The sequence below is a fragment of the Pseudomonas sp. SP16.1 genome, assembly GCF_052682975.1.
On record NZ_JBQYFZ010000001.1, the window covers coordinates 2,916,141 to 2,972,270 of the forward strand.

At 63.2% G+C, this 56,130-nt stretch carries 58 protein-coding genes and 1 pseudogene (1 of these 59 cut by a window edge); 16 read left to right on the plus strand and 43 right to left on the minus strand.

Annotation, left to right across the window (positions count from 1 at the left end; genetic code table 11):
• Positions 1 to 55 precede the first annotated feature (55 nt).
• Positions 56 to 367, minus strand: a complete 312-nt coding sequence (locus ACUTAF_RS13915; RefSeq protein ID WP_445580515.1) for an AbrB/MazE/SpoVT family DNA-binding domain-containing protein — start codon at positions 365 to 367, stop codon at positions 56 to 58.
• Between the two features lie 228 nt (positions 368 to 595).
• On the opposite strand from ACUTAF_RS13915, the gene tnpA reads away from it, so the two are divergent.
• The 6 genes from tnpA (at position 596) to ACUTAF_RS13945 (ending at position 6,278) form a co-directional block, all read left to right on the plus strand.
• Complete coding sequence (tnpA, locus tag ACUTAF_RS13920) at positions 596 to 913, plus strand: IS66-like element accessory protein TnpA (protein ID WP_003284819.1); 318 nt, start codon at positions 596 to 598, stop codon at positions 911 to 913.
• Complete coding sequence (tnpB, locus tag ACUTAF_RS13925) at positions 910 to 1,245, plus strand: IS66 family insertion sequence element accessory protein TnpB (RefSeq protein WP_010562499.1); 336 nt, start codon at positions 910 to 912, stop codon at positions 1,243 to 1,245. Before tnpA ends, tnpB begins: the two co-directional genes overlap by 4 nt.
• 61 nt (positions 1,246 to 1,306) lie before the next feature.
• Positions 1,307 to 2,854: an IS66 family transposase gene (gene tnpC / locus ACUTAF_RS13930; RefSeq protein ID WP_445578482.1), complete on the plus strand. Its 1,548-nt coding sequence runs from the start codon at positions 1,307 to 1,309 to the stop codon at positions 2,852 to 2,854.
• Between the two features lie 152 nt (positions 2,855 to 3,006).
• Positions 3,007 to 4,455, plus strand: a complete 1,449-nt coding sequence (locus tag ACUTAF_RS13935) for a hypothetical protein (RefSeq protein ID WP_445580516.1) — start codon at positions 3,007 to 3,009, stop codon at positions 4,453 to 4,455.
• Positions 4,456 to 4,650: 195 nt separating this feature from the next.
• Positions 4,651 to 5,418, plus strand: a complete 768-nt coding sequence (locus ACUTAF_RS13940; protein ID WP_445580517.1) for an NYN domain-containing protein — start codon at positions 4,651 to 4,653, stop codon at positions 5,416 to 5,418.
• Between the two features lie 47 nt (positions 5,419 to 5,465).
• Positions 5,466 to 6,278, plus strand: coding sequence for a TIGR02391 family protein (locus ACUTAF_RS13945; protein WP_445580518.1), 813 nt, complete (start codon positions 5,466 to 5,468; stop codon positions 6,276 to 6,278).
• 305 nt (positions 6,279 to 6,583) lie between these two features.
• On the opposite strand, the gene ACUTAF_RS13950 is transcribed toward ACUTAF_RS13945, so the two are convergent.
• The 14 genes and pseudogenes from ACUTAF_RS13950 to ACUTAF_RS14015 all read right to left on the minus strand — a co-directional run bounded on the left by ACUTAF_RS13950 (position 6,584) and on the right by ACUTAF_RS14015 (position 17,739).
• Entirely contained in the window at positions 6,584 to 7,711 is a 1,128-nt protein-coding gene (locus ACUTAF_RS13950) for a nucleotidyltransferase family protein (protein ID WP_312375262.1), read from the minus strand.
• Entirely contained in the window at positions 7,695 to 8,339 is a 645-nt protein-coding gene (locus tag ACUTAF_RS13955) for a Cap15 family cyclic dinucleotide receptor domain-containing protein (RefSeq protein WP_312375259.1), read from the minus strand. Before ACUTAF_RS13955 ends, ACUTAF_RS13950 begins: the two co-directional genes overlap by 17 nt.
• A 300-nt stretch (positions 8,340 to 8,639) precedes the next feature.
• Positions 8,640 to 8,894, minus strand: coding sequence for a hypothetical protein (locus ACUTAF_RS13960; RefSeq protein WP_312375256.1), 255 nt, complete (start codon positions 8,892 to 8,894; stop codon positions 8,640 to 8,642).
• Positions 8,895 to 9,404: 510 nt separating this feature from the next.
• Positions 9,405 to 9,680, minus strand: a complete 276-nt coding sequence (locus ACUTAF_RS13965) for a hypothetical protein (RefSeq protein ID WP_301447328.1) — start codon at positions 9,678 to 9,680, stop codon at positions 9,405 to 9,407.
• 502 nt (positions 9,681 to 10,182) lie between these two features.
• Positions 10,183 to 10,509, minus strand: a pseudogene (gene tmk / locus ACUTAF_RS13970) (dTMP kinase); the annotation flags it as partial.
• A 9-nt stretch (positions 10,510 to 10,518) separates the two neighbouring features.
• The gene (gene mltG, locus ACUTAF_RS13975) at positions 10,519 to 11,574 is read right to left on the minus strand and encodes an endolytic transglycosylase MltG (RefSeq protein WP_445580519.1); all 1,056 of its coding nucleotides are present in this window, start codon (positions 11,572 to 11,574) and stop codon (positions 10,519 to 10,521) included.
• A gap of 3 nt (positions 11,575 to 11,577) precedes the next feature.
• Complete coding sequence (gene pabC, locus ACUTAF_RS13980) at positions 11,578 to 12,393, minus strand: aminodeoxychorismate lyase (protein ID WP_445580520.1); 816 nt, start codon at positions 12,391 to 12,393, stop codon at positions 11,578 to 11,580.
• The gene (fabF, locus tag ACUTAF_RS13985) at positions 12,393 to 13,637 is read right to left on the minus strand and encodes a beta-ketoacyl-ACP synthase II (RefSeq protein WP_445580521.1); all 1,245 of its coding nucleotides are present in this window, start codon (positions 13,635 to 13,637) and stop codon (positions 12,393 to 12,395) included. The genes pabC and fabF overlap by 1 nt, the downstream gene beginning before the upstream one ends.
• Positions 13,638 to 13,747: 110 nt before the next feature.
• Complete coding sequence (acpP, locus tag ACUTAF_RS13990) at positions 13,748 to 13,984, minus strand: acyl carrier protein (protein ID WP_003245177.1); 237 nt, start codon at positions 13,982 to 13,984, stop codon at positions 13,748 to 13,750.
• Between the two features lie 199 nt (positions 13,985 to 14,183).
• Positions 14,184 to 14,927 (minus strand): 3-oxoacyl-ACP reductase FabG, encoded by a 744-nt coding sequence (gene fabG, locus ACUTAF_RS13995; RefSeq protein WP_021445437.1) that lies wholly within the window; start codon positions 14,925 to 14,927, stop codon positions 14,184 to 14,186.
• 15 nt (positions 14,928 to 14,942) lie between these two features.
• Positions 14,943 to 15,881 carry an ACP S-malonyltransferase gene (gene fabD, locus ACUTAF_RS14000; protein WP_445580522.1) on the minus strand — a complete coding sequence of 313 codons (939 nt, stop codon included), beginning with the start codon at positions 15,879 to 15,881 and terminating at the stop codon, positions 14,943 to 14,945.
• Positions 15,882 to 16,001: 120 nt separating this feature from the next.
• Positions 16,002 to 17,012 (minus strand): phosphate acyltransferase PlsX, encoded by a 1,011-nt coding sequence (plsX, locus tag ACUTAF_RS14005; protein WP_445580523.1) that lies wholly within the window; start codon positions 17,010 to 17,012, stop codon positions 16,002 to 16,004.
• A 3-nt stretch (positions 17,013 to 17,015) separates the two neighbouring features.
• Positions 17,016 to 17,198 carry a 50S ribosomal protein L32 gene (gene rpmF, locus ACUTAF_RS14010; RefSeq protein WP_037048542.1) on the minus strand — a complete coding sequence of 61 codons (183 nt, stop codon included), beginning with the start codon at positions 17,196 to 17,198 and terminating at the stop codon, positions 17,016 to 17,018.
• Positions 17,199 to 17,211: 13 nt separating this feature from the next.
• A complete protein-coding gene (locus ACUTAF_RS14015; protein WP_445580524.1) occupies positions 17,212 to 17,739 on the minus strand; it encodes a YceD family protein in 528 nt (175 codons plus the stop codon).
• Positions 17,740 to 17,849: 110 nt separating this feature from the next.
• Here ACUTAF_RS14015 and ACUTAF_RS14020 point away from each other — a divergent pair, with 110 nt between their 5' ends.
• Positions 17,850 to 18,431 (plus strand): Maf family protein, encoded by a 582-nt coding sequence (locus tag ACUTAF_RS14020; RefSeq protein WP_445580525.1) that lies wholly within the window; start codon positions 17,850 to 17,852, stop codon positions 18,429 to 18,431.
• A 51-nt stretch (positions 18,432 to 18,482) separates the two neighbouring features.
• On the opposite strand, the gene sppA is transcribed toward ACUTAF_RS14020, so the two are convergent.
• The 3 genes from sppA to rluC are packed head-to-tail and all read right to left on the minus strand — an operon-like array spanning position 18,483 to position 21,094.
• On the minus strand, positions 18,483 to 19,463 hold the full coding sequence (sppA, locus tag ACUTAF_RS14025) for a signal peptide peptidase SppA (protein ID WP_445580526.1): 981 nt from the start codon (positions 19,461 to 19,463) through the stop codon (positions 18,483 to 18,485).
• Complete coding sequence (locus tag ACUTAF_RS14030; RefSeq protein WP_445580527.1) at positions 19,453 to 20,148, minus strand: HAD-IA family hydrolase; 696 nt, start codon at positions 20,146 to 20,148, stop codon at positions 19,453 to 19,455. Before ACUTAF_RS14030 ends, sppA begins: the two co-directional genes overlap by 11 nt.
• Complete coding sequence (gene rluC / locus ACUTAF_RS14035) at positions 20,141 to 21,094, minus strand: 23S rRNA pseudouridine(955/2504/2580) synthase RluC (RefSeq protein ID WP_445580528.1); 954 nt, start codon at positions 21,092 to 21,094, stop codon at positions 20,141 to 20,143. Before rluC ends, ACUTAF_RS14030 begins: the two co-directional genes overlap by 8 nt.
• A gap of 579 nt (positions 21,095 to 21,673) precedes the next feature.
• Here rluC and rne point away from each other — a divergent pair.
• The gene (gene rne, locus ACUTAF_RS14040; RefSeq protein ID WP_445580529.1) at positions 21,674 to 24,715 is read left to right on the plus strand and encodes a ribonuclease E; all 3,042 of its coding nucleotides are present in this window, start codon (positions 21,674 to 21,676) and stop codon (positions 24,713 to 24,715) included.
• A gap of 165 nt (positions 24,716 to 24,880) precedes the next feature.
• Here rne and murB read toward each other — a convergent pair whose 3' ends face one another.
• The 8 genes from murB to ACUTAF_RS14080 are packed head-to-tail and all read right to left on the minus strand — an operon-like array spanning position 24,881 to position 31,676.
• The gene (gene murB, locus ACUTAF_RS14045) at positions 24,881 to 25,900 is read right to left on the minus strand and encodes a UDP-N-acetylmuramate dehydrogenase (RefSeq protein ID WP_445580530.1); all 1,020 of its coding nucleotides are present in this window, start codon (positions 25,898 to 25,900) and stop codon (positions 24,881 to 24,883) included.
• The gene (locus tag ACUTAF_RS14050) at positions 25,897 to 26,361 is read right to left on the minus strand and encodes a low molecular weight protein-tyrosine-phosphatase (RefSeq protein ID WP_445580531.1); all 465 of its coding nucleotides are present in this window, start codon (positions 26,359 to 26,361) and stop codon (positions 25,897 to 25,899) included. The genes murB and ACUTAF_RS14050 overlap by 4 nt, the downstream gene beginning before the upstream one ends.
• On the minus strand, positions 26,361 to 27,125 hold the full coding sequence (gene kdsB, locus ACUTAF_RS14055; protein WP_445580532.1) for a 3-deoxy-manno-octulosonate cytidylyltransferase: 765 nt from the start codon (positions 27,123 to 27,125) through the stop codon (positions 26,361 to 26,363). Before kdsB ends, ACUTAF_RS14050 begins: the two co-directional genes overlap by 1 nt.
• Positions 27,126 to 27,311, minus strand: a complete 186-nt coding sequence (locus tag ACUTAF_RS14060; RefSeq protein WP_397485236.1) for a Trm112 family protein — start codon at positions 27,309 to 27,311, stop codon at positions 27,126 to 27,128.
• Positions 27,312 to 27,330: 19 nt separating this feature from the next.
• Complete coding sequence (gene lpxK, locus ACUTAF_RS14065) at positions 27,331 to 28,335, minus strand: tetraacyldisaccharide 4'-kinase (RefSeq protein WP_445580533.1); 1,005 nt, start codon at positions 28,333 to 28,335, stop codon at positions 27,331 to 27,333.
• Complete coding sequence (locus ACUTAF_RS14070) at positions 28,336 to 28,764, minus strand: ExbD/TolR family protein (protein WP_445580534.1); 429 nt, start codon at positions 28,762 to 28,764, stop codon at positions 28,336 to 28,338.
• Positions 28,761 to 29,393: a MotA/TolQ/ExbB proton channel family protein gene (locus ACUTAF_RS14075; protein WP_445580535.1), complete on the minus strand. Its 633-nt coding sequence runs from the start codon at positions 29,391 to 29,393 to the stop codon at positions 28,761 to 28,763. Before ACUTAF_RS14075 ends, ACUTAF_RS14070 begins: the two co-directional genes overlap by 4 nt.
• A 57-nt stretch (positions 29,394 to 29,450) precedes the next feature.
• Entirely contained in the window at positions 29,451 to 31,676 is a 2,226-nt protein-coding gene (locus ACUTAF_RS14080; protein WP_445582448.1) for a DNA internalization-related competence protein ComEC/Rec2, read from the minus strand.
• Positions 31,677 to 31,783: 107 nt separating this feature from the next.
• Between ACUTAF_RS14080 and ACUTAF_RS14085 the strand changes: the two genes are divergently transcribed.
• Positions 31,784 to 32,314, plus strand: a complete 531-nt coding sequence (locus ACUTAF_RS14085; RefSeq protein WP_445580536.1) for a DUF2062 domain-containing protein — start codon at positions 31,784 to 31,786, stop codon at positions 32,312 to 32,314.
• 234 nt (positions 32,315 to 32,548) lie between these two features.
• On the opposite strand, the gene ACUTAF_RS14090 is transcribed toward ACUTAF_RS14085, so the two are convergent.
• The 3 genes from ACUTAF_RS14090 to ACUTAF_RS14100 are packed head-to-tail and all read right to left on the minus strand — an operon-like array spanning position 32,549 to position 35,758.
• Positions 32,549 to 33,793: a lipoprotein-releasing ABC transporter permease subunit gene (locus tag ACUTAF_RS14090; protein ID WP_445580537.1), complete on the minus strand. Its 1,245-nt coding sequence runs from the start codon at positions 33,791 to 33,793 to the stop codon at positions 32,549 to 32,551.
• Positions 33,793 to 34,491, minus strand: a complete 699-nt coding sequence (gene lolD / locus ACUTAF_RS14095) for a lipoprotein-releasing ABC transporter ATP-binding protein LolD (protein ID WP_445580538.1) — start codon at positions 34,489 to 34,491, stop codon at positions 33,793 to 33,795. Before lolD ends, ACUTAF_RS14090 begins: the two co-directional genes overlap by 1 nt.
• Positions 34,492 to 34,510: 19 nt before the next feature.
• Positions 34,511 to 35,758, minus strand: a complete 1,248-nt coding sequence (locus tag ACUTAF_RS14100; protein ID WP_445580539.1) for a lipoprotein-releasing ABC transporter permease subunit — start codon at positions 35,756 to 35,758, stop codon at positions 34,511 to 34,513.
• A gap of 93 nt (positions 35,759 to 35,851) precedes the next feature.
• Between ACUTAF_RS14100 and ACUTAF_RS14105 the strand changes: the two genes are divergently transcribed.
• From ACUTAF_RS14105 to ACUTAF_RS14115, 3 genes are read left to right on the plus strand one after another with little or no spacing between them, the layout of a single operon-like run.
• A complete protein-coding gene (locus tag ACUTAF_RS14105; protein WP_445580540.1) occupies positions 35,852 to 36,418 on the plus strand; it encodes a PilZ domain-containing protein in 567 nt (188 codons plus the stop codon).
• Between the two features lie 20 nt (positions 36,419 to 36,438).
• On the plus strand, positions 36,439 to 36,735 hold the full coding sequence (locus tag ACUTAF_RS14110; protein ID WP_445580541.1) for a phosphodiesterase: 297 nt from the start codon (positions 36,439 to 36,441) through the stop codon (positions 36,733 to 36,735).
• Positions 36,732 to 37,451: a glycerophosphodiester phosphodiesterase gene (locus tag ACUTAF_RS14115; protein ID WP_445580542.1), complete on the plus strand. Its 720-nt coding sequence runs from the start codon at positions 36,732 to 36,734 to the stop codon at positions 37,449 to 37,451. Before ACUTAF_RS14110 ends, ACUTAF_RS14115 begins: the two co-directional genes overlap by 4 nt.
• 171 nt (positions 37,452 to 37,622) lie before the next feature.
• Here ACUTAF_RS14115 and sthA read toward each other — a convergent pair whose 3' ends face one another.
• The 9 genes from sthA to ACUTAF_RS14160 form a co-directional block, all read right to left on the minus strand.
• Entirely contained in the window at positions 37,623 to 39,017 is a 1,395-nt protein-coding gene (gene sthA / locus ACUTAF_RS14120; RefSeq protein ID WP_122107246.1) for a Si-specific NAD(P)(+) transhydrogenase, read from the minus strand.
• 93 nt (positions 39,018 to 39,110) lie between these two features.
• Positions 39,111 to 39,341 carry a (Na+)-NQR maturation NqrM gene (gene nqrM / locus ACUTAF_RS14125; protein ID WP_122107247.1) on the minus strand — a complete coding sequence of 77 codons (231 nt, stop codon included), beginning with the start codon at positions 39,339 to 39,341 and terminating at the stop codon, positions 39,111 to 39,113.
• Positions 39,338 to 40,261: an FAD:protein FMN transferase gene (locus ACUTAF_RS14130; protein ID WP_445580543.1), complete on the minus strand. Its 924-nt coding sequence runs from the start codon at positions 40,259 to 40,261 to the stop codon at positions 39,338 to 39,340. The genes nqrM and ACUTAF_RS14130 overlap by 4 nt, the downstream gene beginning before the upstream one ends.
• Before the next feature lie 104 nt (positions 40,262 to 40,365).
• Positions 40,366 to 41,592: an NADH:ubiquinone reductase (Na(+)-transporting) subunit F gene (gene nqrF / locus ACUTAF_RS14135; RefSeq protein ID WP_122107249.1), complete on the minus strand. Its 1,227-nt coding sequence runs from the start codon at positions 41,590 to 41,592 to the stop codon at positions 40,366 to 40,368.
• A 15-nt stretch (positions 41,593 to 41,607) separates the two neighbouring features.
• Entirely contained in the window at positions 41,608 to 42,216 is a 609-nt protein-coding gene (gene nqrE, locus ACUTAF_RS14140) for an NADH:ubiquinone reductase (Na(+)-transporting) subunit E (RefSeq protein WP_079201646.1), read from the minus strand.
• Positions 42,216 to 42,890, minus strand: coding sequence for an NADH:ubiquinone reductase (Na(+)-transporting) subunit D (locus ACUTAF_RS14145; RefSeq protein WP_445582449.1), 675 nt, complete (start codon positions 42,888 to 42,890; stop codon positions 42,216 to 42,218). The genes nqrE and ACUTAF_RS14145 overlap by 1 nt, the downstream gene beginning before the upstream one ends.
• A complete protein-coding gene (locus ACUTAF_RS14150; protein WP_445580544.1) occupies positions 42,887 to 43,675 on the minus strand; it encodes a Na(+)-translocating NADH-quinone reductase subunit C in 789 nt (262 codons plus the stop codon). The genes ACUTAF_RS14145 and ACUTAF_RS14150 overlap by 4 nt, the downstream gene beginning before the upstream one ends.
• On the minus strand, positions 43,668 to 44,879 hold the full coding sequence (locus ACUTAF_RS14155; RefSeq protein ID WP_445580545.1) for an NADH:ubiquinone reductase (Na(+)-transporting) subunit B: 1,212 nt from the start codon (positions 44,877 to 44,879) through the stop codon (positions 43,668 to 43,670). The genes ACUTAF_RS14150 and ACUTAF_RS14155 overlap by 8 nt, the downstream gene beginning before the upstream one ends.
• A 3-nt stretch (positions 44,880 to 44,882) precedes the next feature.
• Entirely contained in the window at positions 44,883 to 46,220 is a 1,338-nt protein-coding gene (locus ACUTAF_RS14160) for a Na(+)-translocating NADH-quinone reductase subunit A (protein ID WP_445580546.1), read from the minus strand.
• A gap of 279 nt (positions 46,221 to 46,499) precedes the next feature.
• Here ACUTAF_RS14160 and ACUTAF_RS14165 point away from each other — a divergent pair, with 279 nt between their 5' ends.
• Positions 46,500 to 47,048, plus strand: coding sequence for a chalcone isomerase family protein (locus ACUTAF_RS14165; protein ID WP_445582450.1), 549 nt, complete (start codon positions 46,500 to 46,502; stop codon positions 47,046 to 47,048).
• Positions 47,049 to 47,089: 41 nt separating this feature from the next.
• Here ACUTAF_RS14165 and ACUTAF_RS14170 read toward each other — a convergent pair whose 3' ends face one another.
• The gene (locus ACUTAF_RS14170; protein ID WP_445580547.1) at positions 47,090 to 48,556 is read right to left on the minus strand and encodes a glyceraldehyde-3-phosphate dehydrogenase; all 1,467 of its coding nucleotides are present in this window, start codon (positions 48,554 to 48,556) and stop codon (positions 47,090 to 47,092) included.
• Positions 48,557 to 48,702: 146 nt separating this feature from the next.
• On the opposite strand from ACUTAF_RS14170, the gene mfd reads away from it, so the two are divergent.
• Together mfd and ACUTAF_RS14180 are read left to right on the plus strand one after the other, a co-directional pair.
• Positions 48,703 to 52,140, plus strand: a complete 3,438-nt coding sequence (gene mfd, locus ACUTAF_RS14175) for a transcription-repair coupling factor (RefSeq protein ID WP_445582451.1) — start codon at positions 48,703 to 48,705, stop codon at positions 52,138 to 52,140.
• Positions 52,141 to 52,151: 11 nt separating this feature from the next.
• Positions 52,152 to 52,673, plus strand: coding sequence for a CsiV family protein (locus ACUTAF_RS14180; RefSeq protein WP_445580548.1), 522 nt, complete (start codon positions 52,152 to 52,154; stop codon positions 52,671 to 52,673).
• Between the two features lie 128 nt (positions 52,674 to 52,801).
• On the opposite strand, the gene ACUTAF_RS14185 is transcribed toward ACUTAF_RS14180, so the two are convergent.
• From ACUTAF_RS14185 to ACUTAF_RS14200, 4 genes are read right to left on the minus strand one after another with little or no spacing between them, the layout of a single operon-like run.
• Positions 52,802 to 53,539: an S-methyl-5'-thioinosine phosphorylase gene (locus tag ACUTAF_RS14185; protein ID WP_445580549.1), complete on the minus strand. Its 738-nt coding sequence runs from the start codon at positions 53,537 to 53,539 to the stop codon at positions 52,802 to 52,804.
• Positions 53,540 to 53,549: 10 nt separating this feature from the next.
• Positions 53,550 to 54,548, minus strand: coding sequence for a beta-N-acetylhexosaminidase (gene nagZ, locus ACUTAF_RS14190; RefSeq protein WP_445582452.1), 999 nt, complete (start codon positions 54,546 to 54,548; stop codon positions 53,550 to 53,552).
• A gap of 21 nt (positions 54,549 to 54,569) precedes the next feature.
• Positions 54,570 to 55,094, minus strand: coding sequence for a L,D-transpeptidase family protein (locus ACUTAF_RS14195; RefSeq protein ID WP_445580550.1), 525 nt, complete (start codon positions 55,092 to 55,094; stop codon positions 54,570 to 54,572).
• A 46-nt stretch (positions 55,095 to 55,140) separates the two neighbouring features.
• Positions 55,141 to 55,848 (minus strand): TetR/AcrR family transcriptional regulator, encoded by a 708-nt coding sequence (locus ACUTAF_RS14200; RefSeq protein WP_445580551.1) that lies wholly within the window; start codon positions 55,846 to 55,848, stop codon positions 55,141 to 55,143.
• 227 nt (positions 55,849 to 56,075) lie between these two features.
• Between ACUTAF_RS14200 and lexA the strand changes: the two genes are divergently transcribed.
• A protein-coding gene (lexA, locus tag ACUTAF_RS14205; protein ID WP_445580552.1) for a transcriptional repressor LexA crosses the window boundary here: on the plus strand, positions 56,076 to 56,130 show its beginning. Its footprint extends 554 nt past the window's final position; only the first 55 of its 609 coding nucleotides appear in the window; its start codon is at positions 56,076 to 56,078; the stop codon falls past the right edge of the window.

The window sequence follows — 56,130 nt, forward strand, 5'->3', positions numbered from 1 at the left end:
ATAGCCTTCGAGATGCTGAATTTCTGAAAGACAGGCGCCAACGCCACATCAGCCTCTAGGATGCGGCATCGGCGGATCGAGGCTTGAGTTTTAAAGAGATTCCTTCCTTGTCGCCCTCAATGACCAGATCATCTCCCACAGCCCAGCCAAGCTTCTCCAGTAGCGCCGGAGGAAGCTCAACGATGACGTCTCCGCTACCATCTCCTGGGTCTTGGCAGACAACTCGCCAGCTCTCTGATGTAGCCATGGCTTTGATCTCACGGTTAAAGAACTCAGTATGGCCCAGTATCGCCTTGGGCAGGACGGTTTCATAGGGAGGGGGCAACGTTGCCATACAGTTACCAACTGCAAAGCGCTGAAGCCACATTTTGGCACTCTGAACCACACGACAGTGCCATCGACACTTTGATACCTAGAAAACTGCTGGCCTCACTTTAAAGTGGCGAAAAGTCGAAACAGCGAGAGCCATAATGTTATCTACAGCTTTTCAGTTCCGTAAGCGTCCAGCCAAGTCACCTTCCGAACTCCAGCATTAAGGGCGATGGTGTCCGCGTATTTTTAAGCGGACGCGTTCGTCCTTAACGTTAGGATTTCCATGCGCCAACGAAGCTCTTACCCCAAACCGTTCAAGGTCCAGGTCGTTCAGGAATGCCTACAACCGGGTGCGACCGTCTCCAGCGTTGCCATCCGCCATGGCATCAACGCCAACGTCATTCGAAAATGGCTACCGCTTTACCGAGATCAGCTACCCGCGGTGTTGCCGGCGTTCGTTCCATTGAGGGCTACGCCCAAACGGCCGACTGCAGCATCGGTGATTATTGAGCTATCGCTTGGCGAGCAGTCAGTCACAGTGAAATGGCCAGTGTCCGATCCTGACGGCTGCGCCCGCTTTGTCCGGGGGCTTGCCCCGTGATCCGCATCGATAGCATCTGGCTTGCCACTGAGCCGATGGACATGCGCGCCGGCACCGAGACCGCATTGGCCCGTGTAGTGGAGGTATTCGGTGCGGCGAAGCCGCACTGTGCTTATCTGTTCGCCAACCGCCGCGCCAACCGCATGAAAGTGTTGGTGCATGACGGTGTAGGGATCTGGCTGGCCGCGCGGCGATTGAACCAGGGCAAGTTTCACTGGCCAGGCATCCACCGCGGCTCGGAAGTTGAACTCGACACCGAGCAGCTTCAGGCTTTGGTGCTCGGTTTACCTTGGCAGCGGGTTGGTGCAGCCGGTGCGATCACAGTGCTGTAGCGACGGCCATTAGCCCATCGCTTTATCTGCGCTGATCGCCTGCTCTGGCACAATCAGCGGCATGACTTCCTTGCCCAATCTCGACCAACTGACACCTGAGCAACTGCGCGCACTCGCTGCGCAGTTGCTGTCGCAAGTCGACACGTTGGGTAAGACGGTTGAAACGATGGGCAAGAAGATCGACCGCGATCAAACCGTCATCGAGCAGCTCACCCATGAAATCGCCTGGTTCAAGCGACACAAGTTCGCCAAGCGTAGCGAGCAACTAAGCCCTGACCAGGGCAGCCTACTGGATGATTTGCTCGACACGGACATTGCCGCTATCGAGGCGGAACTGAAAACCCTCAATCCTCCGGCGGCTCCGGCTGAACCCCGCCAACAGCCCAAGCGCGCACCGCTGCCAGCCCAGTTTCCGCGTACTGTGATCCGTCACGAGCCGCAGAACACTCAATGCGCCTGCGGCTGCCAGCTGCAACGCATCGGCGAAGACATCAGCGAAAAGCTGGATTACACGCCGGGCGTGTTCACCGTCGAACAGCACGTGCGTGGCAAATGGGCCTGCCGTCAGTGCGAAACACTGATCCAGGCGCCGGTACCAGCCCAGGTGATCGACAAGGGCATCCCCACTGCCGGCCTGCTGGCTCACGTGATGGTGGCCAAATTTGCCGACCACCTGCCGCTGTATAGGCAAGAAAAGATTTTTGGGCGCGCTGGCCTGGCCATCGCCCGCTCGACGCTGGCGCAGTGGGTCGGACAAACCGGCGTACAGCTCCAACCATTGGTCGACGCCCTGCGCGAGGCGGTACTGGCGCAAGGCGTGATCCACGCCGACGAAACCCCCGTGCAAATGCTGGCCCCTGGCGAGAAGAAAACCCACCGGGCTTACGTCTGGGCATACTGCACCACACCCTTCGCCGACCTGAAGGCCGTGGTGTATGACTTCAGCCCCAGCCGGGCTGGTGAGCATGCGCGCAATTTTCTGGGTCAGTGGAGTGGCAAGCTGGTCTGCGACGACTTCGCCGGCTACAAGGCCAGCTTCGAGCAGGGCATCACCGAAATTGGCTGCATGGCCCACGCCCGCCGCAAATTTTTCGATCTGCACGCAGCGAACAAAAGCCAGTTAGCCGAACAGGCGCTGCACTCCATTGCCGGGCTGTATGAAATCGAGCGGCAAGCACGGCACATGAGCGATGAAGAACGCTGGCGAATACGCCAGGACAAGTCTTCACCGATCCTCGATGCGCTGCATGAATGGATGCTGGCCCAGCGTGATCGAGTGCCCAACGGATCAGCCACGGCGAAAGCCTTGGATTACAGCCTCAAACGCTGGCTGGCTCTGACTCGCTATGTCGAAGATGGCTCTGTGCCCATCGACAACAATCAGGTCGAGAACCAGATTCGACCATGGGCCCTTGGACGCTCGAACTGGCTGTTTGCCGGGTCGCTGCGCAGCGGCAAACGGGCGGCGGCGATCATGAGCCTGATCCAGTCGGCGCGCATGAATGGGCATGATCCGTACGCCTACCTGAAGGATGTGCTGATGCGGCTGCCGACACAGCGGGCCAGCGAGATTGGCCAACTACTGCCGCATCAATGGGCACCCGCCTGAATTACGCAAGGTGAGTTCGGCAGACGCTTACTCAGTTCCCAACACTCGGTCATTTCAACAAGGTGCTATGTGACTGCCTAGGCCTTTGGAGCAGCGACGGGAAGAGTGTCGAGTTTCATGTACCTGCCAGTGAAAAGGCCAGGCGGGAAGCATTGAGATCTGCTTTCGAGGCAATTAAGAGAGAGAACGGCACTTATGGGGCTCTCGACGAGCTTGTGTCCGTCACGACTCAGATCGCACCAGAATCAAAGCAGGAAGTAAAAAAGAGCAAGACCATTCAGTCCTATGTGTCCTATCTGGCCAAAGAGGATTACTCCTCATACGAAGAACTCAGGGAGTTAACAGGCTATATCGAGATTCTCGTCCATGAGAAATACGGAGCCTCGAAAGTTTCCGATCTTGCAGCGAAACTCTACACTTCAGCGTTGCTACACTACAGAGAGTTCATAAGGGAGTACTCGGCAACATCTGAAGACTGCATTGATGCCTACCAAGCTTTTCTTGCAGGCACAATGATCGACTTGGTCAGAGCTATCTCCGATGTAGAGCCAAGGGGAGTCCTCGGTAAGAGTACAGAAACAAGCAGATGGCCTCTGCGTGAGTTTGTCGAGAAATTCTGTAAGGAAACCGGGGTGACACCGTACAAACTTCACCAGTTTCACGCTCTTCGTAAGCAATCCGTTAACTGCAACCTGACTGACAGCGAGCTATGGGGATTAGATTTCTCGTCAAAGCCGGTCAGTACGCAGTCAAAGCAGGTATTTGAGCGAATGAGCAAGGAAGGCAAAATAAAATGGGAAGTTATTTATCCATTTATCAAGCCGCTTGCGTGTCTTTTGCCTGCGGAGGCTGAGGGGCATGGGTTTGCCAACAAAGCTTTTTGCGCCTTTGTGTCCCACAACCTGTATATGCATGCCACCGAGATAGGCGATTTTGACCCCAGCACTCAACCCCAATACCCAAAGATTAAAACCCTAGACAGCGCCACTCCAATCAGCGACTGCATTGATCAGATACTGCATGACGACGTAGTCGATGAGAAATTATTGGATGATGCGTTTGGAGCGTACCATGAATTCTTGACAAACCTTAGATCAACAGGGGCATTTTTGTCCTGCGACACCGCCATACCTGACGGGCTTGCAGTTCTATACAAAAAGGATTATCTGAAGTTTTTTGAAAAAGAATGGCTATCAAACTTAACAAACAGTCCAGCGTGGATTGAAGACTGGTCATTGGCTAGTAGATTCATGCTAACCGGCGCCAGTGAAAGCGCACTAAAACATTTCAAGCAGGCACTTGAAAAGGCTAAGTATTCCGCAGGCCCTCTGTTCATTCCTTTTTATGTGCAAGTATGCGCATTCTGCAAATCGCAGTTTAAAGTGCTATCTCGCAATGGTGAAGAAGAGGTATTTGACCGGTTTTATGATTCATTGGGAGGCGAAGCCGCAAAATATGCTGGTCTACTAGGGTACACTCCTGGCTCCACCCGTGATCCCGAAACGCTTTTGCCTAAGTTCAATCTCCCTGGAAAGAATCGTCTGATCATTCAGGAAATCGACATATTGACTAGGTGGTTGCTTAATGGCAAGAAACTATAGCGTTTACGTTAAGGGATAGATGGTGGTAATGAAATTATGTTAACCGCTCAAGTTGAACATGCACATAATAACAGGCTGGAGAGTCGCTCTGGGGCAAGCACCTCTCAGAATCACCAATATAATTACAGCGCTTGCATAGCCCCTGCGCATGGTGGCAACGTTCAAGCAAACGCAGTCTTACAAGGACGACACCTGATGCACCAGAAACGAATTGCTTTGTTGATCGATTGCGACAACGTCAGTCACAGTGCCATTGAAGGCGTGCTGGAAGAGCTCGCCAAATACGGCATGGTCAACGTACGACATGCTCATGGTGACTGGAAGAGCGACAGTCTCTCTGGCTGGGTTGAGCGGCTCCATCCATTCGCTATCCGCCCGATGCAGCAATTTGCCTACACCAAGGGCAAGAACGCCACTGACGCGGCCATGATCATCGATGCGATGGATCTGCTGTACAGCAAAAACATCGACGCTTTTGCCCTGATGACTAGCGACAGCGACTTCACTCCACTGGCTCTACGCCTGCAAGAAAGTGGCTTTCCGGTGTATGGCTTTGGCGAGAAAAAGACCCCTTCGGCTTTCGTACATGCATGCACTTCGTTCATCTACGTGGAGAATCTGGCTCGTAACCCCGATGACGATAAAGCCTCCGCTGATGAGCAGCCGAAGAAGAAAACACGTAACGAACTGCGCTGCGATACCTCACTGGTTCGCTTGCTCCGCAACGCTGCTGATCAGACAGCTGGCGATGACGGCTGGTCGTTGCTGAGCAGGGTGTCTGACTACATCCACAACAACAGCTCTTTCTCGGTCGTGAACTATGGCTACCAGAAGCTGGGAGATCTGATTCGCACCTCGGAGCTGTTCGACGTGGAGATGCGCGGGACGGCCATGGTTATCCGAACCATTCGCAAACAGACGTCAGCACAAAGCCAAGAGCCTGCCCTTGCGACCTCTGCTTGACCTCATCTCGCAAGCAAAGCGCATGAATAGCCTAACGGAGACCGGCCTTGAGTAATCGGATACTACCCTTCAGCCCTCAAGACCTTGAGGCTGTCTCCCGCGTACTGGCCGATACTGCACGAGGCCTTAGCGGATCCCAGATCGGCTGGCTACTACAAGAGATCCGGGTTGAGGATGTAGACCCCGGCAATACCAAATGGAAACGCCTCTACAACGCGCTCGCCGCCACCCAAAACAAGCACCAGGTCGGCAATCACCTCATTCAGTTCATCAACGCAGCGATGAACCCAGTGAGCTATGCCAGAGACCGTGAGTCCTTCATCTGGAGACGCAACGAACTCAATGTGGTTCTGGCGTTTTCAGGCTTTTATGTACGCGACGACGGCAAGGTTGGCCATGCTAATCGGGCAGCGACCCTAGACGCCGCTCTCGCCCGCGCAGGCAAACTCAAATCGGCCTTGGAAAACCGATCTGTACACGAGGAAGTCTATAATTACTGCCGCTCTGAGCTACTGGATGAGAACTATTTTCACGCCGTATTTGAGGCGACCAAGGGGGTCGCACAAAGGATCCGCGATCTTTCTGGATTGGGCGGTGATGGCGCTGACCTGGTCAATAAGGCCTTCACTGGTCAGTCCCCCGTATTGGCACTAGGGCCGCTGAACACCGAATCCGAGAAAAGCGAGCAAAGAGGCTTTGCCAACCTGCTGATTGGTTTGTTCGGGGCAGTTCGTAACCCTCTAGCCCATGCGACAAAAACCAATTGGCCCATGTCTGAACAGGACGCGCTAGACATCTTCTCACTGGTGTCGCTGGTTCACCGCAAGCTTGATGGTGTCCAGCCAGCTGGGGGCCAGTAGCCACTTTCCTAGTACTTAAACGCCAAGATCAAGCTGAGCTCTCAGCCTGAGCAACCTCCGCCGGGACATGACCAGTCGGGAGGTCGGCCAGGACGAGATGTGACCGTTGCATCTTGGCTTGCACAGCACACGAAAGTGCAGCCGATTCATCGTGCGGTGAGGGCCAAGCAGTGGATGTTTCCCAGACTGGTTGTTGGTCAACAAAAAACATTCAAGCTGAGCCCCCTCAACGCTGGCTAAGCGAGGTGCTTGCCAAATTGCTCGTTTGTCAGCAGTAAATCCAGATTCTGACGTGTGGAGTGTCGTTAGAATATTGCTGACTTCATTACAGCCTCTCTGCTCGCATCCAGCATCGGTTTCTCGGATAACTTCAAGAGATAGTTTTGCTCTTTCGCCACCTCGCGCAGAAGGTTATCCATGGCAAGTGAAAGGTGGAGCAACCCGGTAAACTTTCCCTCTTCATTAAATATAAAGCGTGATCCGTCCGGTACGAGCAACTGTCTAGCCACTTCCTTGTTATTCCATAGATAATCTAAATGCCTTTGTGTCTCCGCCAGAATTGCCAATTCATAGAGAGCCCCAACGGTGAGGCTAGTCATATTGGCATGATACATAACGGAGGCTATATCGAAACTTGAAATGGGAACGCTTTGACCTTCTGCCTCAAGCTCCGCCTTCAAGTTCTTGCACAGCCTAATTGATTTTCGCAGGCCGCCCCCTGTGCCCTCGCAGCGCTCACGTACTCGTTTGATGTGAAGGAAAGGCCAGTTATCGGCAGTGGTATTCTTATGTGCATCAAGAATAGTTACTGCGCGGTCATGCTTCTGGCGTGATGCCTGATACTCGATGGTGTCGTGCCAGTGGGAAGGCACGACATCAACGGGGCGCGCCAAAGATCCACCATATAGCTTGATGGCTTTGGAGCCCGACGTATCCACAGTTGCGACTGGAAATGCCTCACGAAGAACTCGACTTATCTCCGCCCTTCTAGCAGTCAACACACCAACCGAGGTTCGAGTGGATGGTGAGCGGTACTGCCCAGAGGCACTCATTCCCCCACGTGGGTCGTAGGTGTGGAAGTCGGCCTCCAATGCCAGCAGATCAACATCGCTGACACCACGAATATGGACATTCAGCGGCACAGACCCCTGCAACTCAAACTCCATGCTCCCCGACATTCGCTTTGCCAGCTGATTGCTCACCCGCTCTGCCGTTTCGAGGCTGATTCGTGTGTAGGTAGGATCGACTTCCTGCATAGCCCCCAGTGCAAATGTCGTGTAGGGCTTGTCTTTCGCCCGTCCTTCCCATCGCTCTTGGTTGAGGCTGCGATTCACAATGAAATCCTTCGCATCCAATGCGATCACGGAGGATCTATCGAGTCCTGAGCGCCTGGAGCGGAGGCGACTGATACGGTCATTAATTGAGTTGCTCATTTTTTCTCCTCAGCTCCATACGCCCATAGGTAGGCCGCCCGTAACCATTGAAATAGTCACCTGCCGCACCATCTAATGACTTTGTGAACAGTAGATTTGCACTACCTACATGCCCCCTTAGCACTGCTTCACCAGGGTTTGGGTCATTACGGTAGTTATAAAGAAGACGGTAGCCATCAGCTTCGTCGTAAACCAAAGCCGCAGTGATGCTATTTGAGCCAGACTGGCGTGTTTTCAGCCGCACCCTGATCTTGTCCCAGGTTTGGCAGATGTAAACATTGGCTTCCCAGTTGTGTACTGGATTCCCTGACGCATCCAACGTGGTTCCATTGCACAACCACTCTCCTGACAGATCAGGAACCTTTAGATATTTCACGGCCCACGGCCATTTCCACACTGTTTTATTGAACAAGGTGTATAAAATAGCAAAAACCACACCCGCCCCCAGCAATGAGAGGGCAGTGGGTGGAAGATTTACAGGCAGGTTAAATCGCTTCGCCAAATCCTCAGCTGAGAGCAACAAGAACACTGCAACGCCTGAAATAGCACTCGCTAATATCGTCAGGTATCGCCCAATCAATGCACGATTGACCCCACCTAACAAACTGTATTCATGATCTTGAATCATAATAATTAACCACCCAATCGACTTTGCAAGGACGTCACTCACGTTCAAATGGGGACAGCCTTTCGGCTTCCCCAGTGAGCCCAATCGAAAGCCTATTGGGTGTGGCAGAGCGAAGAGCACGTCCGACAGCCATTCGACTGTGGATAGGTACTGCGCGCCTGACGTACAGCGGTCATGCAGGTTGTGTGGTAGCCAAGATCGAGGCGGTTGTGGAGTGCCGGCAAAAAGAAGCAGGAGCTGGTATGCACCTCATGATCACCATTGGCCTGGGCATTGCGGTTCACGTAATACTGGGGCATGTCACTCACCCCGCTCTTTGTTCGATTGGGCGAGTACCGAGGCCGCGAGGGTCTTGGTTGTGGCGTTGTACTTGTCGCTATCCAGCACGCGGCTGGCCTTAGCCTCCATGTCCGCACCGGTTTGCTTACTGCTCGATGCTTGCGCCATAGCCGATCCCGCCAGCTCCTTCTGAATTGCCGAGGAACTGTCGCTGCGGAGGACTTTGGAAGCCAGACTGGCTACTTGGGACGAGGTTTGCTTGGTATTTTTCGGCACGGTTAGGTGCTCCTGTATCTACGTAGGATCAAGTAGGCAGGAGCGACCCTTCAGCGGAAAACCGGCCTGGTTGATTGACAGCCAGAGTTCGATTTCTCTCTAATGCGCGTCCCACCAATGTCCGCATTGGATCAGGGAAGGCGGATATGCGTGCTCGGCGACCAAACTTTGCACGCATACCCGCTGCCTTAACTGACTCCGTAGCTCACCCACCAAAAACACAAGATGTAGGGTTTCTGGTGAGCTGAGATACAAGATAATGGGGTGTTTTGTACAAAGCAAGGCACCCGACTGTGGATAACTTGTGCGCAAACTGTGAACTGGCTTTATCTCCACCCTGTATGGATGGACAGGCCTTTAAAATCGCGGGTTGTAGCCAGTTCACGCCGCAATATCTTGTAACAATCTCTCCTTCTGTGCTGTTTGAGCCCCCTATAAACAGCGCTTCTCAACTACAAAAGTCATGATCGTGGGCCATGTTTCCGCGCAGTGCTGCCGCGCGGGCGAAGGCTAAAAGAATCGACGTTTGTCTCGCTGGTAGCACTTGAACGCAAGCACCCAAAACGAAATCAGAGCAAACCAGGCCGCTTTGTCGTAGCGCTTCAGCAGCTTGGGGATAACGGCTTGCTCCAGCGCCGCCATTGACCCTGAGAAGCGCAGTCTGGAGACGTAATAGTCGCCCATCAAGTTGATACCAATGAAGAAGACCATGCCTAGCAGAAAGGCCCATTGGGTGCGCTTCGAAAGCGCGATGACATACAGAATTTCAGCTAAGTGTTCCTTCACTACCTTCCCTCATCGGCTATTTGGCGCGACTTATATTACTCTCGGCTGTATTCAGCGATCATCGCCCCACGCCTCAAGACCAGGTAGATCTAGGGGGTGTTTCGCCCAGCCTTGAAATCGGCACGAACTGAGAAGCAGGGTAGCGTTCGCATACCTGGCGGACTACCTCCGTGATTCAGCCACTTGCCAAGAGGTTGAAGCTACGAAGCAGTGGCCCTCCGCTTCCTGAGAAATGTAAACGTAAACTTGGAAAACCCCAATTTCATTGGGTTTCAGGTGATCTAGGAGAAGGTAGGGAGGTCTAGCGGGGACAAAGGCTGGTTTTAGGGTTTACGTTTCAGCCGCAAACGGAACCCGAAAAGCAGGGTGTTTACTTTTTCAATTGAACAGGTGCTACAATATAGACAGTAGGCATCTTCAAGAAACCTGAAACCCTTGCCGCACGGTCGACCTAGACCATAGCGCAGTGTTCTAAGGGAAAAGAAGGCTGAACGTAATCACGTTTACCTTCACCCAAAAGAAACACTAACGTCGCGGTGAAGCGATCGCAGAGCACCACGGCGCCGCGCGCCAGCGCCGGGCGGATGACCTGCTGCAGATGCTGGGCACGGGCGGCGAACACCAGCAGCAACTCGGCGTCACAGGCCATGGGCTCGTCGCTGGGCGCCAGCAGCAATTCGCGGATGCGCTCGGCCAGCGGCGTGCCGCCCGGCTCGCGGGTCAGCAGCACGTCGACGCCGCGCTCGCGCAGGCGCCCGGCGAGGTAGTCGCGGTTGGTGCTCTTGCCGGCGCCTTCCGGGCCTTCCAGGGTGATAAACAAGCCGGTCACGGGGTGCCCTTATTCAGATTCGGCGGCCGCACGGGGTGCGGGGCTGGAACGGTAATCGGCGCGCCGCTTGAGCTGGTACTCGCGCACCGCGCGGTTGTGCTCCTCCAGCGTACTGGAGAACACGTGGCTGCCATCGCCGCGCGCCACGAAGTACAGCGACTTGCCCTCGACCGGGTTGAGCGCGGCGCGGATCGCCTCGCGCCCGGCCAGGGCGATGGGGGTCGGCGGCATGCCGTCGATGGTGTAGGTGTTGTAGGGGGTGGGCTCGCGCAGGTCGGCGCGGGTGATACGACCGTTGTAACGCTCGCCCATGCCGTAGATCACCGTCGGATCGGTCTGCAGGCGCATGCCGATACGCAGGCGACGGATGAAGACCCCGGCGATCTCGCCGCGCTCCTCGGGGACGCCGGTCTCCTTCTCGACCATCGAGGCCATGATCAGCGCGTCGTAAGGCTCGCGGTAAGGCAATCCGTCGGCGCGGGCGGCCCACTCCTCGGCCAGCACCGCCTCGAGACGGGCATTGGCCTGCTTGAGCAGGTCCTCGTCGCTCATCCCTCGCACGTAGCGGTAGGTATCCGGAAAGAAGCGTCCCTCCGGGTTCTGTCCGGACAGCCCCAGACGTGTCATCAACTCGGCGTCGCTGAGATCGGCCAGACGCTGCTGCAAGCGCTCCTGACGCGCCAGGGCGGTACGCACCTGGCGGAAGTTCCAGCCTTCGACCAGAGTCAGGCTGTACTGCACCACCTCGCCGCGCTGCCACAGGCCGAGCATCTCGCGCGCGCTCTGGCTGGGCAGCAGACGGTACTCGCCGCTGTGCAGCGCCGGTCCGCGCAGATTGAAACGCCAATACAGGCGCAGCCAGAAAGCGTTGTCGATCACGCCCTCGGCTTGCAGACGGTTGAGCACGCCGCTGGGCGTGGCGCCGGGCTGCACCTCCAGGAGCATTTCCTCACCCAGCTGCAGCGGTTGCTGCAACGCGTTGTGCTGCAACCAGGCGGAGCCGACCACCAGCAGCGCAGCCAACAGCACGCCGCATTCGAGCAGCACCAAGATCTTGCGTAGCACCAGTCAGTTACTCAGTAAATCGTCAACGATGGCCTGCAGTTTACGGGCGACCGGGCCTACCGACCAGTGCCGCTCTCGCAGGGCTCGCACCGGCCAGATGCCGTAGAGGCTGTTGCAGAGGAAGACCTCGTCGGCCGCCAGCAATTCGTCGTAGGCGATATCGCGCACCTGCACCGGCATGCCGAGCGCCCGCGCCTGCTCCAGCAGCTCGGCGCGCATCACCCCGGCGACGCCGCAGCGCGACAGATCGGCGGTCAGCAGCGCACCGCCCTGCACCAGAAACAGGTTGCTGTAGACCCCTTCGATCACCCGCCCGCTGGCATCGCACATCAGCCCTTCGGCATGCTCGGCGTCCTGCCATTCGGCGCGCGCCAGTACCTGCTCCAGGCGGTTGAGGTGCTTGAGCCCGGCCAGCAGCGGCTGCTCGGCCAGACGGGTGGCGCAGGGAAACAGGCGCACGCCCTGCTCGGCATGCGCGGCGGGATACTGCGGCAGCGGCGCCGCCTGCAGGATGCGCAGCGGTTGGCAGGGCTGCGGCGGCGCATAGCCGCGCTGGCCCTCGCCGCGGGTGACGATCAGCTTGGCCACGCCCTCGCCCAGTTGTCCGGCAAAGGCCTGTAACTCGCTTTCCATCAACCCCAGATCAAGCGGAATGGCCAGGCGCCGACAGCCCTCGGCCAGGCGCGCCAGGTGTCGCGCGTGCAGCAGGATGCGCCCGCCGCGCACGGCGATGGTCTCGAACAGACCATCGCCGTAAGCCAGGCCACGGTCACGCAGCGACAGCTGGTCGCCGGCCGCGCCGTTGACCCAGCTCGGCATCAGCCGTGGTACCGACGGAACAGCAGCGAGCCGTTGGTGCCGCCGAAGCCGAAGGAGTTCGACAGCGCGACCTCGATCGGCATGGCCTTGGCCTGGTGCGCGACGAAGTCCAGGTCGCAGCCTTCGTCCGGCTCGTCCAGGTTGATGGTCGGCGGGGCGACCTGATCGCGGAGCGCCAGCACGCTGAAGATCGCCTCCACCGCGCCGGCGGCACCGAGCAGGTGGCCGGTCATCGACTTGGTCGAACTGACCGCCAACTGGTAGGCGTGCTCGCCGAACACGCGCTTGACCGCCGCCGCTTCGGCGATGTCGCCGGCCGGGGTGGAAGTGCCGTGGGCGTTGATGTACTGCACCTGGTCGGCGTTCAGACCGGCATCGCGCAGGGCATTGGCCATGCAGCGCGCGGCACCGGCGCCATCCTCGGGCGGCGAGGTCATGTGATAAGCGTCGCCGCTCATGCCGAAGCCGATCAACTCGGCATGGATGGTGGCGCCACGAGCCTTGGCGTGCTCCAGTTCCTCCAGCACCAGGGCGCCGGCGCCGTCGGAGAGGACGAAGCCGTCGCGGCCCTTGTCCCACGGCCGGCTGGCCTTGGTCGGCTCGTCGTTGCGCGTCGACAGCGCGCGTGCCGCGCCGAAGCCGCCCATGCCCAGGCCGCAGGCGGCCATCTCGGCGCCGCCGGCGACCATCACGTCGGCCTCGCCATAGGCGATGTTGCGCGCGGCCATACCGATGCAGTGGGTGCCGGTGGTGCAGGCGGTGGCGATGGCGTAGTTGGGTCCCTGCAAACCCAGGTGGATCGACAGGAAACCGGAAATCATATTGATGATCGAGCCGGGCACGAAGAACGGCGAAATGCGCCGCGGCCCTTGCTCGTGAAGCGACTTGCAGTTGTTCTCGATATTGGTCAGGCCGCCGATGCCGGAGCCCATGACCACGCCGATGCGCTCACGGTTGGCGTCGGTGACTTCCAGACCGGCATCGCGCATCGCCTGGAAGCTGGCGGCGAGGCCATACTGGATGAACAGGTCGAGCTTGCGCGCCTCCTTGGCGGAGAGGTACTCCTCGACGTTGAAACCCTTGACCGACCCGCCGAAACGGGTGGAGTAGGCGGACAGGTCCATGTGCTCGATCAGACCGATGCCACTGCGCCCGGCCAAAATGCCCTGCCAGCTGCTCGGCACATCGTTACCCAGCGGCGACAGCATGCCCATACCGGTAACCACGACGCGTCTACGCGACACAGCAATCTCCTCTTGTTCTACCTAAGCGCCGGATGCGCCTTGCACGTAAAGAAAAGCCGCACGCCTGATGAAGGCAGTGCGGCTTTTCCGTGTCGGGAAGCGACGATGACTTATTGCGCGTGCGCGGTCACGTAGTCGATGGCTTCCTGAACGGTGGTGATCTTCTCAGCCTGCTCGTCCGGGATCTCGGTTTCGAATTCCTCTTCGAGAGCCATCACCAGCTCGACGGTGTCAAGGGAGTCGGCACCCAGGTCTTCGACGAAGGAAGCGCTGTTGGTGACTTCCTCTTCTTTGACGCCAAGTTGCTCGGCAACGATTTTCTTGACGCGTTCTTCGATGGTGCTCATACCTTGTTTTCACTCCTATTGGACAAATCCAGGCAGCTAGCTGGTAGCGGCCAAGTGTATAGAAAGGGTTTTTAGCATTTCAAGCTGAATGCCGGGGAGCCCCCAGGAACACTTCAACGATCTGTCTATAAACCTGTTGCAGCTTTATAACGGATTTTAGACAGCTACTATGACAGTTTTCTGAAGGCGCTCGTCACATTCAGCTCATGTACATCCCGCCGTTCACGGGGATAGTAGCCCCAGTGACGTAGGCTGCGCCATCGGAGGCGAGGAAGGCGACCACCTTGGCGATCTCCTCGGCCTGGCCCAGACGGCCCAGCGGAATCTGGGTCAGCAGCGCGTCGCGCTGGGCTTCCGGCAATTCGCGGGTCATGTCGGTGTCGATGAAACCGGGGGCCACCGAGTTGACGGTGATCGCCCGCGAGCCCACTTCACGCGCCAGGGCGCGGCTGAAACCCTCCAGGCCGGCCTTGGCCGCAGCGTAGTTGACCTGCCCGGCATTGCCCATCGCGCCGACGACGGAACCGATGTTGATGATGCGGCCGAAACGTGCCTTGGTCATCCCGCGCAGCACCGCCTTGGACAGGCGATACAGGCTGTTGAGGTTGGTGTTGATCACGTCGTACCACTCGTCGTCCTTCATGCGCAGCATCAGGTTGTCACGGGTGATGCCGGCGTTGTTGACCAGGATCAACGGCTGACCAAGATGTTGCTGGATGTGTTCCAGGGTGCTGGCGACCGACTCGTCGTTGCTTACGTCGAGTACCAGACCAGCGCCTTCGACGCCGTTGGCCTTGAGGGTTTCGGCGATGCGCTCGGCGCCCGAGGCGCTGGTGGCGGTGCCGATGACGATAGCGCCCTGACGGCCCAGCTCCAGGGCAATCGCCTGGCCGATACCGCGGCTGGCGCCGGTGACCAGCGCGACCTTACCTTGCAGACTCATATTCGTTCTCCTTGCTCAGGCCAGAGCCGCACGGGCGGCGGCAAAGGCATCCGGGGTATCTAGGTTGTAGGTGTTGATGCCCTTGACGCAGCGCTTGTTCAGGCCGCTCAGTACCTTGCCGGGGCCGCACTCGACCAGGTCGGTGACGCCCTGCTCGGACAGGCGCACCATGGACTCGACCCAGCGCACCGGGCTGTACAGCTGCGCCAGCAGGTCGGCCTTGAGGGTGGCCAGGTCGGACACCACGGCGGCGCTGACGTTCTGCACCAGCGGAATCTGCGGCGCCTGCCAGGCGATGGCCTCGACCGACTCGGCGAAACGCTCGGCGGCCGGTTTCATCAGCGCACAGTGCGACGGCACACTGACCGGCAGCGCCATGGCACGCTTGGCACCACGCGCCTTGCACGCCTCGATGGCGCGTTCGACGGCAATCGCGCTACCGGCGATCACCACCTGGCCCGGCGCGTTGAAATTCACCGCGCTGACCACATCGCCCTGCGCCGCTTCGGCGCAGGCGGCCAGCACATCGCCATCGTCCAGGCCGAGGATCGCGGCCATGCCGCCCTGCCCGGCCGACACGGCCTGCTGCATCAGTTGACCGCGGCGCTCCACCAGCTTCACCGCATCGGCAAAACCCAGGCTGCCGGCGGCGACCAGCGCGGAATACTCGCCCAGGCTGTGGCCGGCGACGAACGCCGGCTGCGCGCCGCCCTCGGCCTGCCACAGACGCCACAGGGCGATGGAGGCGGTGAGAATGGCCGGCTGGGTCTTGTCGGTCTGGTTCAGTTGCTCCTCCGGACCCTGCTGGATCAACGCCCAGAGATCGTAGCCGAGCGCTTCGGAGGCTTCGCCGAAGGTGTCGATCACCAGTTGCTGCTGGGCACCGTGCTCGGCGAGCATGGCCAGGGCTTGCGAGCCCTGACCGGGGAAGACGAATGCGAGGGATGCAGACATGGATAAGTCCCTTGAGTCGGAAAACCAGCGCCAGGGCAAGCCTGGCGCAGCGAACTGACAGTTGGATGACAGGCCGTCGGCCGTGGTCACATTAGCGGCGCATACGGCCTCGCCAGGAGTCTACAGCAACAGGTCCTCGAGACGACCGTGCAGGCGCTGCGGCAGGTTGTCCTGCACCTCGCGCAGGGCGCAGCGAATCGCGCTCTGGAAACCCTCCTGCCCCGCCGCACCGTGGCTTTTGACCACGATGCCCTGCAGACCGAGAAAGCTCGCGCCATTATGCCGGGCCGGTGCCAGGTCGGCCTTCAGGCGACGCAGCAGCGGCATTGCCAGCGCCCCCACGGCCTGAGCGAACAGACCTTGGCGAAACAGCGCCTCGACCCGCCCGACGATCAACTGCGCCAAGCCCTCGCTGGACTTGAGCAGGATATTGCCGACGAAACCGTCGCATACCACTACATCGGCCTCGCCGCGGTACAGACCGTCACCCTCGATATAACCGACGAAATTCAAGCCCCGCGCCTGCTGCAGCAGGCTGGCCGCGAGCTTGACCTGCTGGTTGCCCTTGATGTCCTCGATGCCGACGTTGAGCAACGCCACCCGCGGCCGACTGACGCCCAGCGTCTCGGCCGCCACCGCCCCCATGATGGCGAACTGGTAGAGATGCTCGGCGCTGCAATCGACATTGGCACCCAGATCGAGCAGATGACAGTGACCGCGCTCGGTGGGAATGGCACTGACCATGGCCGGCCGATCGATGCCCGGCAGGGTCTTGAGCAGATAGCGCGAAAGCGCCATCAACGCACCGGTATTGCCGGCGCTGACGCAGGCATGGGCCTGGCGCTGGCGAACCAACTCCAGGGCCACACGCATCGATGCGTCGGGCTTGCCGCGCAGGGCCTGGGCCGGGCGCTCATCCATGGCGATCACTTCGCTGGCATGCCGAACCTGCAGGCGCGCACGATCGACGCCAGGGTGGCGGGCGAGCTGTTCTTCGATAAGGGGAGCTTGACCGACGAGGGTCAGGTGCAGCGAGGGGAATTCGGCCAGCGCGGCAAGGCAGGCCGGAACAATGCAGTGGGGACCGAAGTCCCCACCCATTGCATCAATCGCGATGATCGAGGCGGACAAGGATTACTCGTCGGCGCCCTTGTCGATCACCTTACGACCGCGATACACGCCTTCCGGAGAAACGTGGTGGCGCAGGTGAACTTCACCGGTGCTCTTCTCTACGGACAGGGCGCTGGCCTCGAGAGCGTCGTGCGAACGACGCATGTCGCGGGCGGAACGGGATTTTTTGTTCTGCTGAACAGCCATAACTGATTAACTCCTAAACGTTTGGGTCACGCTTTAACTGCGCCAATACACTGAACGGGTTGGACCGCGATACCTCGTCCTCGCCCGGCTCGGGCTCATCGAGACCGTCCGGCTGCTGGCAATCACCTGGGGCATGAGCGGGAACGATCGGCAGGGCGAGGAGCAGTTCATCCTCGACCAGGCCCAGCAATTCCAGCGGCTCTTCGCCCACTTCCAGCACGTCGTAGCCCTTCGGCAGGGACTGAGTGTTCGCTCCAACCCGAACCACCGCGTATTCACATTCGCTGCGGATGGGTAGCGCGACCAGCTCCAGACAACGCTGGCAGACCATTTTGACCTCAACCTCGAGCTCGCTGCGGATGACCACAGTTTTCTGCTCGTCACGCCCGAAGTGAAACTTCGCCCGCACCACGCCGGCCGTATCGGCAAGCGGGTCGCAGAGACGCGGCAGGCTGGCCAGGGCGAGCTGCCCTTCGAGGGTGGCTTCGCGGTCGGCGAGCTTGCGCGGATCGACGTGAGGTGGAATCGGCCCATTCAACATAGGCGCAGCATTCTAGGGATGCACCCCGCCCCTGTCAAAGGAAATTCGGCCTGTCGCCAGCACGCACTGCTCAGTAGAATTTGCCGCCCACCTATATAAAGGAAGAGGTCATGCCCGCATTGCTGCTCGCCTCCAGTTCGCCCTATCGCCGCGAGCTGCTCGCCCGCCTGCAACTAGCCTTCTCCTGGCAGTCGCCCAGCATAGACGAATCCCAACGAGCCGGCGAAGCCCCCACCGCCCTGGTCGAGCGCCTGGCCGCAGAGAAAGCACGCGCCCTGAGTCGCGACAACCCGGATCACCTGATCATCGGATCGGATCAGGTTGCCGTTCTGGAGAGCGGCCAGATTCTCGGCAAGCCGCACGACCTGGAGCGCGCCCAGGCTCAGCTGCGCGCCGCCAGCGGCAGCAGCGTCACCTTCCTGACCGGACTGGCACTACTCAACACCGCCACCGATCATTGCCAGGTGGATTGCGTACCCTTCACCGTGCACTTCCGCCAACTGGACGACGAACGGATTCTGCGCTACCTGCAGCGCGAGCAGCCATTCGACTGCGCCGGCAGCTTCAAGTCCGAAGGCCTGGGCGTCAGCCTGTTTCGCAGCACCGAAGGCGAAGACGCCACCAGCCTGATCGGCCTGCCACTGATCCGCCTGGTCGACATGCTGCTCAACGAAGGCGTCGAGATCCCCTGACAGCAACGAAAAAGGCCTGACGAGCAGGCCTTTTCGCAAACGACAGAGAAATCAGCGCAGCGTCGGCCCCTGGAAACCCATCCACAGGGCGATACGATCCGCCACGCTGGCGCCCAGGCGCTTGGCGAAGCGATCGAACGGCGTGTCGCGCACGGTGAAATCGACGATTTCCTTCACGCCGACCACCTCGCGCGCCACATAGCTGGAGCTACCCAGAGCATCGACCAGACCCAACTGCAACGCCTGCTCGCCCGACCAGACCAGCCCGGAGAACAGCTCTGGATGCTCCTCCACCTTGAGCCGCTCGCCGCGCCCCTGCTTGACGCTGTCGATGAACTGGCGATGGGTGGTCTCCAGCACCCCCTTCCAGAACCGGGTTTCTTCTTCCTTTGGCGGCTGGAAGGGATCGAGAAAAGCCTTGTGCTCGCCCGAGGTGTAGACCCGCCGGTCCACCCCGAGCTTTTCCATCACCCCGACGAAACCGAAACCCGCCGCCGTGACACCGATGGAGCCGACCAGACTGGCCTTGTCGGCGTAGATCTCGTCCGCTGCACTGGCGATATAGTAGGCACCGGAGGCCCCCAGATCGGTGATCACCGCATAGACCCTGGTCTGCGGATGCTCACCGCGCAGCCGGCGGATCTCGTCGTAGATGTAGCCGGACTGCACCGGACTGCCACCAGGACTGTTGATGCGCAGGATCACACCCTTGGTGTTGGCATCCTCGAACGCAGCCCGCAGACTGCCGACCACCTTGTCGGCACTGGCGGCCTCCTGGTCGGCGATCATGCCGCGGACCTCGATCAACGCGGTATGCGGCCCCGCACTCGATGCCTTCTTCAGATCCAGCGCCGGCAGGAACAGGGCCAGCGCTCCGAACAGATAGATGAAGGTCAGCAGTTTGAAGAAAATACCCCAACGCCGCGAGCGACGCTGCTCCTGCACACTGGAGAGCAACACCCTCTCCAGCAGCTTCCAGCTTTTGGCATCCTCGTCTCCGGGCGCTGCCGATGACTTCCACTCATCCGACATAATCACTCACCTCTAGCGCACACTGCGCACCGAGGCCATCCAGCCAGGTGCGCAACTCGTTGAATTGGTTGATCGCCAGCCGCGGCGCGCACTCGCGCAACACCCGTAGCGGCTGGGCACCGTAGCCGACCGCCACCGCATCCATGCCGGCATTGCGCGCCATCAGCAGATCGAAGATGGAATCGCCCACCATCAGCGCCTGCGCCGGCTCGACCCGGCAATGCCGCGCGATCTCGTGAAGCATACGCGGGTCTGGCTTGCTCGCGGTCTCATCGGCACAACGGGTGACGTCGAAGTAATCCTGCCAGCCCTTGTCCGCCAGCACGCGCTGCAAACCGTGACGTCCCTTACCGGTCGCCACGGCCAGGCGATAGCCCTGCTTGCGGAACAGCTCGAGCGACTCCTGCACGCCATCGAACAGCGGCGAGGGCTCGGTCTCCAGCGCCAGGTACTGCTCGCTGTAAGCGCGCCGGATGGTTTCGATTAGCAGCGGCTCGTCGAGTTCCGGATAAAGGGCGCGAATCGCCACTCCCAGCTCGAGACCGATGATGCCGCGCACCGCGCCATCGCTGCAGCGCGGTATGCCGGCCACATCGGCCGCGCGATGCATGGCCTCGACGATACGCCCGATGGAGTCCACCAGGGTGCCGTCCCAATCGAAGACCAGCAGTCGATAATCAGACACCGAGACGCTCCAGGGTACGCGCCCACATTTCGTCCACCGGCGCCTCCAGGCGCAGCTCGCCGCCGTCAGGCAGCGGCACGACCAACTCGTAGGCGTGCAGGAACAGGCGCTTGCCGCCCAACTCGCGGATTTCGCGGGTGAATTCGTCGTCGCCGTACTTGGAATCGCCGGCGATACAGTGCCCGGCATGCTTGGCATGCACGCGAATCTGGTGGGTACGCCCGGTCACCGGCCTGGCCTCCACCAGGGTGGCGAAGTCGCCGAAGCGACGCAGCACACGGAACAGCGTCAGCGCTTCCTTGCCCTCGCCATCGACCTCGACCATGCGCTCGCCGGAACGCAGGTTGCTCTTTTGCAGCGGCGCATTGACCTGCTTCCTGGCGGTCGCCCAATGGCCACGCACCAGCGCCATATAGCGCTTGTCGACGCCATCACCACGCAGCGCCTCATGCAGATGACGCAGCATGCTGCGCTTCTTGGCGATCATCAGCAGTCCGGAGGTGTCGCGATCCAGACGATGCACCAGTTCCAGATCCCTGGCATCGGGCCGCAACTGGCGAAACGCCTCGATCACGCCGTAGTTCAGGCCACTACCGCCATGCACGGCGATGCCGGCCGGCTTGTTCAGCACGATCAGCGCCTTGTCTTCATAGACGATGGCCGCTTCGAGACGCTCGAGCAGGCCCTGCGCCAGCGGCTCGGGCTCGTCGCGCTCGGCCAGGCGCAGCGGCGGCACGCGCACCACGTCGCCAGCCTGCAGCTTGTACTCGGGCTTGATCCGCCCCTTGTTCACCCGCACCTCGCCCTTGCGCAGGATGCGGTAAATGAGGGTCTTGGGCACGCCCTTGAGCTGTGTCCTGAGGAAATTGTCGATGCGTTGGCCGGCGAGTTCCGGTGCAACCTCGATCAGCTGGACGCCGGAGGTTGGAGAGGCGGGAGTAGTCATCGCGCAATCATAACAATTTTTTATGGAATTGAAGCACTTAATCATTGCTGCTATAGTCGCGAACGCCGCCAAAAGCGGCCTGGCTTGCGGATGATCGCCAATCTTGCCATCCCCTGCCCGCGCAACCCATTGAGGACGTGAGGCCGTCCGACGGATTCTTCAGAGTTAGAAAGGCCGCAAAAGGCCGCGAAGAGTTCGGAAATAAAGCCTTGAGTATGATGCGCGATTCGCCCGCCGGGCGGTCGCGGTAACTGACAACCGCTGCGGAATCCGCGCGCGGCACCCGATTTTCAGCGATACGTGTAGGGTGGAGATGTACAACTGTCGGACTGCGTAGCACATCGCTTGATCAAAGACGCCTCATCTCGTCCGCTACCGCCAGTTGATTCCTCCTCCTGACTGAGTGCTTCTGTCACCACAGCAAGCAGGAGACGTCCGTCGCGACCGCAGCCTACCAACGGCTGACCGTCGCTCGACAGTGGAACGATTTACGACCGTTTCTGACGCGCCTGACACCGACCCTGAGAGTCGTGTGTGCCTAACGTGGCTTCCGGCAGCCCCGGAATCCATTGGTACTACATGAAAAGAATGCTGATCAACGCAACTCAGCCCGAAGAGTTGCGTGTTGCCCTGGTAGATGGCCAAAAACTCTACGACCTGGACATCGAGTCCGGCGCCCGCGAACAGAAGAAGGCCAACATCTACAAAGGCCGCATCACCCGCGTCGAACCCAGCCTGGAAGCCGCCTTCGTCGATTTCGGTTCCGAACGCCACGGCTTCCTCCCCCTCAAAGAAATCTCCCGCGAATATTTCTCCAAGGCCCCCGAAGGCGGCCGCATCAATATCAAGGACGTGCTCAAGGAAGGCCAGGAAGTAATCGTCCAGGTCGAGAAGGAAGAGCGCGGCAACAAGGGCGCGGCCCTGACCACCTTCATCAGCCTGGCCGGCCGCTACCTGGTGCTGATGCCGAACAACCCGCGCGCCGGCGGCATCAGCCGACGCATCGAAGGCGAAGAACGCAACGAACTGCGCGAGGCGCTGAACGGCCTCAACGCCCCGGCCGACATGGGCCTGATCGTACGCACCGCAGGTCTCGGCCGCTCCAGCGAAGAAATGCAGTGGGACCTCGACTACCTGCTGCAGCTGTGGACCGCCATCAAGGAAGCCTCCACCAGCCGCCCTGCCCCGTTCCTGATCTACCAGGAATCCAACGTCATCATCCGCGCCATCCGCGACTACCTGCGCCAGGACATCGGCGAAGTGCTGGTCGACAGCGTCGAGGCCCAGGAAGAAGCGCTGAGCTTCATCCAGCAGGTGATGCCGCAGTACGCCAGCAAGATCAAGCTGTACGAGGACAGCGTGCCGCTGTTCAACCGCTTCCAGATCGAAAGCCAGATCGAGACCGCCTTCCAGCGTGAAGTGAAGCTGCCGTCCGGCGGCTCCATCGTCATCGACCCGACCGAAGCCCTGGTGTCCATCGACATCAACTCGGCGCGCGCCACCAAGGGCAGCGACATCGAGGAAACCGCGCTGCAGACCAACCTGGAAGCGGCCGAGGAAATCGCCCGCCAGCTGCGCCTGCGCGACATCGGCGGCCTGATCGTCATCGACTTCATCGACATGACCCCGGCCAAGAACCAGCGCGCCGTGGAAGAGAAGGTGCGCGAAGCCCTGGAAGCCGACCGCGCCCGCGTCCAGGTCGGTCGCATCTCGCGCTTCGGCCTGCTGGAAATGTCCCGCCAGCGCCTGCGTCCGTCGCTGGGCGAGACCAGCGGCATCGTCTGCCCGCGCTGCAACGGCCAGGGCATCATCCGCGACGTCGAGTCGCTGTCGCTGGCCATCCTGCGCCTGATCGAAGAAGAGGCGCTGAAGGATCGCACCGCCGAGGTACGCGCCCAGGTGCCGATCCCGGTCGCCGCCTTCCTGCTCAACGAGAAGCGCAACAGCATCACCAAGATCGAACTGCGCACCCGCGCGCGCATCGTGATCCTGCCCAACGACCACCTGGAAACCCCGCACTTCGAAGTGCAGCGCCTGCGCGACGACAGCCCGGAAGCGCTGAGCGGCCAGTCCAGCTACGAGATCACCGCCAGCGCCGAGAGCGAAGAAGCCCAACCGGCTGCCGCCACCCGCACCCTGGTACGCCAGGAAGCGGCGATCAAGGCCGCCCCGCGCAGCAGCGCACCGGCCGCCACCGAACCGGCCGCCGCACCGCTGGCCCCGGCCCCCGCGCCGGAGCCGAGCCTGTTCAAGGGCCTGGTCAAGTCGCTGGTCAGCCTGTTCGCCGGCAAGGAAGAAGAGGCCAAGCCGGCCGTAGTGGAGAAGAAGAGCAGCGAGCGCCCGCCGCGCGAGGAGCGTCGTAACGGACGCCAACAGAGCCGCAGCCGCGGCGGCCGTCGCGACGACGATCGCAAGCCGCGCGAAGAGCGCGCCCCGCGTGAAGAACGCCAGGCCCGTGAACCGCGCGAAGAGCGTCAACCTCGCGAAGAGCGCCAGCCGCGTGAAGAACGCGCCCCGCGCGAGGGCCAGGAGAACCGTCGCGAGCGCAAGCCGCGCGAAGAGCGCGCCCCGCGAGAGGAGCGCGTGCGCGAATTGCGCGAGCCGCTCGACAGCAAGCCCGAGACCACCGGCGAAGAGCCGCGCGCCGAACGCCAGCCGCGTGCCGAGCGCCAGGAGCGTCAGCGTCCGCCGCGTGAAGAGCGCCAGCCGCGTGCCGAGCAGGCAGAGGCCGTGCAGGACGAAGCGCTGCCGAGCGAGGAACAACTGCAGGACGAGGAGCAGGACGGCAACGAAGGTGAGCGTCCGCGTCGCCGTTCGCGCGGTCAGCGCCGCCGCAGCAACCGCCGCGAGCGTCAGCGCGACGCCGACGGCAATCTGATCGAAGGTAGCGAAGCCGCTGACGGCGAAGGCGAAGGCCAGGCCGTCGCTGCGGTCGCCGCTGCCGCCGTGGTCGCCGCCAGCGTCGAGAGCAGCGACGTCACAGCCGGCGAAACGCCGGCTGTCGAAACCCCGGTAGCCGAGGCGCCGGCCCTCGAACAGGTCGCGCCCGTCGCAGCCGAAGCCATGGAAGCGGTAGAAGCGACTCAGCCCGCCGCGAACGTTGAACCCCCGGTCGCGGAAGCCGAGCCCGCGCCTGTCGGCGAAGAGCCTGCGCCCGTCGAAGCAGCGACTGCCGAGCCGGTCGCCCAGCCGGAACCCACCGTCGTGGTAGCGCAAGAGCCCGCCGACGCGGTCGTTCAAGCGCCTGTAGCGGAACCCGTCGCCGCCCCGGCCAACGCCAGCGGCCGCGCGCCGAATGATCCGCGTGAAGTGCGTCGCCGCCAGCGCGAAGCCGAGCGTCTGGCCCGCGAAGCCGCCGAGGCAGCCGCCGCTGCTCCGGCAGAGCAGAGCGTTGCCGCCGAAGCGGAGGCCGCTGCGGCCGAAGCTCAGCCGGCGGCAGTGGCCGAGGAAAGTGTCGAAAGCGCGCCGGTTGCCAGCGATCAGGTAGCGGTAGAACCGAGCGAAGCGGTCCACCAGCCGAGCGAGACCGTCGAACAGCCAAGCGAAGCTGTCGAACAGCCGAAGGCAGAGGCCGAGAGCGAAGTGGAAAGCGACAAGGAAGAGGTCAAGCCACAGGTTTGATCCACCCTCGGTAATGAAAAAGGGGATGCCTAGGCATCCCCTTTTTCATGTCTGAGTGAAAAGTGCCTTTGGCTTTGAAAGTTCGCGCCTGAAGCCGCTCCCGCGAGAGCCGTGCAGCCCCTGTGGGAGCGGCTGTAGCCGCGCAAGCGCGCAGGCAATGCCCGCTCAGAGCACGTTGGGTTCGATTTCCAGCTCGACGCCGAAGCGCGCCTGAATATCCGCCTGGATACGCCGCGCCAGGCCCAGCAGTTGCTCGCCGCTGGCCTGGCCATAGTTGACCAGCACCAGCGCCTGCAGGCGGTGGACACCGGCATCGCCATCGCGAAAGCCCTTCCACCCTGCCCGCTCGATCAGCCAGCCGGCCGCCAGCTTGAGCAGGCCGTCGCCGGCCGCATAGCTCACGAGATCAGGATGCTCGGCGCGGATACGCTCGGCCAGCTCCGGCGCCACCAAGGGATTCTTGAAGAAGCTGCCAGCGTTGCCGAGCACCGCCGGGTCCGGCAGCTTTTCGCTGCGAATGGCGCAGATCGCCCGACTGACATCGCTCGCGGTCGGCGCCTCGACGCCCATCTCAGTGAGACGCTGGCGCACCGGACCGTAATCCAGACGCAGCGCCACCACACGGCTCAGCTGCAAGCGCACGCGCAGGATCAGCCAGCGCCCCGTCTCGCGCTTGAACAGGCTGTCGCGGTAGGCGAAGGCGCATTCGTCCAGGCTGAAGTCGCGCAGCTCGCCACTCTGCCGATCCAGCGCGGTGAGGCCGGCGAACAGATCCTTGAGCTCGACGCCGTAGGCGCCGATGTTCTGCACCGGCGCGGCGCCGACGGTACCGGGGATCAGGCTGAGATTTTCCAGACCGTAAAGCCCCTGCGCCAGACTCCACAGCACGAAGGGATGCCAGGGTTCGCCGGCTTCGGCTTCCACCAGCACCCGCTCGCCGTCATCGTCGAGGATGCGAATGCCGCGACTGGCCATGCGCAGCACCAGCGCCTCGACATCACGGGTCAGCAGCAGGTTGCTGCCGCCGCCGATCACCAGCAGCGGCAGATCGCGCTGCCGGGCCAGGTCCAGCGCATCGCGCACGTCAATATCGTTATGGGCTTCGGCAAACAGCCGGGCTCGCACATCGACGCCGAAGCTGTTGAAGGCCTTGAGCGAAACCTCGCCCTGCAGGTGCAGACTCACAGGCGCCCCCTGATCTCGGCCAGCAGTGCGTCGCTGGCCTGCTCGATCAGATCCAGCACCTGCTCGAAGCCGTCGTCACCGCCGTAGTAGGGATCGGGCACTTCGTCCAACGCCAGCTCATAGCGGCGCAGATAGAGATCCAGATCTGCCTGGGCACCCGCCGGACGCAGCGCCTCGAGATTGCGCAGATTGCTCTGGTCCATCGCCAGGATCAGGTCGAAGCGCTGGAAATCGGCGACCTCGACCTGCCGCGCGCGCAGCGCCGAAAGGTCATAGCCACGGCGCTGAGCGGCCTGGCGGGTACGGCTGTCCGGCGCCTTGCCGACGTGCCAGTCGCCGGTGCCGGCGGAATCCACCAGCACCCGATCTTCCAGGCCAGCGGCGCGCAGCTTGTGGCGGAACACGCCCTCGGCGGTGGGCGAACGACAGATGTTACCCAGGCAGACGAACAGGACCCTCATCAGGCGCCCAGCAGGCGGCGTACCCGCTCCAGGTCTTCGGCGGTATCGACACCGGCAGCCGGCGTCTCGAGGGCATCGGCGACATGGATGCGCACACCGTTGTACAGCGCGCGCAGCTGCTCCAGGCACTCGGTGTCTTCCAGCCAGCACGGGCCCCAGGCGACGAAGTCGTGCAGGAAGCCGGCGCGGTAGGCGTAGATGCCGATATGACGGCGATAGGGCACGCCGGCCGGCAACACGTCGCGGCTCTTGGCGAAGGCGTCGCGCGCCCAGGCCAGCGGCGCGCGGCTGAAGGTCAGCGCCAGGCCGTGCTTGTCGGCCACCACCTTGACCACGTTGGGATTGAACAGCGCGGCGACGTCCTCGATGGGCTCGGCCAGAGTGGCGATAGCGGCCTGCGGATTGGCTGCCAGGTTGGCCGCCACCTGGTCGATGATCACCGGCGGAATCAGTGGCTCGTCGCCCTGCACGTTGACCACTATGGCATCGTCGGCCAGGCCGAGCTGGGTGGCGACTTCGGCCAGGCGATCGGTCCCGGAGTTGTGATCCACGCGGGTCAACAGCACCTCGGCACCGAATGCCTGGCAGGCCTCGACGATGCGCGCATCGTCGGTGGCCACTACCACACGGGCGGCGGAACTCTTCTTCGCCTGCTCCCAGACGTGCTGCACCATGGGCTTGCCGGCGATGTCCTGCAGCGGCTTGCCGGGCAGGCGGGTGGAGGCGTAACGGGCGGGAATGACGACGGTGAAGGCTGCGTTCATTTACTTGTCCAGCCGCTCGTCGGTATTGAGGGTGCGCGCCTCGCTTTCCAGCATCACCGGGATGCCGTCGCGAATCGGGTAGGCCACGCCGGCCCCCTTGCTGATCAGTTCCGTCTTGTCTTCGGAGAGCTGCAGCGGGCCCTTGCAGATCGGGCAGGCGAGGATATCGAGCAGTTTCGGGTCCATGGCGGAATCCTTGATGGGGTTACGAAGACCCCGGAATGAGGCGGGCCAGCTCTCCATCCAACCAGTCGACGAAAGCCGGCGTGGGCACGGCGTCGACGGCCAGGTACCACCAGTCGGCGGCGGCGAAGGCCCGGCATTTCACCGCATCCTTCTCGGTCATCAACACGGGCAGCGGCGACTCGAAACTGAGCTGCGCGGCATCGTACTGGGCATGGTCGGCGAAAGGGTGCGGAACCGGTCGCCAGTTTAGCGCTTCGAGGGTGGCGAAGAAACGCTGCGGGTTGCCGATGCCGGCTACCGCATGCACGGCCTGGCCGGCGGGGAAATGATCCAGGGGCACGCGCTCGCCGCTGGCCAGGTTGACCAGGGCGGTCGGCTGCAGGCGGAAGGCGTAGCCGTCGGCGCGATCGGCCTCGGCGCCGTTGAACAACACCGCGTCCACCTCGCGCAGACGCTCGGCCGGCTCGCGCAGCGGCCCGGCTGGCAGGCAGCGGCGGTTGCCCAGGCCGCGGGCGGCGTCGATCAGCACCAGCTCCAGGTCGCGCGCCAGGCGGTAGTGCTGCAGGCCGTCGTCGCAGAGGATCAGATCCAGCGGCTCCTCGGCCAGCAGCGCACGCACCGCACGGCCGCGATCCGGGTCGATCATCAGCGGCACATCGGTGCGCTGGACGATCAACAGCGGCTCGTCGCCGGCCTGCGCCGCCGGCTGCTCGGCGCTCACCCGCCAGGGCAGGCTCGGCGGCGTGGCGCCATAGCCGCGACTGACCACGCCGACCTTGAGGCCGCGGGCACGGCAGTGCTGGATGAGAAAGAGGATCAGCGGGGTCTTGCCGGTACCGCCGACGGTGATGTTGCCCACCACCAGTACCGGCACCGGCGCGCGGTAGATCTCGCCCGCGCCGGCCAGAAAGCGCGCGCGCTTGCCCTGCACCACGCGGCGGTACAGCCACTCCAGCGGGCGCAACAGCGCCAGCGCCGGATGGCCACGATACCAGGCGTCGAGCAGACGGTCGGCGGCGCTCACTTAAGGGCTTTCCTGTGCTTCCACCGTGGTGATGCGCAGGTGCGCGAAGCCCAGCTTGCCGGCCGCGTCCATGGCGGTGATCACCGCCTGGTGCGGGGTCTTGCCGTCGGCGCTGATGATCAATGGCAGGCTGTTGTCGCCATTGGATTCCTTCTGCAGCGCCGCCATCAGGTTGCTCAGGTTGCTTTCCAGCAGCGCCTTGCCGTTCACCGAGAAGACACCGTCGGCGCCGATCAGGATCTCCAGCTGCTTCAGTTCGGTCTGCTCCGGCGGCGTGCCGCTGGCCGCCTCGGGCAGATCGACCTTGAGCTGGGTCTCGCGGGTGAAGGTGGTGGTGACCACGAAGAACAGCAACAGGATGAACACCACGTCGATCAACGAGGCCAGGTTGATCTCGACGTTCTCCCGCGGTTTGCGCCGGAATTTCACGCCTTGCCCTCGCCCAGGTCGACGTCGCGGTCACCCTGCACCATTTCCACCAGCTTGATCGCCTCCTGCTCCATGCCCACCACCAGCTCGTCGACGCGACGCTGCAGGTAGCGATGGAAGAACAGCGCCGGAATCGCCACCATCAGGCCGGCCGCGGTGGTGATCAGCGCCTTGGATATACCACCGGCAAGCATCGGCGCGTTGGCCATGCCCGAGCCCATGAAGGAGCTGAAGATTTCGATCATGCCCAGCACGGTACCGAGCAGGCCGAGCAGCGGGGCGATGCCGGCGATGGTGCCGAGGGCGTTGAGGTAGCGCTCCAGCTCATGGATGACGCGGGCGGCAGCCTCTTCGATGCATTCTTTCATGATCTCGCGGCCATGCTTTGAGTTGGCCAGGCCGGCGGCGAGGACCTGTCCCAGCGGCGAATTTTCGCGCAGTTCCTTGAGCTTCTGGTTATTGAGCTTCTTGTCCTTGATCCAGCGCCAGACCTGGGCCAGCAGGTTGGCCGGGGTCACGCGGGCGGGCCGCAGGGTCCACAGGCGCTCGGCGACGATACCGGCCGCGGCGATGGAACAGAGAATGATCGGCAGCATCATCCAGCCGCCAGCTTTGACCAGTTCCCACACGGTAGAAAATCCCCCTAGAAAAAGTGGCGCCACTCTAGCACAGCCCCTCTGTGGTGCTCATTTTTCCCGCCAGAAACGTGCCTGGCTTCGCAACGCCTGCGCCTGGCCATGCTCGCCCAGCAGCAGGCGCAGGGCCCCGGTCTCGGCGGTGTCGTGCAGCAGAGCGCCGGCCTCGCGATAACGCGTCAGCACCTGCGGATGGGGGTGACCGAAGTTGTTGTGGCGGCCGCGCGCGATCAGCACATGCCGGGGCGCCACCGCGTCGACGAAGGCCTGGCTGGAGGAGCTTCGGCTGCCATGGTGCGGCGCCAGCAGCCAGTCAGCCGCCAGGGGAAAGTCGTCCTGCAACAGCGCCTGCTCGGCGCGCGCATCGATATCGCCGGTCAGTAGCAGGCGTTCGCCGCCCGCCTCTACCAGCACTACGCAGGAGCTCTGGTTACCCGAGGTGGCGCGATCCCAGCGCCATAGACGGAAGGTCACGCCATCCCACTGCCAGCTGCGACCCGACTCGCAGGGCTCGGCGGCTAGCTGCGGCGCCAGGCGCTCGGGTTCGCCGCTTTGCAGCCGCGCCACCGGCAGCCCGGCGATGATGGCGTCGGCGCCACCGGCATGATCGTTGTCGGCGTGACTGAGCAACAGCAGGTCGAGACGATGCAGATTCAACGCCCGCAACGAGGGCAGGACAACGCGCTCACCGCTGTCGAAATCGCCAAATCGCGGTCCGGCGTCGTACAGCAGGTTGTGCTCGCGGGTGCGCACCAGCATCGACAGGCCCTGGCCCACATCGAGCAGCCAGACCTCGGCGCGACCCTCCTTAGGCGCTGTCGAGGGCAGAAACAGCGCCGGCAACAGCAGCGCCAGACCGGGCAGGCGCAGCGGCACCCCGGCCGGCAGCAGCAACAGCAGCGCTCCGCTCAAGGCCAGCAACCAGGCCCACAGCGGCAGATTGCTGGGCAGCCAGGCTGGCAGCCAACCGGCGATATGCCCCAGCAACCCGAACAACAACTGCAGGGCGCCGCCGGCCAGCCACAACAGTCCTTCGCCCACGACCGGCACGGGCAGCAACAGCGAGCCGAGCAGGGCCAGGGGCACCACGACGAAACCGACCCAGGGCACGGCGATCAGATTGGCCAGCGGCCCGCTGCTGCTGACCGGCAAGCCGAGGATCAGCATCATCGGTAGCAGGCCGACGGCCATGGTCCACTGCGCGCGAGTCAAGCCTCGCCACCAGCCCCAGGCGCCCAGCCGCCCGCCGAATACCAGAATCAGGATCGCCACCGCGGCGAAGGACAACCAGAACCCAGGCTGCAGCGAGGCGAGGGGCTCCAGCAGCAACACCGCGAGCAAGGCCAGCAACAGCGGCCACCAGGCGCCTAGGTGGCGAAAGCGCAGGCGCCACAGCAGCACCAGCGCCACCATCACGCAGGCCCGCCGCACCGGCACCTCGAAGCCGGCGAGCAGGCCGTAACCCAGGGCGCCGGCGAAGGCCAGGGCACAGGCTGACGACAGCCAGGGCCAGCGCCGCGGCCAGGCGCCCACGCGTGCCAGGAAGGCCACCAGGCCATAGAGAAACCCCGCCAGCAGGGCGATGTGCTGGCCGGAGATGACCATCAGGTGCACCGTACCGGTGTGCTGCAGCAGCTGCCAGTCGTCGGTGGACAGCCCCGAGCCGTCGCCCAGCACCAGGGCAGCGATACCGCCCTCACGGCCAAAGGCCGGAGCCGCCAGCAAACGCTGGCGCAAGCCATCGCGCCAGCTGCCCAGGCCAGTGGCCGAGGCCAGCCGTTCGCCAGCCTTGATCGTACCGGTGGCGCCGATGCGCTGCGCCAGCAGCCAGGCCTCGTAGTCGAAGCCGTGCGGATTGACCAGGCCATGCGGACGCTTGAGGTTGACCGCCAGGCGCCAGCGCTCGCCGCCGCGAATATCCGGCCCGCCATACCAGGCCAGGCGCAGTCGTGACGGCAGCTCGGCGCGGCGCGAATGGGCGCCCTCCAGCTGGAAACGCACCACGCCCTCACCCACCTCCGGCAGGCCGACCACCTGGCCCTCCAGCCACAGGGTGCGGCCGTCCAGCTCCATGGCCAGGCGGTCGTCCAGCGCCCACTGCGCCGAGCAGCAGGCCCAGGCGAGGCCGAGCAGGAAGAAACCCATGGGATAGCAACGCGACAGCGCCAGCAGCACGCCGGCACAGACGAACAGAAGCAGCAGCCACCCGGGCGGCAGGCTCGGTAGGAAACGCAGCGTCAAAAGCCCCAAGACCAGCGCCAGCATCCCTGCGCGCATCGTCATTCCCTCGTCGTTCCGCTCACACCCCTGGTCACAATATCAAAACGCTAATGGAGACGAATCCGTGCATAATGTTGGCGCTTTTGCCTGCCCAGAGACTCTTCATGCCGCGTCGTTTATTTAAGCGCTACATGCCCCATCCCGACAGCATCAAGGGTAACAAGTCCCTGCGCTTTCTCGGCAATCTGATTCACGATCCCAATCTCTGGCATCTCAACCGTCACTCGGTGGCCCGCGCCATGGCCGTCGGCCTGTTCTGGGCGATGATTCCCATGCCCATGCAGATGCTCGCCGCCGCCGCGGTGGCCATACCCTTGCGGGCCAACCTGCCGATCTCCATCGGCCTGGTCTGGCTGACCAACCCCATCACCATGCCGCCGGTGTTCTATTGCACCTATAAGCTCGGTGCCTGGCTCATGCAGAGCCCGGCGGTGAAGATGCCAAGTCATCTGAGCCTGGAATGGATCACAGCCGAACTGACCGTTCTGTGGAAGCCTCTCCTGCTGGGCTCGTTCGTCTCCGGCCTGGTGCTCGCCGGCCTGGGCTATGTGCTGACCATGCTCTATTGGCGCTGGTGGGTGCAGCACAACTGGCGCAAGCGCCAGGATAATCGGCGCCAGCGCCAGCAGCTCTAGGGAAGTTCTGAAAAAGCCATTTATCGTCACTCCCGCGAAGGCGGGAGCCCAGAGACTACGCGGGCTCTGGATTCCCGCCTGCGCGGGAATGACGGCTATTTCAGAGTTTCCCTAGATCATTAGGATGCGCCGTACGCACCGGGATTCCAGGCATCGACGCAACTGGCGAATGGCCGTGCGCACGGCGCAACATCACCTGCAAAAAAGCCGTCGGATTGGACGGCCTTTTTGCTTTCATTCGTAGCGCAGCGCCTCGGCCGGCTGCACCTGCGCCGCGCGCCAGGACGGGTATAGGGTGGCCAGGAAGCTCAGGAGCAGCGCCGCCGAGCAGATCAGTGCCACATCCAGCCACTGCAGGTCCGACGGCAGGCTGCTGATGAAGTAGACGTCCGAACTCAGCACCTGCTGGCCGGCGAAGGACTCCAGCCAGGCCACCAGCGAGCTGACGTTGAGCGCGGCGAGCACGCCGAGCAGAGTGCCGATCAGGGTGCCGACCACGCCGATCACCGTGCCCTGGACCATGAACACCGCCATGATCTGCCGCGGCGTGGCGCCCAGCGTACGCAGGATGGCGATATCGCCGCCCTTGTCGGCCACCACCATGATCAGCGTGGCGATGATGTTGAACGCCGCCACCGCGACGATCAGCAGCAACAACAGGCCGATCATGGTCTTCTCCATCTTCATCGCGCTGAACAGGCTGCCCTGGGTATGGGTCCAGTCGTCGGCGCGGTAGCCCTCGCCCAGTTGCCCGGCCAGGGCCTTGGACACCTGCGGCGCCTGGTACAGATCCTCGAGCGCCAGGCGGATGCCCGGCACGCTGCCTTCCGGCAGGCGCTGCAGCGCGGCGGCGTCGGCCACGTGGATCAGCGCCAGCGAGCTGTCCAGTTCGGCACCGACCTTGAACACCGCCGCCACGTTGAGGCGCTGCATGCGCGGAGTGACGCCGCCGGGCGCGTTGCTCAGCTCGGGGATGATCAGGGTCAGCTTGTCGCCGACCTGCAGGCCGAAACGCCGCGCGGTGATGTCGCCGATGACCACCCCGTATTCGCCCGGCTGCAGGTTCTCCAGACGGCCCTGGCGGATATGTCCGGGCAGGATCGAAACCCGGGCCTCCTCGGCCGGGTCGATGCCGTGGATCTGGATCGGCTGCATCACCCCGCGGTGCGAGAGCATGCCCTCCAGCTCGGCATAGGGCGCAGCCGCCCGCACCTGAGGGTTGGCCAGGGCCTTGTCCGCCAGCGCGCGCCAGTCGGCGACCGGCTCGGCGCCGTAGAGCATGGCGTGCGGCACCATGCCGAGGATGCGCGAACTCATTTCCTTCTGGAAGCCGTTCATCACCGACAGCACCACGATCATCGCCAGCACGCCCAGGCCCAGGCCGATCATGGAGGTGAAGGAGATAAAGGAGATGAAGTGGTTACGGCGCTTGGCCCGGGTGTAGCGGGCGCCGATGAATAGACTCAGCGGACGAAACATCAGATGGCCACCAGCTTGCCGTCCTGCAGGCTCAGCACGCGATCCATCTGCCGCGCCAGCTGCATGTCGTGGGTCACCACCAGGAAAGCCGTATTGGAATCACGACTGAGTTCGCGCATCAGCTCCTGAATGCCCTCGGCGGTATGGTGGTCGAGGTTGCCGGTGGGCTCGTCGAGCAGCACCAGCCCAGGGCGGTTGACCAGGGCACGGGCGATGGCCACGCGCTGGCGCTCGCCACCGGAAAGTTCGGCCGGTTTGTGGTCGAGGCGATGCCCCAGACCGACCCGCTCGAGCAGTGCGGTGGCGCGCTGCCGTGCCTCGCCGATCGGCGTCTTGCCGATCAACAGCGGCATGCAGGCGTTCTCCAGCGCGGTGAACTCGGCCAGCAGGTGGTGAAACTGGTAGACGAAGCCCAACGCGCGGTTGCGCAGCAGGCCTCGGGCCGTCTCGCTCAGCGCCGACAGCTGCTCGCCGGCCAGCCAGACGCTGCCCGCGGTGGGCGTGTCCAGGCCGCCGAGCATGTTCAGCAGCGTGCTCTTGCCCGAACCGGAGCTGCCGACGATGGCCACCCGCTCACCGGCCAGCAGCTCCAGTTCCAGGCCGTCGAGCACCACCACCGACTCCGGCCCCTGGTCGTAGCGCTTGCCCAGGTTGCGGCAGCTGAGCACCGATGTCTTGTTGGCAGCCCGCTCGTTCATGGCTCTCTCACTCGTCAGATCATTCATAACGCAGCGCCTCCGCCGGCTGGGTTCGCGCGGCACGCCAGGCCGGATACAAAGTGGCGAAGAAACTCAGCAACAGCGCCGCGGTGCACACCATGACCACGTCCATGCCTTGCAACTGCGACGGCAGGTAGTCGATGAAGTACACGTCGGCGTTGAGGAACTTGATCCCCAGCAGCCCTTCCAGGCCGGCGATCAGGCCGCTGATATTGAGCGCGGCGAGAATGCCCAGCAGCGCGCCGATCAGGGTCCCTACCACGCCGATCACCGTGCCCTGGACCATGAAGATGGCCATGATCTGCCGCGGCGTGGCGCCCAGGGTGCGCAGGATGGCGATATCGGCGCGCTTGTCGGTGACCACCATCACCAGGGTGGAGATGATGTTGAACGCCGCCACCGCGACGATCAGCAGCAGCAGCAGGCCGATCATGGTCTTCTCCATGCGGATGGCCTGGTACAGGTTGCCGTGGCTGCGTGTCCAGTCGCGGGCGTAGAAATCGCCGTCCAGGGTCTGGGCGATCTCCCAGGCGCTGCGCGGCGCCTGGAACAGATCGTCGAACTTCAGGCGCAGGCCCTGCACCTGATCCGGCTTCCAGCGTTTCAGCCGCGCCAGGTCGCCGATGTTGGCCAGGGCCAGGGCGCCGTCGATCTCGCCGGCGCCGACATGGAAGATACCGCTGACGGTGAAACGCTTCAGGCGCGGAAACATGCCGGCCGGGGTGACGGTGACCTCGGGGGCGACGAAGGTGACCTTGTCGCCCAGCTTCAGGCCAAGCTTGGCGGCTGCCTTGTCGCCGATGACCATGGCGAACTCGCCCGGCTGCAGGCTTTCCAGACTACCCTCGCGGAGGAAACCGTCGATGATCGACACCTTGCGCTCCTGCTCGGGATCGATGGCGTTGATCAGTACCTTCTGCACCTTGCCGTTGAAGGTCAACAGGCCCTGCATCTGGGTGAAGGGCGCCAGCGCCTCGACCCGTGGATGGCGCTCGACCTGGCGCGCCAGCACCGGCCAGTCGCTCACCGGGGTGGCCGACTCGACCGTGGCATGGGGAATCATGCCCAGCACCCGGGTACGCATCTCATGGTCGAAGCCGTTCATCACCGACAGTACCAGGATCATCACCATCACCCCAAGGGTGAGGCCGAGCATGGACGTCAGGGAGATGAAGGAAACGAAATGGTTGCGGCGCTTGGCCCGCGTATAGCGCGTACCGATGAATACGAACAGAGGTCTGAACATGTCGGGGAGGATTCGGAGAAAGAGAAACGTCCTTGTGGCGGGGCCTGGCGAGCAGCTTTACACTCAGACCACCACTGCTGCCATGGGTTCGCCATGTCGACACACGATGAAGATGATCGCCGCGAATACTATCGTATCGACGACACGATAGCACTGGAATTCAGCCTGCTGTCGGGCGCCGAAGCCCAGGCCAGCGACGTGCTTCACGATGCCTCGCCGCTGTTCAACCTGCTCAGCGACCTGCACCTGATGGACTTCGAGTCGCAGCACCTGCTGCGTCATATCAGCGAGCGCGACCGCACCCTGGCCAACTACCTCAAGGTGATCAACAAGCGCATCGACCTGCTCGGCCAGGCCGTGGCGCAGAGCCTGTTGCGCGATATCGGCGCGCCGCGCCAGGTATCGCTGTCCGAGGGTGGTGTCAGCTTCAACCACGGCCAGGCGCTGGCGACTGGCAGCCACCTGGCGATCAAGATGGTGCTGATGCCGCAAGCCCTCGGCCTGCTGCTGCGCGCCCAGGTGGTGCACTGCAGCCAGCGTAGCGACGGCCAGTTCGAGATCGGCACCGAATTCGAAGCGTTGACCGACGCACAGCGTCAGCTGCTGGCCCGGCATATCCTGCAGAAGCAGGCCCTGGAACGTCGCCAGGCCCGCGAATGACCTTCTGCCAAGGAATTTTCATGCATCGCTTCGCTCTACTATTCGTCCTGCTCGCCCCCACCGCCCTGCTCGCCGACACCCTGACCATCCCCCTGGGCAGCCAGGGTGCCGACCTCGATGCGCGCAACCTGCCGCACAAAGGCGAGTCCAAGCGCTCGGTGCTGGAGCGTTTCGGCCTGGCCGACGAGGAGCACCAGCCGGTCGGCCAGCCGCCGATCACCCGCTGGGACTACCGCGAGTTCAGCGTCTACTTCGAATACGATCACGTGATCAACAGCGTGCGCCACCACCGGCCGCGCACCAAGGAGCAACAGTGACCCTTATCTACGGCCATCGCGGCGCCAAGGGCGAAGCCCCGGAAAATACCCTGGCCAGTTTCCAGCGCTGCCTGGAGCATGGCGTCGACCGCTGCGAGCTTGATCTGCACCTGTCGCGCGACGGCGAGCTGATGGTGATCCACGACCCGACCCTCAAGCGCACCACCGGCCTGCGCGGCAAGGTGGTCGAGCACGATGCCGCCGAGCTGGTGAAGTACGACGCGCGCAAGGGCGGTCCGGGCTGGGTACGGCCCTGCCCCATTCCGCGCCTGGAACAAGTGTTCGAGCAGTGCAAGTTCGAGCACTGGCAATTGGAAGTGAAAAGCGCCTCCAAGGTGCGCGCCGCGCGCACCGTGCTGGCCATCGCCGAACTGGCCGAGCGCTTCGGCCTGCGCGAGCGGATCACCATCACCTCCAGCTCGCGGGAAGTACTCAAGGCCGCGCGCGAGCTGACCCCGCAGCTGCAGCTGGGCCTGGTGGCCGAATACGCCTGGCTCGACCCATTGAAGGTCGCGGCCCATTATGGTTGCCACCTGCTGGCGCTGAACTGGACGCTGTGCACCCCGGAACGCCTGCTCAAGGCGCAGAAACAGGGGCTGCAGGTGTCGGTGTGGACGGTCAACGATGCAGCGCTGATGCGCCGCCTCGCCGACTTCGGCGCCGACAGCATCATCACCGACTTCCCCGGCCTGGCGGTGCAGACGCTGCGCGGCTGAGCCTCGGCGGGTTTACACCGCGTAGCCCGGCAACGAAAAAACCGGCCAATGGCCGGTTTTTTCCGTCTTGCCGCCTGGTGCGCTAGAAGCTCTCCCGATTCGGCCAGCGCCACTCGGAAGCATCCCCCCAGCCCGTCTCCCCGACCGGCTCAGGCCGCCGGCCGGAGCCGCTCAAAAAAGCCGGTTGAGGCCGTCGAACGCGGCGACCCGATAGGCCTCGGCCATGGTCGGGTAGTTGAAGGTGGTGTTGACGAAGTACTTGATGCTGTTCGCCTCGCCCTTCTGGTTCATGATCGCCTGGCCGATGTGGACGATCTCCGAGGCCTGGTAGCCGAAGCAGTGCACGCCCAGCACCTCGAGCGTCTCGCGGTGGAACAGGATCTTCAGCATGCCCACCGGCTCCACCGCGATCTGCGCCCGCGCCATGCCCTTGAAGAAGGCCTTGCCCACTTCGTAGGGCACCTTGGCCTGGGTCAGTTCACGCTCGTTCTTGCCGATCGAGCTGATCTCCGGAATGGTGTAGATGCCGGTCGGCACGTCGTCGACGAAACGCCAGCTGCCGTTGTCGACGATGCTGCCGGCGGCCGAACGGCCCTGGTCGAAGGCCGCGCTGGCCAGGCTCGGCCAGCCGATCACGTCGCCGGCGGCGTAGATGTTGCTCACCTCGGTGCGGTAGTGCTCGTCGACCTGGATCTGCCCGCGGCTGTTGACCTTGATGCCGATGTTCTCGAGGCCCAGCTGGTCGGTGTTGCCGGTACGGCCGTTGCACCACAGCAGCGCGTCGGCCTTGATCTTCTTGCCCGACTTCAGATGCAGGATCACCCCGTTCTCCACCCCCTCGATGCGCTCGTACTCCTCGTTGTGGCGAATCAGCACGTTGTTGTTGCGCAGGTGATAGGAAAGCGCGTCGGAAATCTCGTCGTCGAGGAAGCTGAGCAGCTGCTCGCGGTTGTCGATCAGGTCCACCAGCACACCGAGGCCGCTGAAGATCGACGCGTATTCGCAGCCGATCACCCCGGCGCCGTAGATGATCAAGCGGCGCGGCGTGTGGGTCAGGCTGAGGATGGTGTCGCTGTCGTAGATGCGCGGATGGCGGAAGTCGACGTCGGCCGGGCGGTAGGGGCGCGAGCCGGTGGCGACGACGATCTGCTTGGCCACCAGCTTTTCCACCACGCCATTGAGGCAGACCACCTCGACCGTCTGCTCGTCGGAGAAGCTGGCGGTGCCGAAGTAGGTGTCGATGCGGTTGCGCGCGTAGTAGCCGGTGCGCGAAGTGACCTGCTTGGCGATCACCTTCTCCGCGCTCTTCAGCACGTCGGGGAAGGAGAACCAGCGCGGCTCGCCGATCTGGCGGAACATCGGATTGGTGTTGAACTGCATGATCTGCCGCACCGAGTGGCGCAGCGCCTTGGACGGAACGGTGCCGAGGTGGGTGCAGTTGCCGCCGACCAGCGGACGGTTGTCCACCACCGCCACCTTGCGCCCGGCCTTGGCCGCGTTCATCGCCGCGCCCTCGCCCGCAGGCCCCGAGCCCAGCACCACCACATCGTAGTTGTAGACCGCCATGTTTACTCCTTCGCATCAGGCCGGGGCGCTTGTGCCGCACCCGCAGCGGGGCCGGCGCCGCGCGGGCGGCACCGGCAATCATTCAAACGGGCTTCAGCGCTTGCTCGCGTCGTAGGCCAGATCGCTGTTCGGCGCGTCGGCCTGGTCGCGGTTGACCTCTTCGCACTTCTCGCGGCTACCGCCGCAGATCGAGCATTCCTTCTCGATGCCCAGGTTGGCGATGCCACCGCAGGAACCGGCGATCGGCTTGCGCCCCATGATCACGCCCACGGCCATCATGCCGACGACCAGCAGCATGGCCAGAAAAACCACCACGAATGTCATTGTTCCTCTCCTGCAGCGAATAGCTGCTCGAATGCGGCGCTGGCACGTGTGACGAAGCCCTCGCCCTCACGCGTCACGAAAAACGCCGCGATACCGTTGCGCTCGGCGAAGGCCAGACCGGCCTCGGGACCGAGCACCATCAATAGGGTAGACAAGCCATCGGCGCGCAAGGTCGACGGATCGGCCACGGTCACTGCCGCCAGCTTGTGGCTGACCGGCATGCCGGTCAGCGGATCGAGGGTGTGCGAGTAGCGCTGGCCGTTCTCCTCGAAGTAGTTGCGGTAATCGCCCGAGGTGGAGATGCCGTAACCGTCGAGTTGCAGGACGCGCTGGGCCACGCGCTGGTCGTCGCGCGGCGCCTCCAGGCCGATGCGCCAGTGGCTGCCGTCAGGCTTGATGCCGGCCGCCTTGAGCTCGCCAGTGGCTTCCACCAGATAGCTGGTGACGCCGAGTTCGGCGAGGCGGGCGACGATCCGGTCGACCGCATAGCCGGCGGCGATGCTGTTGAAATCGACCTGCACGTCGACGTCCTTGCACAGCTGCTCGCCGTCGATACGCAGGTGCCGCTGGCCGACCCGCTGGCGTACCTCGGCCAGCCGTTCGGCGCTCGGCACCGCCTCGCCCTGCCCCTTGGGACCGAAGCCCCAGAGGTCGAGCAACGGCTCGAGCGTCAGGTCGAACGCCCCCTGGCTCTCTGCATGCAGGCGATCGCCGGCGCGCACCAGCTCCAGTACCCCCGGCGGCATCGCCTGGCAGGTGCCGGCCGGCGCGCGGTTGAACTGCTCGATCAGCGAGTCGGCACGATAGGTGGACAGCTGCTGGTCGATCTCGGCGAGGATCGCCTCGGTCGCGGCCTGCAGTTCGGCCGGCGCCGCCACATCGGCACCGCGCACGTACTTGACCGAATAGGTGCTGCCCATGGTCGGGCCGCCGAACTCTTCGATCCGCTCAGAATGCAAGCAGCCCGTTAGGGCTGCCGCCAGGGCGACAGCGATAACGGGCTGGAGTACCGCAAAGCTCATGCTTAGCCGCCGAAGTCGTCGAGGAGAATGTTCTCCGGCTCGACGCCCAGGTCGGTCAGCATCTTGATCACCGCGGCGTTCATCATGGGTGGGCCGCACATGTAGAACTCGCAATCTTCCGGAGCCGGGTGGTCCTTCAGGTAGTTCTCGTACAGCACGTTGTGGATGAAGCCTTTGAGGCCGGTCCAGTTGTCTTCAGGCAGCGGGTCGGACAGCGCCAGGTGCCACTTGAAGTTGTCGTTCTCGGCCTGGAGCTGGTCGTACTCTTCGACGTAGAAGGCCTCGCGCATGGAGCGCGCGCCGTACCAGAAGCTGATCTTGCGCTTGGACTTCAGGCGCTTGAGCTGGTCGAAGATGTGCGAACGCATCGGCGCCATGCCGGCACCGCCGCCGATGAAGACCATCTCGGCGTCGGTGTCCTTGGCGAAGAACTCGCCGAAGGGTCCGTACACGGTGATCTTGTCGCCCGGCTTGAGGCTGAACACGTAGGACGACATCTTGCCCGGCGGCAGATCATCCTTGCCGGGGGGCGGCGAGGCGATACGGATGTTGAACTTCACCAGGCCGCGCTCTTCCGGGTAGTTGGCCATGGAGTAGGCACGGATCACGGTCTCGTCGACCTTGGATACGTACTTCCACTGGTTGAACTTGTCCCAGTCGCCGCGATACTCCTCCTGGATGTCGAAGTCCTTGTAGTGCACGGTGTGCGGCGGGCACTCCAGCTGCACGTAACCGCCGGCGCGGAAGTCGACGTTCTCGCCTTCCGGCAGCTTGAGCGTCAGCTCCTTGATGAAGGTGGCGACGTTCGGGTTGGACTCGACGGTGCACTCCCACTTCTTCACGCCGAAGACTTCTTCCGGCACCTCGATCTTCATGTCCTGCTTGACCGGGGTCTGGCAGGACAGGCGCCAGCCCTCGCGGGCCTCGCGCTTGGTGAAGTGCGATTCTTCGGTGGACAGCATCTCGCCGCCGCCGGACTCGACGATGCACTTGCACTGGGCGCAGGTGCCGCCGCCGCCGCAGGCAGAGGACAGGAAGATGTTGTTGTTGGCCAGGGTCTGCAGCAGCTTGCCGCCGGCCGGCACCACGATGGTTTTTTCGCCGTTGATCTCGATGCTCACGTCGCCGCTGGACACCAGCTTGGCTCGCGCGGCGAGAATGATCAGCACCAGCGCCAGAACGATGGCGGTGAACATGCCGATGGCGAGGAAGATTTCGTAATTGATCATCTGCTCATCCTTTCCTTACAGCTGCACGCCGGAGAAGGACATGAAGCCCAGCGACATCAGACCGATGGTGATGAAGGTGATGCCCAGACCCTGCAGGCCAGCCGGCACGTCGCTGTACTTGAGCTTCTCGCGAATACCCGCCAGCGCGGCGATGGCCAGCGCCCAGGACAGGCCGGAGCCGAACCCATACACGGTGCTTTCCGCCAGGTTGTAGTCGCGCTCGACCATGAACAGGGTGCCGCCCATGATGGCGCAGTTCACGGTGATCAGCGGCAGGAACACGCCGAGGGCGTTGTACAGCGCGGGCACGTACTTATCCAGCAGCATCTCGAGGATCTGCACGATGGCCGCGATCACCCCGATATAGCTGAGCAGACCGAGGAAGGACAGGTCCACCTCGGGCAGACCGGCCCAGGCCAGCGCACCATCCTTGAGCAGGTAGGTGTAGATCAGGTTGTTCGCCGGCACTGTGATGACCTGTACCACGATAACCGCGATACCCAGGCCAATTGCGGTTTCCACCTTCTTCGAGATAGCGATGAAGGTACACATGCCGAGGAAGAAGGCCAGCGCCATGTTCTCAACGAACACGGCCTTGGCCAGCAGGCTGATGTAATGCTCCATTAGTAAGCCTCCTTGTTCGACACCTGGGGCGCCATCTTGAAGCTCGGCTTCTCGACCTGATCCTTCTTCCAGCTACGCAGTGCCCAGATGAACAGGCCGATCAGGAAGAAGGCCGAAGGCGGCAGCAGCAGCATGCCGTTGGGCTGATACCAGCCGCCGTCGTTGACCACCGCGAAGATCTCGACACCCATCAGCTTGCCCGAGCCGAACAGCTCGCGAACGATACCGAGCACGATCAGCATGGCGCTGTAACCGAGGCCGTTGCCGATCCCGTCGAAGAACGACAGCACCGGCGGGTTCTGCATGGCGAAGGCCTCGGCACGACCCATCACGATGCAGTTGGTGATGATCAGACCGACGAACACCGAGAGCTGCTTGGACAGACTGAAGGCATAGGCCTTGAGCACCTGATCCACCACGATCACCAGGGACGCGATGATCACCATCTGCACGATCATGCGGATCGAGCTGGGGATCTGGCTGCGGATCATCGAAATGAACAGGTTGGAGAAACCGGTCACCAGGGTCAGGGCGATCGACATCACCAGCGCGGTCTTCAGGTTCGAGGTCACCGCCAGGGCCGAGCAGATCCCGAGGATCTGCAGGCCGATGGGGTTGTTGTTGAAGACCGGATTGAGCAGGACTTCTTTAATGGTGGGCTGAGACATGATCAGGCCTCCCCTTTTTGCAAGTTGGCGAGGAACTGGGCGAAACCGTTCTCACCGAGCCAGAAGTGCAGCAGGTTATTCACGCCATTGCTGGTCAAGGTCGCACCGGCCAGGCCGTCGACCTGGTGGGTGGCCTGCGGACTCTGCGGGTCGACGTTACCCTTGACGATCTGAATGGCCAACTCACCCTGCGCATCGAACAGGGTCTTACCCAGCCACAGGTTCTTCCACTTCGGATTGTCGACCTCGCCCCCCAGCCCTGGGGTCTCGGCGTGCTGGTAGAAGCCGAAACCGGCCACGGTGTTCAAGTCGCCCTTGAGCGCCATGAAACCGTGCAGGGTCGACCACAGACCATAGCCGCGCACAGGCAGGATCACCGTTTCCAGCTTGCCGTCCTGTTCGACCAGATACACCGTGGTGAAGCGCTCGCGGCGCTTGATCGAGGCGATGTCGTCGGCGCCACTGAGGGCCTCTGACAATTGCGGATCCTTGGCGGCCTTCAACGGATCGAAAGTGGCCGGATTCTGCGCATCGCTGAACGTGCCGTTCTCAAGGTCGACGACACGCGCACTGATACGCTCGGCGAACAACGCCTTGACCTGCGCACCGCTCATGCCGGCCTCGCCCAGGCCGGCGATGGCCAGGATGCTGCGCTGCTTGTCGAGCTGACGGTTTTCCACCTGGGTCGGCTTCAGGGCGATGGCGGCGCCGGCGACGAACACCGAGCACACCAGGCACACCAGCAGGGCCACCGTCAGGGTGCGGACGGTGGATTCTTTTTGACTAGACATTGCGTGCCAGCCTCCGCTTGATATTGGCTTGAACGACAAAGTGGTCGATCAGCGGTGCAAACAGGTTGGCGAACAGGATCGCCAGCATCATGCCCTCGGGGAAGGCCGGGTTGACCACGCGGATCAACACCACCATCACGCCGATCAGGGCGCCGAAAATCCACTTGCCGGTGTTGGTCATGGAGGCAGACACCGGGTCGGTGGCCATGAAGAACATGCCGAAGGCGAAGCCGCCCACCACCAGGTGCCAGTACCAGGGCATGGCGAACATCGGGTTGGTGGTCGAGCCGATGGCGTTGAGCAGCAGGGACAGGCCGATCATGCCCAGCATCACACCGGCGACGATGCGCCAGGCAGCGATCTTGGTGATCAAGAGCACCAGGCCGCCGATGGCGATGGCCAGGGTGCTGGTCTCACCGAGCGAGCCGTGAATGGTGCCGACGAAGGCGTCCATCCAGGTGATGCCGTGATTGATCACATTCTCAACGCCGCCAGAAGCCGCCAGACTCAGCGAGGTGGCGCCGGCGAAGCCGTCCACCGCGGTCCACACCGCATCGCCCGACATCTGCGCCGGGTAGGCGAAGAACAGGAAGGCACGGCCGGTCAGCGCCGGGTTGAGGAAGTTCTTGCCGGTACCACCGAACACTTCCTTGCCGATCACCACGCCGAAGCTGATGCCCAGGGCTACCTGCCACAGCGGAATGCTCGGCGGCAGGATCAGGGCGAACAGCACGGAAGTGACGAAGAAGCCTTCGTTGACCTCGTGCTTGCGGATCGAGGCGAACAGAACTTCCCAGAAACCGCCGACGATGAAGGTCACCGCATAGACGGGCAGGAACCAGGCAGCGCCCTGGATGAAGTTGTCCCACAGGCTGCTGGGATCGAAACCGGCCAGCGCGCCGATCAGGGCGAAGCGCCAGCCTTCCTGGCTCGCCAGCAGCTCGGGGCTCTGGGCGAAGATCAGGTTGGCCTGGTAGCCGGTGTTCCACATGCCGAAGAACATCGCCGGGAAGGTGCACAGCCACACGGTGATCATCATGCGCTTGAGGTCGATGCCGTCACGCACGTGGGCGGTGGTCTTGGTCACGCTGCCGGGGCGGTAGAAGAAGGTGTCGATGGCCTCGTAGAGGGCGTACCACTTCTCGTACCTGCCGCCCTTCTCGAAGTTGTGCTCGATCTTGTCGAGGAATGCACGAATGCCCATGGCTTAACCCTCCTTCTCGATGCGGCTGAGGTTATCCCGCAGGATCGGGCCGTATTCGTACTTGCCGGCACAGACGTAGGTGCACAGCGCCAGGTCTTCTTCGTCGAGCTCCAGGCAGCCCAGTTTCTGGGCCATCTCGGTGTCGCCGACGATCAGGTAGCGCAGCAGTTGGGTCGGCAGGATGTCCAGCGGCATCACCGCTTCGTAGTTGCCTACCGGCACCATGGCGCGCGGGCTGCCGTTGGTGGTGGTGGTGAAGTTGAACAGCTTGGCGCCGGCCAGCTTGGAGACGAAGATGTTCATTACCGAGTGCTTGTTAACCCCGGCACGCAGGTAATGCATCATCTCGCGGTCGTTGCCCTCGCCCAGGCACGACACCTGGTTGTGGTAGCGACCGAGGAAGGCGAAGGCACCCTGGGCGGTACGACCGCCGAACACCGAGCCGGAAATCACCCGATTGAAACCGGGCTTGAGTTCGCCGGCGGTGAGTTCTTCCAGGTTGGCGCCCAGACGGGTGCGCAGCAGACGCGGCTGCTCGGCGACCGGGCCGCCGAGGGCGACCACGCGCTCGACGAACAGCTGGCCGCTGGTGAACAGCTTGCCCACCGCGATCACGTCCTGATAGCCGATCTGCCACACGCTCTTGCTGGCACTGACCGGATCGAGGAAGTGGATGTGGGTACCCGGCAGACCTGCCGGATGCGGGCCGGTGAAGGCCTGGCTCTGCACCTTGGCCAGCTTCTCGCCGGGCAGGCTGACGCCGTCGGCCTTGCACAGGAAGACCTTGGCCAGGTTGCCGAGGACCTTAAGACCGTTTTCGAAGTCGGCGGCATGCTCGCCGATGATCACAGCCGGGTCGGCCGCCAGCGGATGAGTGTCGATGGCCGTGACGAAGATCGAGCTGGGGACGGCATCGATGGCCGGCACCTTGCTGAACGGACGAGTGCGCAGCGCGGTCCAAAGACCGGATTGCTGCAGGTTCTCGCGCACCTGGGCGTCGCTGAGCGAATCGAGTTGACCTGCGCCGTACTGGGCGAAGATTTCCTGCTCGTCACCGTCGATATCGATGACCAGGGACTGCAGGACACGTTTCTCGCCACGGTGAATGGCGCTGATCACGCCGGAGGCAGGAGCGGTGTAGCGTACGCCCGCGGTCTTCTTGTCGGTGAACAGCAGCTGACCGAGCTTGACCCGATCACCCACCTGCACTTCCATCGTCGGCTTCATCCCGTGATAGTCGAAGCCGATGACGGCGACACTGCGTACGGGCCTGGCGGCCTCGATACGCTGTGCCGGCGCACCCGTTATGGGCAAATCGAGCCCATGCTTTAGTTTGATCATAGGTTTGCCTAACCACTGATTTAGAAAGCTTTTTATAGGACAGGGGCAGCAGCCGAAGGTCTAATTGACTCAACCACGCCGGTGCATTATTGGCGTGGATGATGATGCCGAACCTGGGTAAAAAATCCGCTCGATTATAAAGACCCCCCCCAAGGCTGGCCACCCAAGCGCTTGCTTTTTTTGACCTTTCGGTAAAGGCGCGTAACAGATGGCGACTTGACCCCGAGCAGCCTTCGGCGCGATTAAATAGAGCCTTTCAGCTTGGGGATTAGCATCATGCTGCGCGCCCTGATCGCCCTCGCCCTGACGCTGGCGAGCCCGCCACTGCTGGCCAACAGCGACCTGCGACTGCGCGAAGCCGCCTTCGCCCCGCAAGTGGCGCAGCTCGAACGCAAGAACCAGGCAGTGCTCACCTACCTGTGGGTCGACGTCTACGCCGCCGCGCTCTACACCCATAGCGAGCTCAGCCCGCGCGAAGCCGTGGCAGGCCGACACGACAAACGCCTGGAGCTCTACTACTTCCGCAACATCGCGCGCAGCGACGTGATCAAGGCCGCCTGGCTGACCCTCGAGCGCCAGCTCGACAGCCAACGCCTGGCCGCCCTGCGCGACGAACTGGATGCCCTGCACGCGACCTTCAAGGATATTCGTCCCGGCGACCGCTACGCCCTCGACTACGATCGCGAACAAGGCCTGCGCCTGTCGCGCAACGGCGAAACCATCTTCACCAGCCAAGACTCGGCAGTCGCCGACGCCTACCTGGGCATCTGGCTGGCGCCGGACGGACTGTCCGACAAACTGCGCGCCCAGCTTTTGGCCGGGCAATAAAAAACGGGAGCCGAAGCTCCCGTTTCCCCTTACCCCGGCGCTTAGCGCGGGAAGGCCGGCGGGTTGACCCCGGCCATGTCTTCCATCACGCGCACCACCTGGCAGCTGTAGCCGAACTCGTTGTCGTACCAGACATAGAGCACGACGCGATTGTCGTTGCAGATGGTAGCCTCGGCATCGACCACACCGGCATGGCGCGAGCCGACGAAGTCGGTGGACACCACTTCCTGCGAGCTGACGAAGTCGATCTGCTTCTGCAGATCCGAATGCATGGCCATCTGGCGCAGGTACTCGTTGATCTCCTCGCGCGTGGTGGCCTTCTCCAGATTCAGATTGAGGATGGCCATCGACACGTTCGGCGTCGGTACGCGAATGGCGTTGCCGGTCAGCTTGCCCTTGAGCACCGGCAGCGCCTTGGCGGCGGCGGTGGCGGCACCGGTCTCGGTGATCACCATGTTCAGCGCGGCGCTACGGCCACGGCGGCTGCCCTTGTGGAAGTTGTCGATCAGGTTCTGGTCGTTGGTGTACGAGTGCACGGTTTCGACGTGGCCGTTGACGATGCCGAACTTGTCGTTGACCGCCTTGAGCACCGGCACGATGGCGTTGGTGGTGCAGGAGGCCGCGGAAATGATCTTGTCGTCCGGGCTGATTTCGGCGTGGTTGATGCCGTGCACGATGTTCTTCAGCGCGCCCTTGCCCGGCGCGGTCAGCACCACGCGGTCGACGCCCGGGCACTTGAGGTGCTGGCCGAGGCCGTCGGCGTCGCGCCACTTGCCGGTATTGTCGACCAGCAGGGCGTTCTTGATGCCGTACTGGGTGTAGTCGATGGACGCCGGATCGTTGGAGTAGATGATCTGGATCAGGTTGCCGTTGGCGGTGAGGGTGTTGTGCTCCTCGTCAATGGTGATGGTGCCATTGAACTTGCCGTGGACCGAGTCGCGACGCAGCAGGCTGGCGCGCTTGACCAGGTCGTTGTCGGCGCCCTTGCGCACGACGATGGCGCGCAGACGCAGGCCGTCGCCGCCACCGGTCTTCTCGATCAGGATGCGTGCCAGCAGACGGCCGATGCGGCCAAAACCGTAGAGCACCACATCGGTGCCTTCGCGACCGGCACCGTTCTGCTTGCCGACCACCTCGGCCAGCTCGTCCTTGACGAACTGCTCGACGCCGCGGCCGGCGCCTTCGGCCTTGTACTTGGCGACCAGCTTGCCCAGGTCGACGGAAGCCGCACCCAGCTTGAGCTCGCTCATGGCCTTGAGCATGGGGAAGGTGTCGTGAACCGACAGTTCGGCTTCGTCGGCCAGACGATGGCGGGCGAAACGGTGGGCCTTGAGGATGTCGATCACCGAACGGTTGATCAGACCGCGGCCGTAGATCGAGGTCACCACATTGTTGTTGCGGTAGAGCTGACCAATCAGCGGAATCATCGCTTCCGCGAGGGCTTCACGATCGATCCATTCACCGAGACACTGGTCGGGCTTCTGAGTCACGGGCAGTACCTTCCACATGTAGGGGCTGAAAAAAGGGGCTACATTATGACGGCGCGTGCCGGTAGGAGCAATGCGCGCCTGTCGCGACTGACATTGACCGCGAAGCCCCGCTACAATTCCCGGCCTTTCGTCACGACTCCGAGCCGCCCGTGTCTGCAACGACTGTGTCTGTACTGCCTCTTCCCTCCCTGCCCGCCAGCGCCGGCAAGCAGCAATGGGGCAATCTGCCGGGTGCCGCGCTGCCTCTGGCCATCGCCGAAGCGGCCAACGCCGCCGGACGCTTCACCCTGGTACTGACCGAAGGCAGCCAGAGCGCCGAACGCCTGCAGGAAGAACTGGCGTTCTTCGCCCCCGACCTGCCGGTGCTGCATTTCCCCGACTGGGAAACCCTGCCCTACGACGTCTTCTCGCCACACCAGGACATCATCTCGCAGCGCATCGCCGCGCTCTATCGCCTGCCCGAGCTGAGTCGCGGCATTCTGGTAGTGCCGATCACCACCGCCCTACACCGCCTGGCGCCGAAGCGCTTTCTGCTCGGCAGCAGCCTGGTGCTGGACGTCGGCCAGAAGCTCGACGTCGAGGACATGCGCACGCGCCTGGAGGCGGCCGGCTACCGCTGCGTCGATACCGTCTACGAGCACGGCGAGTTCGCCGTACGCGGCGCGCTGATCGACCTGTTCCCGATGGGCAGCGACACGCCCTACCGCATCGACCTGTTCGACGACGAGATCGAGACCCTGCGCACCTTCGACCCCGAGACCCAGCGCTCGGTGGACAAGGTCGAGTCGATCCGCCTGCTGCCGGCGCGCGAGTTCCCGCTGGAGAAGAAGGCCGTCAGCGATTTCCGTGGGCGCTTTCGCGAGCGCTTCGACGTGGATTTTCGCCGCTGCCCGATCTATCAGGATCTGTCCTCCGGTATCACCCCGGCCGGTATCGAGTATTACCTGCCGCTGTTCTTCGAGGAGACCGGCACGCTGTTCGACTACCTGCCGGGCGACACCCAGGTGTTCTCCCTGCCCGGCATCGAGAAGGCCGCCGAGCATTTCTGGAGCGACGCGCGCAACCGCTACGAGGACCGCCGCGTCGATCCGGAGCGACCGCTGCTGCCGCCGGTCGACATCTTCCTGCCGGTGGAGGACTGCTTCGCCCGCCTGAAGAGCTGGCCACGCATCGTCGCCAACCCCGAGGATATCGAGCCCGGCGTCGGCCACACCCGTTTCGCCGCGCGCGCCCTGCCCGACCTGGCGATCCAGGCCAAGGCCGGCGAACCGCTGGCGGCGCTGCGCCGTTTCATCGAGGAATATCCGGGCCGCGTGCTGTTCTGCGCCGAATCGGCCGGTCGCCGCGAGGTGCTGCTGGAACTGCTCGCCCGCCTCAAGCTCAAGCCCAGGGAAGTCGCCGGCTGGCCGGCGTTCGTCGCAAGCGGCGAGCGCTTGGGCATCTGCATCGCCCCGCTGGACGAGGGCCTGCTGCTCGACGACCTGGCGCTGATCGCCGAGAGCCCGCTGTTCGGCCAGCGCGTGATGCAGCGCCGCCGCCGCGAGAAAGGTCGCGACGGCGGCGACAACGTGATCAAGAACCTCACCGAGCTTCGCGAAGGCGCGCCGGTGGTGCACATCGATCACGGCGTCGGCCGCTACCTGGGCCTGGTGACCATGGAGTTCGACGGCCAGGCCGCCGAATTCCTCGCCCTGCAGTACGCCGACGAGGCCAAGCTTTACGTGCCGGTGGCCAGCCTGCACCTGATCGCCCGCTATACCGGCAGCGACGATGCTCTGGCGCCGCTGCATCGTCTGGGCTCGGAAACCTGGCAGAAGGCCAAGCGCAAGGCCGCCGAGCAGGTGCGCGACGTTGCCGCCGAACTGCTCGACATCTATGCCCGCCGCGCCGCCCGCGAAGGTTTCGCCTTTCAGGACCCGGCCCTGGACTACGCCAGCTTCAGCGCCGGCTTCCCCTTCGAGGAAACCCCGGATCAGCAGGCCGCCATCGACGCGGTACGCAGCGACATGCTCGCCGGCAAGCCGATGGATCGCCTGGTCTGCGGCGACGTCGGCTTCGGCAAGACCGAGGTGGCCATGCGCGCGGCCTTCATCGCCGTGCACAGCGGCAAGCAGGTCGCCGTGCTGGTGCCCACCACCCTGCTCGCCCAGCAACACTACAACAGCTTCCGCGACCGCTTCGCCGACTGGCCGGTGAAGGTCGAGGTGATGAGCCGATTCAAGAGCGCCAAGGAAGTCGAAGGTGCCGTACAGCAGCTGGCCGAAGGCAAGGTGGACATCGTCATCGGCACCCACAAGCTGCTGCAGGACGACGTCAAGTTCCACAACCTGGGCCTGGTGATCATCGACGAGGAACACCGCTTCGGCGTGCGCCAGAAGGAACAGCTCAAGGCCCTGCGCAGCGAAGTCGACATCCTCACCCTCACCGCCACGCCGATCCCGCGCACGCTGAACATGGCCGTGGCCGGCATGCGCGACCTGTCGATCATTGCCACCCCACCGGCGCGGCGCCTGTCGGTACGCACCTTCGTCATGGAGGAAAACAAGCCGACCATCAAGGAAGCCCTGCTGCGCGAACTGCTGCGCGGCGGCCAGGTGTACTACCTGCACAACGACGTGAAGAGCATCGACAAGTGCGCCAGCGAGCTGGCCGAACTGGTGCCGGAGGCACGCATCGGCATCGGCCACGGGCAGATGCGCGAGCGCGAGCTGGAGCAGGTGATGAGCGATTTCTACCACAAGCGCTTCAACGTGCTGGTGGCCTCGACCATCATCGAAACCGGCATCGACGTGCCCAGTGCCAACACCATCATCATCGAGCGCGCCGACAAGTTCGGCCTGGCCCAGCTGCACCAGTTGCGCGGCCGTGTCGGCCGCAGCCACCACCAGGCCTACGCCTACCTGCTCACTCCGCCGCGCAAGCAGATGACCGACGACGCGCAGAAGCGCCTGGAGGCCATCAGCAATGCCCAGGACCTCGGCGCCGGCTTCGTCCTGGCCACCCACGACCTGGAGATCCGCGGCGCCGGCGAGTTGCTCGGCGACGGCCAGAGCGGGCAGATCCAGGCGGTCGGTTTCACCCTCTACATGGAGATGCTCGAAAGGGCGGTCAAGGCCATCCAGAAAGGCGAGCAACCCAACCTCGACCAGCCGCTGGGCGGCGGCCCGGAGATCAACCTGCGCGTGCCGGCGCTGATTCCCGAGGACTACCTGCCCGACGTGCACAGCCGCCTGATCCTCTACAAGCGCATCGCCTCGGCCGCCGACGAAGACGGCCTGAAGGAGCTGCAGGTGGAGATGATCGACCGCTTCGGCCTGCTGCCGGAGCCGACCAAGCACCTGATGCGCCTGACCCTGCTCAAGCTGCAAGCCGACAGGCTCGGTATTACCAAGATCGATGCAGGCCCGCAGGGCGGGCGCATCGAGTTCGCCGCCGAAACCTGCGTCGATCCGCTGACGCTGATCAAGCTGATCCAGGCCCAGCCCAAGCGTTACAAGTTCGAGGGCGCCACCGTCTTCAAGATCCAGGTACCGATGGAGCGCGCCGAAGAGCGCTTCAATACCCTGGAGTCACTGCTCGAACGCCTCGCTCCTACCCCCTGAAGGAATCCCCCATGCGCCCACTGCACCTGATTGCCCTGCTGCTCTGCCTGCTGGCACCGAGCGCCTTCGCTGAACGCCTCTACCAGGTCGAACTGCTGGTGTTCCGCCAGGCCGGCGAACCGGTCGTCGCCCCCCAGCTCGCGCCGGACGACTGGGCCGGCACTGCGCTGCCGATCGGCGATAGCGAGCGCCCCACCGCGCTCAACGCCGAAGCAGCCAAGCTGTCGCCTGGCAATGGCTATCAGCTGCTGCTGCACAAGGCCTGGAGCCAGAACATCGGCAGCAGCCCGAGCAGCGTCGCGGTGAGCAGCGGCGAGGCGCAGTTCGGCCATCACCCGATCGAGGGCACCCTGAGCTTCACCCAGGAGCGTTTCGCCGACCTGCAGCTGGAGCTGTGGATCAACCAGTTCAGTGCCGACGGCCTGCTCGAGACCAGCGAACACCTGAAGATCGTCCAGCGTCTCAAGGACGACAGCCTGACCTATCTGGACCACGGCAGCCTGGGGGCGCTGATACGCATCAGTCCGCTCTGAGCGGACGCCAGACACAAAAACCTCGAGAGCGTTTTTGCGCCTAAGCCCAAGGGGTGAAGCACATGGATGTGCTGAACAATGCAAAAAGGGCCGCTAAGCAGCCCCTTTCGTTTTCCGGGAAACGACGATCAGCCCGCCAGCACCCGCGCCAGCACCGACTTGACCGTTCCCATGCCCTGCTCCAGCACGCGCTCGATCTCCGCCATGGTGATCAGCGCGCTGGACTTGCCCGCCGCCGGGTTGACCACCAGCGCCAGACAGGCATACGGCAGCGCCAGCTCGCGCGCCAGCACCGCCTCCGGCATGCCGGTCATGCCCACCAGGTCGCAGCCATCGCGTTCCATCCGCGTGATCTCCGCAACGGTTTCCAGGCGCGGCCCCTGGGTGCAGCCATAGACACCCCGAGCACTGAACGAGGCATTCTCGGCACGCAGCGCCGCCACCAGGCGCTCACGCAACTGGGTGTCGTAGGGCTGGCTGAAATCGACATGAGTCACATGTTCCAGGTCGCCCTCATAGAAGGTGTGGGCGCGCCCTGAGGTGTAGTCGATGATCTGGTGCGGCACGCAGAAATGCCCGGTGCCCATGGCGGCGTGGATACCGCCGACCGCATTGACCGCGATTATCGCCTTCGCGCCCGCCTGCTTCAGCGCCCAGAGGTTGGCGCGGTAGTTCACCTGGTGCGGCGGAATCCGGTGCGGCTGGCCATGGCGAGCGAGAAAAAGCACCTCTCGCCCGGCATACTCGCCGCGCAGTACATCCGCCGAGGGCGCGCCATAAGGCGTATCCAGCGGCAGCGCTTCGCGGATGGTCAGGCCTTCCAGCTGGGTAAGGCCGGTGCCACCGATAATGGCGTAGACAGTCATAGGCAGGTCCTCAGTCAAGCAACTGGGCGGCTCTCAGCGCCGCCACTGCAGTAAGCCAGCGTGGAGCCTGGCGGTATTCGCTGGTGGCATGGGCGCGGCCGCGCATGCGCGCCAGCCGAGCCGAGGGCGTCACCCTCAGGCGTTGCAGGGCGCTCAGGGCCAACTCGGCGGCGCCGCGATCGTTGCACACCAGGCCCATGTCGCAGCCGGCAACGAGCGCCGCCTCGATACGCCTGCCGGCGTCGCCGGCCACGTGGGCGCCGGCCATGGACAGGTCGTCGCTGAAGATCACGCCGTCGAAACGCAGCTCGCCGCGCAGGATGTCCTGCAGCCAGCGACGGGAGAAGCCGGCCGGTTGCGCGTCGACTTGCGGGTAGATCACGTGCGCCGGCATCACCGCATCCAGCTCGCCAGCCAGGCGCTGGAAAGGCTGCAGGTCGCAGGCACGGATCGTCTCCAGGCTGCGTTCGTCGACGGGAATGGCCACATGGGAATCGGCCTCGGCCCAGCCGTGCCCAGGAAAGTGCTTGCCGGTGGCAGCCATGCCGGCCTGGTGCATGCCGCGAATGAAGGCGGCCGCCAGTTCGGTGGCACGTTGCGGGTCGCCCTCGAAGGCGCGACTGCCGACCACCGCGCTGCGCTGGTGGTCGAGATCCAGCACCGGCGCGAAACTCAGGTCCAGGCCCACGGCCAGCACCTCGGTGGCCATCAACCAGCCGCAGTGCTCGGCCAGCAACTCGGCATTGTCGTTGTCGGCGATGGCGCGCATCGCCGGCAGACGCACGAAGCCCTGGCGCAGACGCTGCACCCGCCCTCCCTCCTGGTCCACCGCCAGCAGCAGATCCGGGCGCAAAGCACGAATGCTCTGGCACAGCTCGCGCACCTGGCGCGGCGATTCGATATTGCGGGCAAAGATGATCAGGCCGCCCACCTCAGGCTGGCGCAGCAGCTGGCGATCCTCGGCAGTCAGCCAGGTGCCGGCGATGTCCAGCATCAGAGAACCTTGAATGCGTGTCGTCACAAAATATCCTTAGGGGAGTTCCGCCTTGGCCCACTGCGGACAGGGCGCCTCGTCGATCCTGACCGGACAGTGCGGTGCCACCCGATCGAACAGCACCAGCATGTCGGCGTTGCGCAAGCGCACGCAGCCATGCGAGAGCGGCGCGCCCATGGGTTCGCTGTCGGGCGTGCCATGCAGGTAAATATAGCGGCGAAAACTGTCCACCCGGCCGCCGCGATTGCGCCCCGGCTCCAGGCCGCTGAGCCAGAGAATGCGGGTGAGGATCCAGTCGCGCCCGGGAAACTGCCGGTGCAACGCCGGCGACCAGATCTCGCCGGTCCAGCGCCGGCCACGCAGTACCGCCGCCAGCGGCAGACCGGCACCGATCTTCGCCCGCACCTGATGCAGGCCACGCGGCGTGCAACCGGAACCATTGCGCTCCCCCGGCCCGTTCAACGCTGTGGAAACAGGAAGGCGCAGCACCAGACGCCCCGCACGAAAACCGTATAGGGCCTGATCGGCGATGGAGATATGCAGCAGGTCGAGGTCGAACATGGACGGCTAGCTTAGCCGAACGCCGAGGCGCCGCCCACCCGGCGGGTCAAACCTTTGCCGGAGCGCTTGGCGTCTTGCTGCGCGGCTTGAGTTGCGCGGCGGCCAGCGATGCATCGTTGACGCCGGTCTCGGCGCGCATGCCGGCGGCGAGGAATGGCACCATCATGCGCATCACCTGCTCGATCGAGGTGTTGACGCCAAAATCGGTCTCGGCCATCGCCCGCAGCGCCTTGATCCCGGACATGCTGAACGCCGCGGCACCGAGCATGAAATGCACGCGCCAGAACAACTCCAGAGGCGGGATGCGCGGCGCGGCATCGTGCACCAACAGCATGTAGCGACGGAACACCTTGCCGTAGACCTCTTCCAGGTACTTGCGCAGGTGCCCCTGGCTCTGACTGAAGGCCAGACCGAGCAGGCGCATGAAAATCGACAAGTCGTTACCACTGCGCGGCTTGACCGCCAGCGCCTGCTCCACCAGCAGTTCGAGCAGTTCTTCCAGAGTGGCGTGGGTCTCGGCCTTGGCCTGACGGCGATCGAGTTCCTTCTCGAGGCTGGCACAGAACGGACCGAGGAAACGGGAGAAGACCGCCTGGATAAGCGCCTTCTTCGAGCCGAAGTGGTAGTTCACGGCGGCCAGGTTGACACCGGCCTTGCTGGTGATCAGACGCAACGAGGTTTCGGCGAAGCCCTTTTCCGCGAACAACTGCTCCGCAGCATCGAGAATGCGTTCAACGGTTTCCGACTGAGCCATGAGCTATCACCTGACAAACACTTGTTTGAAACATACGTTTCAGCCCGCCGTATTGTCAAGCCGCACGGGCCGCCTTTTGGCCAGCCAGTCACAGCTTACAACAAGCAGAGACGCAGATTGTCCGTCGCAGGTAACAGAGCGGCCAGCACCTCGACCGAATTGAGCGTTGCCAAGCCGCCAGCACTGTATATAATCCCAGTCACTGGATAAAAAGACAGAGCGCCGACATGCTGAAACTGACGCCACGCCAAGCCGAGATTCTCGCCTTCATCAAGCGCTGCC

Coding starts and splice junctions, on each gene's coding strand:
- lolD (WP_445580538.1), bottom strand. CDS start 34,491: ATGAACGAGCGGGCTGCCAACAAGACATCGGTGCTCAGCTGCCGCAAC.
- ACUTAF_RS14170 (WP_445580547.1), bottom strand. CDS start 48,556: ATGTGGAAGGTACTGCCCGTGACTCAGAAGCCCGACCAGTGTCTCGGT.
- ACUTAF_RS14110 (WP_445580541.1), top strand. CDS start 36,439: ATGCATCGCTTCGCTCTACTATTCGTCCTGCTCGCCCCCACCGCCCTG.
- ACUTAF_RS13915 (WP_445580515.1), bottom strand. CDS start 367: ATGTGGCTTCAGCGCTTTGCAGTTGGTAACTGTATGGCAACGTTGCCC.
- nqrF (WP_122107249.1), bottom strand. CDS start 41,592: ATGATCAATTACGAAATCTTCCTCGCCATCGGCATGTTCACCGCCATC.
- kdsB (WP_445580532.1), bottom strand. CDS start 27,125: ATGAACGCAGCCTTCACCGTCGTCATTCCCGCCCGTTACGCCTCCACC.
- ACUTAF_RS14015 (WP_445580524.1), bottom strand. CDS start 17,739: ATGTTGAATGGGCCGATTCCACCTCACGTCGATCCGCGCAAGCTCGCC.
- ACUTAF_RS14020 (WP_445580525.1), top strand. CDS start 17,850: ATGCCCGCATTGCTGCTCGCCTCCAGTTCGCCCTATCGCCGCGAGCTG.
- ACUTAF_RS14105 (WP_445580540.1), top strand. CDS start 35,852: ATGTCGACACACGATGAAGATGATCGCCGCGAATACTATCGTATCGAC.
- tnpC (WP_445578482.1), top strand. CDS start 1,307: ATGACTTCCTTGCCCAATCTCGACCAACTGACACCTGAGCAACTGCGC.
- ACUTAF_RS14050 (WP_445580531.1), bottom strand. CDS start 26,361: ATGAGGGTCCTGTTCGTCTGCCTGGGTAACATCTGTCGTTCGCCCACC.
- fabG (WP_021445437.1), bottom strand. CDS start 14,927: ATGAGTCTGCAAGGTAAGGTCGCGCTGGTCACCGGCGCCAGCCGCGGT.
- rne (WP_445580529.1), top strand. CDS start 21,674: ATGAAAAGAATGCTGATCAACGCAACTCAGCCCGAAGAGTTGCGTGTT.
- ACUTAF_RS14060 (WP_397485236.1), bottom strand. CDS start 27,311: ATGGACCCGAAACTGCTCGATATCCTCGCCTGCCCGATCTGCAAGGGC.
- ACUTAF_RS14180 (WP_445580548.1), top strand. CDS start 52,152: ATGCGCCCACTGCACCTGATTGCCCTGCTGCTCTGCCTGCTGGCACCG.
- ACUTAF_RS13940 (WP_445580517.1), top strand. CDS start 4,651: ATGCACCAGAAACGAATTGCTTTGTTGATCGATTGCGACAACGTCAGT.
- ACUTAF_RS14090 (WP_445580537.1), bottom strand. CDS start 33,793: ATGTTTCGTCCGCTGAGTCTATTCATCGGCGCCCGCTACACCCGGGCC.
- nqrE (WP_079201646.1), bottom strand. CDS start 42,216: ATGGAGCATTACATCAGCCTGCTGGCCAAGGCCGTGTTCGTTGAGAAC.
- ACUTAF_RS14130 (WP_445580543.1), bottom strand. CDS start 40,261: ATGGGCAGCACCTATTCGGTCAAGTACGTGCGCGGTGCCGATGTGGCG.
- nqrM (WP_122107247.1), bottom strand. CDS start 39,341: ATGACATTCGTGGTGGTTTTTCTGGCCATGCTGCTGGTCGTCGGCATG.
- rpmF (WP_037048542.1), bottom strand. CDS start 17,198: ATGGCTGTTCAGCAGAACAAAAAATCCCGTTCCGCCCGCGACATGCGT.
- ACUTAF_RS13955 (WP_312375259.1), bottom strand. CDS start 8,339: ATGATTCAAGATCATGAATACAGTTTGTTAGGTGGGGTCAATCGTGCA.
- ACUTAF_RS14100 (WP_445580539.1), bottom strand. CDS start 35,758: ATGTTCAGACCTCTGTTCGTATTCATCGGTACGCGCTATACGCGGGCC.
- ACUTAF_RS14160 (WP_445580546.1), bottom strand. CDS start 46,220: ATGATCAAACTAAAGCATGGGCTCGATTTGCCCATAACGGGTGCGCCG.
- ACUTAF_RS14200 (WP_445580551.1), bottom strand. CDS start 55,848: ATGGCTCAGTCGGAAACCGTTGAACGCATTCTCGATGCTGCGGAGCAG.
- pabC (WP_445580520.1), bottom strand. CDS start 12,393: ATGCCGAGCTGGGTCAACGGCGCGGCCGGCGACCAGCTGTCGCTGCGT.
- acpP (WP_003245177.1), bottom strand. CDS start 13,984: ATGAGCACCATCGAAGAACGCGTCAAGAAAATCGTTGCCGAGCAACTT.
- ACUTAF_RS14085 (WP_445580536.1), top strand. CDS start 31,784: ATGCCGCGTCGTTTATTTAAGCGCTACATGCCCCATCCCGACAGCATC.
- ACUTAF_RS14080 (WP_445582448.1), bottom strand. CDS start 31,676: ATGCGCGCAGGGATGCTGGCGCTGGTCTTGGGGCTTTTGACGCTGCGT.
- ACUTAF_RS14185 (WP_445580549.1), bottom strand. CDS start 53,539: ATGACTGTCTACGCCATTATCGGTGGCACCGGCCTTACCCAGCTGGAA.
- ACUTAF_RS14195 (WP_445580550.1), bottom strand. CDS start 55,094: ATGTTCGACCTCGACCTGCTGCATATCTCCATCGCCGATCAGGCCCTA.
- fabD (WP_445580522.1), bottom strand. CDS start 15,881: ATGTCTGCATCCCTCGCATTCGTCTTCCCCGGTCAGGGCTCGCAAGCC.
- sthA (WP_122107246.1), bottom strand. CDS start 39,017: ATGGCGGTCTACAACTACGATGTGGTGGTGCTGGGCTCGGGGCCTGCG.
- rluC (WP_445580528.1), bottom strand. CDS start 21,094: ATGACTACTCCCGCCTCTCCAACCTCCGGCGTCCAGCTGATCGAGGTT.
- sppA (WP_445580526.1), bottom strand. CDS start 19,463: ATGTCGGATGAGTGGAAGTCATCGGCAGCGCCCGGAGACGAGGATGCC.
- tnpA (WP_003284819.1), top strand. CDS start 596: ATGCGCCAACGAAGCTCTTACCCCAAACCGTTCAAGGTCCAGGTCGTT.
- ACUTAF_RS14155 (WP_445580545.1), bottom strand. CDS start 44,879: ATGGGCATTCGTGCATTCCTCGACAAGATCGAGCACAACTTCGAGAAG.
- ACUTAF_RS13950 (WP_312375262.1), bottom strand. CDS start 7,711: ATGAGCAACTCAATTAATGACCGTATCAGTCGCCTCCGCTCCAGGCGC.
- ACUTAF_RS14150 (WP_445580544.1), bottom strand. CDS start 43,675: ATGTCTAGTCAAAAAGAATCCACCGTCCGCACCCTGACGGTGGCCCTG.